The sequence below is a fragment of the Streptomyces sp. B8-7 genome (genome assembly GCF_058833805.1).
This window is the reverse complement of the sequence record NZ_JBYRRL010000005.1, coordinates 285389-343059: the sequence shown is the minus strand read 5'-3', so window position 1 is coordinate 343059 and position 57671 is coordinate 285389. Positions and strand designations below refer to the sequence as shown.

The following is a 57671-nucleotide window of genomic DNA, read 5'->3' as shown; positions in this document are numbered from 1 at the left end:
GAACCGTCCGGAGGCGATGAACGCGCTGAACGTCGAGACGAAGGTCGCGCTGCGGGACGCGGCCCGCGCGGCCGCGGACGACGTCGCCGTACGGACGATCCTGCTCACCGCGGCCGGTGAGCGGGCGTTCTGCGTGGGTCAGGACCTCAAGGAGCACATCGGGCTGCTCGCCGCGGACCGCGCCGCGGGCGGGGGGCAGACGATGAGCACGGTGCGCGAGCACTACAACCCGATCGCACGGGCGCTGGTGGAGGCGCCGAAGCCGGTGGTCGCGGCGGTGAACGGGGTCGCCGCGGGGGCAGGGTTCGGCTTCGCACTGGCCGCGGACTACCGCATCGTGTCCGACACGGCGTCCTTCAACACGTCGTTCGCCGGGGTGGCGCTCACCGCGGACTCGGGCATCTCCTGGACGCTGCCGCGGATCATCGGACCCGGCCGCGCCACGGACCTGCTGCTCTTCCCGCGGAACCTGTCCGCCCAGGAGGCGCTGGAGCTGGGTGTCGCCAACCGCGTGGTACCGGGGGCGGAGCTGCGGGAGGAGGCGGAGCGGGTGGCCCGGATGCTGGCCGAGGGGCCGACGGTGGCGTACTCCGCGCTGAAGGAGTCCGTGGCGTACGGGCTCACCCACTCCTTCGCCGAGACCCTGGAGAAGGAGGACGAGCTGCAGAGCCGGGCCGGTGCGTCCGAGGATCACGCCATCGCCGTGCAGGCGTTCGTGAACAAGGAGAAGCCGAAGTACCTCGGCCGCTGAACGCTCCGCCGAGTGGGCCGGGTGCTGTGCCGGCCGGCCCCGACCGGGCCCGGGGCACTGCCGTCGGACGACCCCGCTCACCGTGGCCGATCGCGCAGTGCCCCACGCCCCCCGGCGGGGCGCGCACGGGTTGCGGGTCACCGGGTGGCGGTCGGCCGGGGCGCCCGGGTTCTGCTGACGCAGGCTTCCAGATGGTCGTCCACCAGGCCGCAGGCCTGCATCAGGGCGTAGGCCGTGGTCGGGCCGACGAACCGCAGGCCTTGCTTCTTCAGGGCCTTCGACAAGGCCGTCGACTCCGGGGTGACGGCGGGGACGTCGGCGAGGGTGCGCGGGACGGGCCGGGACGTGGTGTCCGGGGCGTGCGACCAGATCAGCTCGTCCAGGTCGCCCGGCGCCCACCCGGCCAGCACCCGGGCGTTGGACAGCGTGGCGTCGATCTTGGCGCGGTTGCGGATGATGCCGGGGTCGGCGAGCAGCCGCTCCCGGTCCGCGTCGGTGAACTCCGCGACCTCGGCGATCGCGAAGCCGGCGAAGGCGGCGCGGAAGCCGGGGCGGCGGCGCAGGATCGTGATCCAGGACAGGCCGGACTGGAAGGCTTCCAGGCTGAGGCGCTCGTAGAGGGCGTCGTCGCCGTGGACCGGGCGGCCCCACTCCTCGTCGTGGTAGGCGATGTAGTCGTCGGTGGACAGGGCCCAGGGGCAGCGCGGGGCGCCGTCGGGGCCGGGGACCGTGCCGCTCACTGCTGCTCCCCGGCCTCGGGCTTGTCCGTCTCGTCCGTCGTGACGGGGCCCGCCGCGCGGGCGCCTGCCAGCGCCGACTCCAGGTCGGAGATGCGGGCGTCGCGTTCGGCGAGCTCGGCGCCGAGGCGGTGCAGGGCGTCGTCCACGTCGGACATCCGGTAGCCGCGGGGGGCCAGCGGGAAGCGCAGCGCGTCCACGTCGTCACGGTGCACGGGCCGGTCGTCCGGCAGCGGGTCGCGCAGCCGCTCGGCGGCCGCCTCGGGCAGGGGTCCGCCGCCCTCGCCGCCGCCGACCACGGCGAGTGTCACCGCGCCGACCACGATCGCGAGCGCGAGAACCAGGAACAAGAACATAACCATCGCTGACGTCCCCAGGATCGGCGCCGAATGTGTCAGGGTCCGATCGTGCCATGCGACGCGGACCGTTAGGGTCGCAGGCAGCCGAGGACCGGCGCGGACGAGGAGAGGTCACAGGGGATGCTCAGGCTGGGCAAGCGGGAGTTCGAGCCGCACGAGCCGGTGATCATGGCGATCGTGAACCGGACCCCCGACTCCTTCTACGACCGGGGTGCCACCTTCCGCGACGAGCCGGCCCTGGCCCGGGTCGAGCAGGCCGTGACCGAGGGGGCCGCGATCGTCGACATCGGCGGCGTCAAGGCCGGCCCCGGCGAGGAGGTCACCGCCGAGGAGGAGGCGCGGCGCACGGTCGGCTTCGTGGCGGAGGTGCGGCGGCGCTTCCCCGACGTGCTGATCAGCGTCGACACCTGGCGGCGCGAGGTCGGCGAGGCCGTCTGCGAGGCGGGCGCGGACCTGCTGAACGACGCCTGGGGCGGGGTCGATCCCGGGCTGGCGGAGGTCGCCGCGCGGTACGGCGTGGGGCTGGTGTGCACGCACGCGGGCGGCGCGCGGCCTCGGACCCGCCCGCACCGGGTGACGTACGACGACGTGATGGCGGACATCCTGCGGGTGACGGTGGGCCTGGCGGAGCGGGCCGTGTCCCTCGGAGTGCCCCGTGAGTCGGTGCTGATCGACCCCGGGCACGACTTCGGCAAGAACACCCGGCACAGCCTGGAGGCGACCCGCCGGCTGCCCGAGATGGTGGACACGGGCTGGCCGGTGCTGGTGTCGCTGTCCAACAAGGACTTCGTCGGCGAGACCCTGGACCGGCCGGTCCGGGAGCGGGTCCTGGGCACGCTGGCGACGACGGCCGTGTCGGCGTGGCTCGGCGCGCAGGTGTACCGGGTCCACGAGGTGGCCGAGACCCGGCAGGTGCTCGACATGGTTTCGGCCATCGCGGGGCGCCGGCAGCCGGCGGTGGCCCGCAGAGGGCTCGCGTAGCACCCGCCGCACGGGACCGCCGGACACGGGGTCACCGGGCCGCGCCGCCGGGCCGGGCCCGTCCGGCACGGCCCGCCGCCCGGAGCGAGGCCGCCACCCGGAGCGGGCCGCCGGAGCGCACCGGCGGCCCGCTGCCCCGGGCCGGCCGCTCGTCAGACCGGCGGCAGCCGGTCGCGGCCGGCCTCCTTCGACACCAGGGCGACCGCCTCCTCGACGTCGTCCGTGACGTGGAACAGCAGCAGGTCCTTCTCCGTGGCCTTGCCCTGCGCGATCACCGTGCCGCGCAGCCAGTCGACCAGGCCGCCCCAGTACGCGCTGCCGAACAGCACGATCGGGAAGCGGGTCACCTTCTGGGTCTGGACCAGGGTGAGCGCCTCGAAGAGCTCGTCGAGCGTGCCCAGGCCTCCGGGCAGCACCACGAAACCCTGGGCGTACTTCACGAACATCATCTTCCGGACGAAGAAGTACCGGAAGTTCAGGCCGATGTCGACGTACTGGTTGAGGCCCTGCTCGAAGGGCAGCTCGATGCCGAGGCCGACGGAGATGCCGGAGGCCTCGCAGGCCCCCTTGTTGGCGGCCTCCATCGCACCCGGCCCGCCCCCGGTGATGACCGCCCAGCCCGCCTCGACCAGGGCGCGGCCGAGCCGCACTCCCGCCTCGTAGTCCGGGGAGTCCGGCCGGGTCCGTGCCGAGCCGAACACGCTGATCGCGGGCGGCAGTTCGGCGAGCGTGCCGAAGCCCTCGATGAACTCCGACTGGATGCGCAGGACCCGCCAGGGGTCGGTGTGCACCCAGTCCGAGGGCCCGCCCGCGTCCAGCAGTCGCTGGTCGGTGGTGCTGGACGTGACCTGTCCGCGCCGCCGGAGGACCGGACCCAGGCGCTGCTCCTCCGGCCGCTGGGCGTCCTCAGGAATGCCGGTGGCCATATGCGCTCCCTCCGCTCGGGTCTTTCCGCCTCAGCGTAGATCTACGCGGGTTAAGCGCGGGGGACGTCTGCGTGTCCGCCGCGGAGCGGGCCCGCCGCACGCCCGCGCTCCCCTGGCCGCGAACCGGCCCGGGCGGCCGCCCGGGCAACGGTCCGGCAGCGCCGGAGCACGGCCCCGGGGTCACCTCCACGCGAGACGGGTGCGGCGGCACGGGGACGCACGACGACGACGCGAGACCGGCGTGAGACCGCCGCGAGACCGGCGTGAGACCGGCTTGGGAACGGCTTGGGAACGGCTTGGGAACGGCTTGAGACCGCCGCGAGGACGGTGGCCGGGTGGGCCCGGCGGGCCCGCCGGGCCCCGGCGGGACGGCACCGTCACGCGGTGAGCCAGTTCCGCAGGCGCTCCTCCCCCGCGAGGATCTTGGCCGTCTCGACGCGCTCGTCGCGCTTGTGCGCCAGGTGCGGGTTGCCGGGCCCGTAGTTGACCGCGGGGATGCCGAGCGCGCTGAACCGGGACACGTCCGTCCAGCCGTACTTGGGCTGCGGGGTGCCGCCGACGGCCTCGATGAACGCGGCGGCGGCCGGGTGCGACAGTCCGGGCAGGGCGCCGCCGCTGTGGTCGTCGACGACGAACTCCGCGACGCCGCAGCCCTCGAACACCTCGCGGACGTGTGCGACGGCCTCCTCCGGGGTGCGGTCGGGTGCGTACCGGAAGTTGACGGTGACCGTGCACGTGTCGGGGATGACGTTGCCGGCCACCCCGCCCTCGATCCCGACGGCGTTCAGGCCTTCCCGGTACTCCAGGCCGTCGATGACGGGGTTGCGCGGCTCGTACGCGGCGAGGCGCGCGAGGATCGGGGCGGCGGCGTGGACGGCGTTGGAGCCCATCCAGGCACGCGCCGAGTGGGCCCGCTCGCCCGTCGTCCTCAGCAGCATCCGCAGGGTGCCCTGGCAGCCGCCCTCGACCTGGCCGTCCGACGGCTCCAGCAGCACCGCGAAGTCACCGGCCAGCCAGTCCGGGTGGGCCTCTGCGACGTGCCTGAGGCCGTTGAGCTCGGCGGCGACCTCCTCGTTGTCGTAGAAGACGAAGGTGAGGTCGCGGTTGGGGGCCGGGACGGTGGCCGCGATCCGCAGCTGGACGGCGACGCCCGCCTTCATGTCGCAGGTGCCGCAGCCCCACAGCACGCCGTCCTCGTCCAGCCGTGAGGGCACGTTGTCCGCGATCGGGACGGTGTCGATGTGACCGGCCAGGATCACGCGCTCGGCCCGTCCCAGGCCGGTGCGGGCGACCACGTTGTTGCCGTACCGGTCGACCCTGAGGTGCGGCAGCGCGCGCAGGGCGCTCTCGACGGCGTCCGCGAGCGGCTTCTCGGTCCCGCTCTCGGAGGGGAAGTCCACCAGCTGCGCGGTCAGCCGCGCGGCGTCCAGGGTGAGGTCGAGCGGGACAGGCGGGGCAGGCACGGTAGGCGGGGTAGGCGGGGTAAGCGGGGTATCGGCCATGGCGTCGACCCTAGCGTCGGCCGCCGTCCGGCCGGTCTCGGCCCGCCCGCCGCCGGGCGCCCCCTCGCCCCTCCGCCGCCCGCCCGGCACCGGCCGGCCCGGCACCGGCCCGCCGACCGCCGTTCACCCGCTCCTCACCCGGTGTCCAGGCGGCACGCCGTGCCTCGAACGGGCTCCGCTACCTTGTACGGCGTGTCCGAGCCGTCCCTCACCCGTCCGAGGCGCCGCAGCCGCACCGGTGCGGCCTTCCTCGTGCTGCTCGCGCTCGCGGGCTATCTCGTCGTCCAGTACGTCAGCGGCGGCGGTGGCGCGCCGGCCTGCCGGGTCATCCCGGTCGGCGGGAAGGGGAAGTCCTATGCGTTCACGCCGGAGCAGGCGGTGAACGCGGCGGCGATCACGGCGGTCGGCGTCCACCGCGGGCTGCCCGAACGCGCGGTGACCATCGCGCTGGCGACGGCGCTGCAGGAGTCCGCGCTGCGCAACATCGAGCACGGCGACCGGGACTCGCTCGGTCTGTTCCAGCAGCGGCCCTCGATGGGCTGGGGCACCCCGCGGCAGATCATGGACCCGGCCTACGCGGCGAGCCGGTTCTACGAGCATCTGGAGAAGGTCCCCGGCTACACGGAACTGCCGCTCACCGAGGCGGCCCAGCGCGTGCAGCGCAGCGGCTTCCCGATGGCGTACGCCAAGCACGAACCGGACGCGGCGCTGCTGGCGGCCGCGCTCACCGGGCGTGCGGAAGCCACGCTGACCTGCGACGGACGTCCCGAGGCGGGTCGCGGCACGGGCGGCCCCGACGCCGTGCGCACGGCGCTGGTGCGGGACTTCGGGCAGGACGCGATGACGCAGACGGGCGCCGACGCGGGCACACGGGGCGCGGCGGGGCAGGACCGGGGACCGGGCCGGGCCGACGAGCGGCGGACGGTGACCGTGCCGGTCGAGGCGCGGCGGCGCGGCTGGCAGGTCGCCCACTGGGCGGTGGCCAACGCCTCGGCGCTGCGGATCGAGCGCGTGTCGTACGGCGGCCGGGAGTGGACCGCGGGCACCGCGGACAGCGTGTGGCGCCCCGCGTCGGACGGGTCGGACGGGTCGGACGCGGTCCGGATCACGACCGTTCAGTAGTGCGGCCGCTCGCCCTCAGGGGTCATGGGACCGGCCGGGGACGGCAGGGTGCGCAGGTTCTCGCGGCGGCACCCCCGTCCTCGCCGGATCCCCCGTGACGCAAGGGCCGTAAGGTTTCCGCAGCCCCCGGGCACGTACTCCCTTTGCCCGTTTTTATCCACAGCAGATAATGCGACGCATTGCGAATTCTTTACGTTATCGCGCCGCAACCTCGACGGGCTTCGAGCGGTAGTCACGGTGTCCGCGCCCCGTCAACCGACGGGGCGGAGGCGGACACCGACCTGTTCTCTCCCGTCGAAGGAGCATCATGACCCTCCCCCTCTCCCGCCGGATCGCCCGTGCCGCGCTGCTCGTCGCCGCGGGGGCGGCTGCCGGGGTCGGTGCGGCCGGCTCCGCGAGCGCGGCCCCCGAGCTGCCCGCCGCCCCCGGCCTCGGCGGCCTGGCCAGCCCGGACACGGCGAGCCTGGGCACGACGGCCGACGGCGCGGCGCGCACCGTCACCGGCCTCGCGGGCGAAGCGGGCGGTCAGGCCGTGGAGCAGTCGGTGCCCGGTGTGGGCCAGGTCGGCGGCAAGGCCGCGAAGAAGGCCACTCCGGCGGTGCAGGAGACCGCCGGGAAGGCGGCCGGGTCCACCGGGGACATCGTGGGTGACACGGCCGGCAGCGCGACCCAGGGCGGCCTGCCGACGGACTCCCTCACCAAGGGCGGCGCCCTGCCGCTGAACGGCCTGCCCCTCGGCTGAGCCCGCACGACGCACGGCGGCGGGGCCCGGACTTCCCCCGGACCCCGCCGTCGCCTGTGCGCGGGCCGCCTGTACGCGGGCCGCCGACGACGTGGGTCCGCCGCGGGTGTCCCTCACAGGGCGCCGGACCCGGCCGCCGGGCAGACCCCGCGGCGGCCGGTCGGCCACGCGCCCCGGCCACGCGGCCCCCGGTCCGGCGGTCCGGCGGTCCGGCGGTCCGGCGGTCCGGCGGTCCGGCGGTCAAGCGGTCAAGCGGTCAAGCGGTCAAGCGGTCAAGCGGTCAAGCGTGCGACGGCTGCCGCGATCCGCTCGTCGGTCGCCGTCATCGCGACCCGTACGAACTTCTCCCCCGCCACCCCGTAGAAGTCGCCCGGCGCCACCAGGATGCCGCGCTCGGCGAGACGGGCGACGGTGTCCCAGCAGGACTCGTCCCGGGTGGCCCACAGGTAGAGGCCGGCCTCGCTGTGCTCGATGCGGAAGCCGTGGGCGCTCAGCGCCCCCCGCAGGGCCGCGCGCCGGGCGGCGTACCGCTCGCGCTGCTCCGCCACGTGCGCGTCGTCCGCGAGCGCCGCCGCGGCGGCCGCCTGGGTCGGCGCGGACGTCATCATGCCGCCGTGCTTGCGGATCTCCAGCAGCGGGCCGAGCACCTCCGGGTCACCCGCGAGGAACGCCGCCCGGTAGCCGGCCAGGTTGGACCGCTTGGACAGCGAGTACACCGAGACGACACCGTCGTACGAGCCGCCGTTGACGTCCGGATGCAGCACCGAGACCGGGTCGGCCTCCCAGCCCAGCTCCAGATAGCACTCGTCGGACACCACCAGCACGCCGTGCCGCCGCGCCCAGGCGACGATCCGGGTCAGCTCCTCCTTGGAGAGCACCCGGCCCGTCGGGTTCGACGGCGTGTTCAGCCACAGCAGCCGCAGCCCCTCCGGGTCCAGCTCGGTCGGGTCGTCGTACACCTCGTGACCGGCGCGCGCCAGCCGGGCGCCCACCTCGTACGTCGGGTAGGCGAGCCGCGGGAAGGCCACCTTGTCGCCGGGGCCGAGCCCCAGCTGTGTCGGCAGCCACGCCACCAGCTCCTTCGAGCCGACCACCGGCAGCACATGCCGGTGCGTGACGCCCTGGGCACCCAGTCGGCGCGCCGCCCAGCCGGTGATCGCGTCCCGCAGTGCGGGCGTGCCCCACACCGTCGGATAGCCCGGCGAGTCGGCCGCGTCGATCAGCGCCTTCCGGATCAGCTCGGGCACCGGGTCGACGGGCGTGCCGACCGACAGGTCGACGACACCGTCCGGGTGCGCGGCGGCCGTCTTCCGGTACGGCTCCAGCTTGTCCCAGGGGAAGACGGGCAGACGGTCGCGCGGCGACTCGACGGCGGAGCGGCGGTGGCCGGAGGGTGCGGACACGGGTGGCGGGCTCACTTTCTGGCTCGGGCGGCCGCCGTACGCCGGTCGCGTGGACCGCCGTACGGCCGCTACGGAGAACACCACGGCCCCGTACGGTGATCAGAGCGCTGACCGGGCCGTACGGGACCGAGGGACGTGCTGCGGGACTGCCGGGGCGGTCGGCCGTCAGCCGTTCTGCGGCGGCAGCCCGGCCACGAAGGGGTGGTCGCGCTCGATCAGACCCAGCTTGCTGGCACCGCCCGGGGAGCCCAGCTCGTCGAAGAACTCGACGTTCGCCTTGTAGTAGTCCTTCCACTCCTCCGGGGTGTCGTCCTCGTAGAAGATCGCCTCGACCGGGCAGACCGGCTCACAGGCACCACAGTCGACGCATTCGTCCGGGTGGATGTACAAGGACCGCTGGCCCTCGTAGATGCAGTCGACCGGGCACTCCTCGATGCACGCCTTGTCCTTCACGTCGACACAAGGCTGCGCGATGACGTAGGTCACGCTGTCGTTCCTCCTCGATAGGGCGCTGGCGGGCCTCCTCAGGCTCCGCCGCCTGGCGCGCGGGAGCGCGGCGTCGTCGATGCCCGCCCCTAGTATCTCCGTTCCTGGGCATGATCCGAACAGGAGGGGTGAACCGACCAGTGGAAATCTCCGCGGCAGGCCGCCTTGAGGTCCGCGTCACCGCAGCTGACGTGGGTAAACGCATCTCCGTGAGGAGGTTGAGGGACGCTGGCGACTCGGCGGAGAAATTCACCGACACGGTGGGTGTTCTCACATCATGGGACGAAGGCGTGCTGGTGATCACCACACGCTCCGGCGAGCCGGTCCGGATCGCGGAGAGCTCGCTGGTCGCGGGCAGGGTGGTGCCCGCCGCCCCGGCGCGTCGCGGCGGCCCCGCCGCCCGCTACGAGGAACTCGCCCGGGTCGCCGCCCGGGCGTGGCGGCCCGTGGAGAGCGAACGGCTCGGCGGGTGGGAGCTGCGCGCCGCCGTCCAGCCCGCCCCCCGCACCCCCGACGGACCCGGCCCGACCGGCCCCCCGGGCAGGCCGGCGTCCGCACGGTCCGGCGCGGAGGACACGGCTGAGGACGCATGTGCCTCGTCGGAGGACGCATGTGCCGCGTCGGAGGACACGGCGGAGGACATGGCGGAGGCGGCACGGCCCTCCGCGGCGGACATGGCGGAGGCGGCACGGCCCTCCGCGGCGGACACGGCGGAGGACGCACGCGCCGCGGCGCGCCCCGCCCCGGGCGCGGCGCCCGTCCGCCGTTCGGGCTTCACCCGCCGCGCCAACTCCGTCCTCCCGCTGGGCGACCCCGGCATGCCGCTGGACGCCGCGCTGACGGCCGTACGCCGCTGGTACGGCGACCGCGGCCTGCCCGCCTACGTGCAGACCGCCACCGGCGCGCCAGGCGCCCAGGAACCTCTCAGCGCCGCGCTGGCGGAACGCGGCTGGGTGCGCGAGGTGACCGCCGAGCTGTGGACCGGCGCCCTCGCCCCGGTCGCCGACCTCGGCGACGGCGCCGGCGTCACGCTGGCCCGGACCGCCGACGAGGCCTGGCTGGGCCGCTACCGGCGCAAGGGCCTGAGCGAGATCGCGCTGCGGGTGCTCGGCAGCGGGCCGTCGGTGTGGTTCGCGTCCGTGCCGGACCCCGGCGGCATACCGGACGGGGCCCCTGACGGCGCCTCCGGCGCGGCCCCGGGCGCGATCCCCGCCGCGATCGGGCGGCTCGTCGTCGACGGCCGGTGGGCCGGGTTCGCCGCCGTCGAGGTCGACCCCCGGCAGCGGCGCCGCGGCCTGGCCACGGCCGTCATGACCGCGCTCGCCCGGCAGGCCCTCGCCGAGGGCGCGTCCGCCGCCTGGCTCCAGGTCGAGACCGACAACACCGCCGCGCGCGCCCTGTACAGCGGCATGGGCTTCACCCCGCACCACGCCTACCACCACTACCGCGAGCCCGGAACTTCCGGCTCCGGCCGGTAGCGATCACCCTGAGAGGGCACCAGCCAGCCATGCCTTCCCCACGCCCGCCCGGCCCCCCGCCCCCCGAACGGTCCGCGCGGCTGCGCCGCCGGTTCGCCGAGGAGGCCCGTGCCGAACGGCCCGACCTGTCGCTGCTCTGCCTCCTCGTCGGCGCCCACGCGGACCCCTCCCTCGACGAGGACGGCTTCGACGCGGTCCAGGTCGAGCTGGACGAACTCGCCGGCCGGCTGCCCTTCCGGCCCGGACCGCCCGAGGCGTGGGCACTCGCCCTGCGCGAACTCCTGGGCGAGCGGTACGGGTTCCACGGCACCTCCGCCGACTACCGGTACCTGGAGTCCTCCCTGCTGCACTCGGTCCTGCGGCGGCGGCGCGGCCTGCCGATCCTGCTGTCCGTGGTGTGGCTGGAAGTCGCCCGCCGGGCCGGGGCTCCGGTGCACGGGGTCGCGCTGCCCGGACACTTCGTCGTCGGGTTCGGGCCGACCGGGGCGCAGGTACTCGCCGACCCGTTCGACGGAGGGCGCGTACTGACCGGCCCGGACGCCGAGTTGCTCGTGACCGGGGCGACCGGAGCGCCGCTCGAACCGTCCATGCTCGTGCCCGCGGACCCGCTGGACGTCGTCGCCCGCATCCTCGGCAACATCCGCGCCTGGGCCGCCGCCCGCCCCGAGCGCTCCGAGGTGGCCCTGTGGGCGGTCGAGCTCGCCCTGCTGCTGCCCGCGCACCCGGCACGGCTGCGCTGGGAACTCGGCCAGGTGCTGGTGCGGCGCGGCGAGTTCGCCGCAGGCGCCGAGGAGATGGAGTCGTACGCCGAACTGGTCTCCGTCGTCGACGAGGCGCTCGCGGAGCGGGTACGCACCGAGGCACGGTCGGCCCGGGCCCTGCTGAACTGAACCCGCCCCGGGGTACGGCACAGTCACCCGGCGGGGGGGCAGGCGCGCGCCGCACGGGCGCGTCACCGGACCGCACCAGGAGGCGGGAGCACCAGGAAGCGGGAGCACCAGGAAGCGGGAGCACCAGGAAGCGGGAGCACCAGGAAGCGGGAGCACGAGGAGGCGGGGAGCCACCAGGGGCGGGGAGAACCTGGAGGCGGGGAACACCAAGGGGCGGCAGCGCTGGGCTCCCCACCGGGAGCCCGGCCGGTGTCACAGCCCGCCGGGGTGCCGGGCCACCGGGCAGCACGGGTCGCCCCGGCGACCGGGGCGCCGCCGTATGCCGGACAGGGCATCCGCCCGCCGGATGCCCCCTCGGCGCCCCGCCCGTGCCGGGCGGCGGCGGGTCAGCTCGGGTCGGTGTCGATGACGCCGGTGCGCTCCGCCGCGGTCTTGCCCCGCAGCGCCGTGCGCAGCGCGCCGACCACGTCCTGCGGGAGCACGCCGCGCGTGGCGGTCGCGGTCTGGATCTGCACGCCGTCGAAGGTGCTCCCGTAGGCCGCCTGCAGGGCATCCAGGTCGTAGGTGTCGACGAGCTTGCCGTCGACCGCCTTGACGCCGAGGATCTTCGGCAGGGACACCGGGCCGAACTGGATGCTGTGGGCCGCGTCCGTCTGGATGGTCACGAGGTCGGAGAGCGCCGGCTCCGCGAACTCCTTCATCATCCGGTCGACCTCGGCCTTGTCGATGGTGGGCTGCCTGGTCGTGGTCGGCACCGTCACGGGGGTCGCGGCACCGGTCTCCACCTGGAGCCGGAAGGCGTCTTCGACGGCCTGGCCCGCCCGGTCGACGGCGATGCCCTGGCCGGCCTTGCCGTACACGGCGACGGCCTTGCCGGACGCGAAGCTGATGGTGCCCTCGGTGACCGACCCGGAGCCCCCGGCGGCCGCCTCCAGGGCGGAGTGCAGCTTCTCCTCGTCGACCGGCATCACCGGGTCCACGGCCCGCTCGTTGCCGAACAGCGAGCCGATCACCGAGACCGGGTTGTAGTCGCTGGTCGCGGCCGTCCGCACGGTCGCCTGCGTGTCGAACTGCAGGCCCGCCTGGTCCGGCTTCAGCGCGACCGTGCCCTCGCCGACCGCCAGCTTCAGCGGCTTGCCGACCCGGTCGCCGAACGCCTCGTCGAGCTTGCGGACAGCCTCGTCGCGGGTACCGCCGCCGATGTCCACGCCGAACACGGTGGTGCCCTTGGGCACGTCGGAGTGGTTCATCAGCAGCCCGGCACCGTACGCCAGGCCCGCGAGCGCGACGACGCCCCCGCCGAGCAGGACCAGCTTGCTGCGGCCCTTCCTCGCGGGGCGGGCCGGTACCGCGGCGGGCGGCTCCCCGACCGGCCCGGGCGCGGCGTGCGGCGGAGGGCCGTCGGGGCCGGGCGCGGCGAAGTCCTGGTCCGCCGACGGCACGACCGGGATGCCGCTGGTGACGGTCTGCCCGGAGACGTTGCCGCCCGGGCCGCCGTAGCCGCCGGACGGTCCGGGTCCCTGGCGCTGCGGCGTGAGGATCGCGGTGTCGTCGCTCAGGCCGGCCCCGGGATACGGGGCACCGCCGTGCGGCACGCCCTGGCCCGGGTAGGGGGCGCCCTGGACGGGGTGCGGCGTGCCGGGCCCCTCGTGCACCGGGGGAACGACGGGGCCGTCGCCGGTCACCGGACCGCCCGTGGGACCTGTGGGCCCGGCGCGCCCGGCGGCCCCCTGCGGCCCGGGGAAGCCGGCCGCGTCGGCCGGTCCCTGCGGACCCGGGGTGCCGCGACCGGGCCGGGCGCCCGGACGGGGCTGCGCGGCGTGCCCGTGCTCGGGCGACGCCCCCTGCTGCGGGCCCTCCGAGAAGTACGGCAGGTCGTCGCGGCGCGGCTCCGCACCGCCCGGGCGGGCTCCAGCGCCGGGCGGGCCGGCCGTCAGCGCCTCGGTCACATCGAACGAACCGGTGCCGCCGCCGTGCCCCGGGGCCACGGGACCGCCCGTCGCGCCCGGCAGTCCGGCGCCGTTGGCGCCGTTGGCGCCGCCGGGGCGGGCGCCGTTCGGCAGGCCCACGGAGCCGACGACGCCGCCGGGACGGCCGGCCGACGTCGACGAGGCCGGGGCGGACGCGCCCGAACCGGCAGGCGCCCCCGGTGCGGCGGGGCCCGGCGCGCCCGAAGAGGAGGGTGCGGCGGCGCCGTTGGCGGAGCCGCCGCCCTGACCGGCCCTGCCCGAGCCCGCCTTGCGGGGCGCGAACCAGTCGCTCGTCGGCTCGGCGGCGCCCGGTGCGGGCTCGGCGGGTGCCTCGGTGACGGGCGCGGCCGGCGTGGCGGTCGGCGGCGCGGGAGGCTCGGCGTCGCCGCCGGTGCCGCGCTCGGCCTCGACGACGGGAGTACGCATCACGACCGGCGGGATGGGCCGGGATCCGGGGATGTTGATGCGGATGCGGGTGGTCAGCGTGGTCTCGGTCTTACGTTCCTCCGGCGCGGGCGAACGGCCCGCGTCCGCGCCCCCGTCGGCGACCACGGGGGTGCCGTACGGCGGGGTGCCCGAGGGGTATGCGGCTCCGCCGCGCCCGTTGGGCCCGGAGGACGGACTGTCAGTTTCACGGCTCAAGGCAGGTTCTCCCGGTTGGCTCCGCCGCCCGTTGCGACCTCACTCTGCTTGGGGGCTCCCCTGTCCGAGCGGAGTCGGACGCTGGGGACGATCGGCGGCGCGCACCACCATACTGGCCGCTTGTGGCGCGTATCCCACGACCGCTGGGGAAACCCACACGGGACTCCCACGCGTGCTTGACGTCGAAGCGGTACGTCACTTCTCAAGTCGGACGGAGGGGCCGCCCGGTGGCCGCACCGGAGCGAGAGTGGCACACATCACAGCGATCGCCATGCCTCCGAGCAGAAAAAGATAGGAGCCGCCGTCCGCGGCGAACACGAAGTCCCCTTCCGGGCGGGTGGCGGTGAGGAGCAGGACGGCGAGGATCCATCCGGCGCCGCTCGCCACGGCGCCGCCGCGCCCGCCGGTGCCGAGGGCCGCACCGAGGAACAGCCCGGCCGCCCCGGCCAGGGCGAGCAGCAGCCCGCCCGGGAACCACCCGCCCTGCACCATGGCCCCGGCCACCCCCACGACCGCGCCGAGCACGAACAGCAGCAGGTATACGGCGATCCGGCCGGCGGAGGGCATCCGCAGCGGCTGGGAGAGCATCGGACCACGGTCGTTCACGGAGTCCCCCCGATCCCTGCGAACAGGTCGCCGTCGATGCCGTCGGCCCGCTCACCGCGCGCCAACTCGTAGTACTCGTCGGTGAACAGCGGCTGCGCGAGCCCGTTCGACAGGGCGAAGCAGGGTTCGGCGACCTCGATCTGGGTGGCGTGCGCGCGCATCGCGGCCGCCTTGGCACCGACGTGCCCGGCACCGTCGATGCGGGTGGTGATCCGCTCGTCGTCGACGACGCCCGGCACGTCCGCGACGGTGGCGCTCTGCGTGAACCCCAGCCGCCCGAGGTCGCCCCGGACCCGCGCGAAGCCCTCCTCCGCGACGGAGCGCGGCACGCGGTTCCAGAACACGCGCGCCACGGGCAGGCCCTCCGCCTCGGCGAGTTCCACCGCCCGCATGGCGACGCGGTGGGCCTGGATGTGGTCGGGGTGGCCGTAGCCGCCGTTCGCGTCGTACGTCACCAGCACCTGGGGCCGCACCTCGCGGATCACGTCCAGCAGGTGTCCGGCGGCCTCGTCGACGTCGGCCTGCCAGAAGCAGGCGGGGTCGTCATTGTCGGGAAGGCCCATCATGCCCGAGTCGCGGTACCGGCCCGGCCCGCCGAGCTGCCGGAAGTCGGACACCCCGAGTGCCGCCATGGCGACGGCCAGCTCTCCCCGCCGGAACTCCCCCAGCGCGTCCCCGCCCAGATGAGCCAGCCCCGGCGGAATCACCTCGCCCAGCTCCCCGAGCGTGCAGGTCACGAGCGTCACCTGAGCACCCCCGGCGGCATACGCGGCCATGGTGGCGCCATTGTTGATCGACTCGTCGTCCGGATGCGCGTGCACCAGCACCAGACGCCGAGCGGGCAGTTCCGTCATGAGCCCAGCCTACGAGGCCCCCGGACACCCCGCCGACCCCCGGGGCCACAGCCACCACCCCGGACGACGACGCCACGCAACAGCGCCGCGAAGGGAGGGGCCCCGGGGGAGGGGAGGGGCCCTGAGGGAGGGGAGGGGCCCTGAGGGAGGGGAGGGGCCCTGAGGGAGGGGAGGGGCCCTGAGGGAGGGGAGGGCGCCGGGCTCACGCGCTCGGGGTGAGGAGGCAGCACACGTAGGCGCAGGCACCTCCGCATGACGTGGCCGGGTGCGGAGGGGCGCGGGGCTGCCGGGCGGAGGAGCCGCGGGGCGGAGGGCGTTGCTGTGGGGTCGGTCGGTGGGTGGGGGTGGGGCCGCCCGCTTCTTTCGCAGTGTCGTGCTTGCGCGGGGCGGGTAAAGGGCGCTGCGCCTTCGGCTCCGCGTCGCCTGCGGCGATGGCCCTGCGGGCCACCCTTGACCCGCCCCGCTCCAGCACGGGTGGGAAGCGTGCGGACGGCCCGGGGAGAACGGGGGGCCAGGCAGCGTCTCCGCCCCAGCAGCGTTGCCCAGCATCGACCGGGCCGGACGGCCACCGCATCCGCACCTCGCCAGCACGCCGGGTCGGCTCGGCGGCTTCCCGCCGGTGGGGAGTGCGGGGGTGGGCGCCGGGGATGGGCGTCGCATGGCCAGTCCTCGTCGGACGGGGCGCGCATCCGCGTCCCGCCAGCACGCCGGGTGAGTTCGGCGGCTTCCCGCCGGTGGGCGGCTTTGGAGGCGGGCGCCGGGGATGGGCGCCGAAGGACTGCGGGCTCGGCGAGTCCGGGTGGTGGGCGCGGTGGGCGCGGTGGGTGGGAGGTATCGGGGTGGCGGCCCGGGTGAGGTCGGGTCGGTGGGCTGTTGTCGGGGGTTGGGGTGAGTGGCATGCGAGGTGTGTGTGGGGGGGTTGGTGTGGAGGTTGGCCGGTGGGTGGGGGTGGGGCCGCCCGCTTCTTTCGCAGTGTCGTGCTTCCACGGGGCGCGTCAAGGGCGCTGCGCCTTCGGCTTCGCGTCGCCTGCGGCGATGGCCCTGCGGGCCACCCTTGACCCGCCCCGCTCCAGCACGGGTGAGAAGCGAGCGGACGGCCCGGGGAGAGCGGGGGGCCAGGCAGCGTCTCCGCCCCAGCAGCGTTGCGCAGCATCGACCGGGCCGGACGGCCACCGCGTCCGCGCCTCGCCAGCACGCCGGGTCGGCTCGGCGGCTTCCCGCCGGTGGGGAGTGCGGGGGTGGGTGTCGGGGATGGGCGTTGCTTGGCCGGTCCCCGTCGGGTGGGGCGCGCATCCGCGCCTCGCCAGCACGCCGGGTGAGTTCGGCGGCTTCCGGCCGGTGGGGGGTCGGGGGTGGGCGCCGGGGATGGGCGCCGAAAGGTGGGTCCCCTGTCGGGCGGGGCGCGCATCGGCGTCTGGCCTGCACGCCGGGTCGGCTTGGCGGCTTCCGGCCGGTGGGGGTTTGGGGGTGGGTGCCGGGGATGGGCGTCGCATGGCCGGTCCCCGTCGGGTGGGGCGGGCGTCCGCGTCTGGCCTGCACGCCGGGCGGGCTCAGCGGCCACCCGCCGGTGGCGGTTTCCGGGGCAGGCACCGGAGATAGGCGCCGAAAGGCCGGTCCCCGTCGGACGCCGCGTCCGCGTCCCGCCAGCACGCCGGGCAGGCTCAGCGGCCACCCGCCGGTGGCGGTTTCCGGGGCAGGCACCGGAGATAGGCGCCGCATGGCAGAGCCCGGGCGGGTGGAGCGCATCGGCGTCCCGCCTGCACGCCCGGTGAGTTGGGCGGCTTCCGGCCGGTGGGCGGCTTTGGGGGTGGTTGAGGGGGGTGGGGGTGGTGATTGGAGGATTCGGGTCATGTGCGGGGCGGGAAGGGGAGGGTGAGCGAGGGTGCGGTGGCCCTGATCCTCCTTTTGCGTGCTGGAGTGTTGTGGGTGTGACTCACGGGGCCGGTGGGGGTGTCTGGTCCGTCGCCCGGGCGGGACTGACGGGCACGGACTGACCGGTGTGGCCGGTGTGGTGTGGCTGGTGTGGCCGACGGTGTGGTGTGGCTGCGCGACTGACTGCCCGGCTGACCGAGGCTGCCCGGCGGCAGCCGTCCTGACCCCGGCCGTCTCCCCCGCTTCTCGCCTCACCTCCCCCCAGACCCCCCGCCTTCCCCTCCCCCCTCCCCTTCCTCCTGTCCGCGCCGCCCCGCTGCCTCACCCGCCCCCCTCACCCTTCCCCCACTCACCGACCGCCGGTCACCGGCCGCCATCGGCCGGTGACCCCGGGGGGGGCCGCCCCGGGCACGCCCCCACAACCCGCCCGGGCGCACCGCCCGCCCACCGGACATCAGACACCGGACATCAGACACCGGACACCGGACGTCTCCGCACCGGTCCTACCGGCCCACCGGTCCCACCAGCCCACCGACACGCCCCCACACTCCACCGTGCGCACCCCGCCACCGGCCGGAAGCCACCACACCCACCCCCACGAGAACCCGCCCTGCCAGACCCCTCCCCGCACCCACCCCGAACCCCCACCGGCAGACAGCCGCCAAACCGCCCCGGCGTGCTGGTGGGACGCGGATGCGCTCCACCCGCCCGGGCTCTGCCATGCAACGCCCATCCCCGGCGCCTGGCCCGGAAACCACCACCGACGGGAGGCCGCTGAGCCCGCCCGGCGTGCAGGCCAGACGCGGACGCCCGCCCCACCCGACGGGGACCGGCCATGCGACGCCCATCCCCGGCACCCACCCCCAAACCCCCACCGGCCGGAAGCCGCCAAGCCGACCCGGCGTGCAGGCCAGACGCCGATGCGCGCCCCGCCCGACAGGGGACCCACCTTTCGGCGCCCATCCCCGGCGCCCACCCCCGAACCCCCACCGGCCGGAAGCCGCCAAGCCCGCCCGGCGTGCAGGCGAGGCGCGGACGCCCGCCCCACCCGACGGGGACCGGCCATGCGACGCCCATCCCCGGCGCCCACCCCCGCACTCCCCACCGGCGGGAAGCCGCTGAGCCTGCCCGGCGTGCTGGCGAGGTGCGGATGCGGTGGCCGTCTGGCCGGGTCGATGCTGGGCAACGCTGCTGGGGCGGAGACGCTGCCCGGCCCCCCGCTCTCCCCGGGCCGTCCGCACGCTTCCCACCCGTGCTGGAGCGGGGCGGGTCAAGGGTGGCCCGCAGGGCCATCGCCGCAGGCGACGCGAAGCCGAAGGCGCAGCGCCCTTTACCCGCCCCGCGCAAGCACGACACTGCGAAAGAAGCGGGCGGCCCCACCCCCACCCACCAGCCAACCCCCACACCAACACCCCCGCACACACACCAACACCCCACACACCTCGCATCCCCCCACCCCAACCCCCGGCAACAGCCCACCGAACCGACCGGGCAGCCGCCGGACCGGGTCCGGTGGGTCCTTCGCACCATCGGCCGGGTGGTCGCTAACGGGCCGATCTGCGAACGGTGTTGGGGCGGGTCCGCCCGGGGGCGGCTGGTGGGTGAGTCGGCGGATGGTCGGGCGGACGAGGACGAGGACGAGTTCGGTGGTCATCCGGTGTGGGAGGGCTCGCCGGGCGGCACGGTCAGGGACGGGGCCGGTGAGGGCGCGGTGGGGTTCGCGGGCGGGGTCCACCGCAGGTCTCACGTCGCCCGGTGCGCTGCCGGAGCGGACGCCGTCGGCGGAGTTCGGCGTTGGCGTGCTCGACGCGGCTCCGGCGTCACGTCGGGAGGCGGAGACGAGCGCGTGAGTCTGACGGGGCATCACACCGGCGACACACCCGACACACCCGACACACCCGAGACATCCGACATACTGCCGACACCTGGCGTGGTCGCGTCCGCGCCCCCCGCGTGACGAGGCTCATCAATCGCGAGGCGGGCCGTTGCGGCCAGCGTGACGGCGCGGCCAGCGTGACGGCGCGGTCAGGCAGGCTGCCACAGCTCAAGCCGATTGCCCTCAGGGTCTGTGACCCAGCCGAATCGACCGACCCCCTCCATGTCCTGAGTCTCCTCGGCCACGTCCGCCCCCTTGGCGCGCAACTGGGCGAGCATCGCGTCCAGGTCGCGGACCCGGAAGTTGAGCATGGTCCGCTGGTTGCGGGAGCCGAAGTAGTCGGTCTCGGACTCGAACGTCGCGAACACCGTCACCCCGGCTTCCTGACGCCACAGGCCGTTCTCGCCCACGTCCAGGCCCAGGCAATCGCGGTACCACGCGCTCAAGGACTCCGGGTCGGTGGCCCGAAGGAAGTATCCGCCGATTCCAAGCACACGTTCCATGCCGCCATCTTGCCAGGGCGGAGATCGGCGGGACAGCGCCGCATCATCGCCCGTCCCCGCGCCCCCGCCCCCTCGTGGATCAGCCCCGCAGGCCGTGCCGGTGTGCAGGCGCGACGCCGGCGCGCCCCGGCGGGGACTGCCGTGCGGCGCCCGTGCCGACCCGCCCGCCGAGGCCCTCCAGCCCACTCGTCTCCGTCACGCACCCCCTCAGGCGGCTCTGACCGATGCGGCACAATCGCAGGTGAACGAGCGGGAAGCGGTGGGGGTGGGAACGTGTGGCGCAGTGGCTCACGAAGCCGGCGTAGGGACATACCGAACGAGCCTGGGCTACTTGCTGCAGCGGCCGAGAATCCCGGTGGCAGCGTCGCCGAGATCGACCCGGCGCATGTCGACGACCCGAACGGCTACGTACCACCCGAGGCGATCCGCGGCGCGTGGTTGGTGGACGGCAACGGGAAACTGACGGGTGAGTACCAGGAGAACCCCCGTCACGGGGTGCCACAGGACGACTTCAGCGAACTCACCGATCCTGATCACTGGCTGGGCTGGCTCGGTGACGATCCCGCGATCGCCGTCCGGAAAGGCATCGAGGGGTCCCTGCGTGCCCAGGTGGCGGACGCGGTCGTCGACTGGGTCAAGATCCTGGAGACGCCCCGGTTCCTCACGGGTGGGCGTCGGCGATCCGACGACGAGCAGGTCATGGTGGTCACCCGCGCGGCACTCGCCGCACCGTTCGCGTTGTCCGTGCGCACGACGCAGCACGGGCGCTCCGTCCTCCTGGGGGTGTTCTCCTGGGCAGCGGTGAACCTCTCCACGCCCGAAGTCCGCAAGGACCGGCACTGGTTCGACCTGGGCGTCGGGCTGGACTGGGCCGGTGAACGGCTTCAAGAGCGCCTCTACGAGGTCGACGGCGACGGCGGCACCTCCGAGGAGCAGGGCGGCAGCGCCACGCCGCCGCCCCGGCCCTCTCCGGTGGAGTTTTCCTGATTCGCCCGGCCCGGAGAGGTCTCGTACGCCTACCGTGAGCAGTGATGACGCCGTTGCGCACGGTCACCGGGCCGGGTCGTCCGGAGTGGCCGGCTCATGCCTCCGGGCCGCGCGGGGCGGGCGTCGCCGCAAGGTCGTACGACGGAGGGGTGCGCAGTGGTTGCTGACGTCGAGGTGGCGAGCGAGGCGGAGGAGCCCGGGTGGGAGGTGGACCCTGACGACGACTGGGCGCTGGCGGTCGTCGCCACGGTGGGACGGCAGTTGAGGCTGCGACGGGAGGCGGCGGGCATCCGGGTTCCCGACTTCGCCAAGGCGGTCGGCTACGGCGAGGACATGATCTACAAGATCGAGTCCGGGAAGCGGATCCCGAGGCCCGAGTTCCTCGACAAGGCCGACCATGTGCTGGGGGCGGGCGGGCTGGTCTCCGCGATGAAGGAGGACGTGGAGAAGGTTCGGTATCCGAAGAAGGTTCGGGACCTCAAAGAACTTGAGTCCAAAGCGGCCGAGCTGCTCTCGTACGGCAACCACAACGTGCACGGTCTGCTGCAGACCGAGGAGCACGCACGTGCGCTGTTCGAGATGGCGCAGCCCCCGCAGTCCTCGGAAGAGGTGGAGCGTGGGGTGATCGCGCGCATGGCACGCGCTTCCGTGTTCGGGCGTTCGCCCGCACCGGTTCTCAGCTTTGTCCAAGAAGAGGTGACGCTACGCCGACCGATCGGGGGGAGGATGGTGCTACGGCGTCAGCTCGAACACCTCTTGGGGGTCGGAAGGTTGCGCAACGTCACCATCCAAGTGATGCCGACAGACCGGGCAGAACATGCAGGGATGGGCGGCCTGATCCAACTGCTGAAGTTCGAGGACGGCACGGCCGTCGGCCGCTCTGAAGGTGCTTTCAACGGCCGTCCGGTCTCCGACCCGAAGCAGCTCAGGATCCTTGAGCTGCGGTATGGCATGATCCGGGCGCAGGCTCTGACGCCGGACGAGTCGTTGGCCTTCATCGAGCATCTGCGGGGAGAGACATGATCAGCGCATCCAGCAGTGACGCCGACCTGGCCTGGTTCAAGAGCAGTTACAGCGACAGCAGCGACATCAACGACTGCGTCGAAGTAGCCGCCACCCCCACCGCCGTCCACGTCCGTGACTCCAAGCGTGCTGCCGGTCCACGCCTGCGGCTCTCGCCGGGGGCCTGGACCGACTTCGTGGCGTACGCGGCCGGGGCCTGAGGTGCGGGAGGCCCGCGGCCGGTCCCTCGGGGCGGCGGGGCCGCTGCCGGACCGGCGGAGCCCCTGCCGACGGGCCCGACCCGCTCCGGCCCCGCACGGGTCCCGCGGGAGTCGGACGGGGAACGGCATGCCGGGCCGGTGCGGGTGGGGGCGTCAGAACTTGATGCTGCCGATCATGCCGGCGATGTTTGTCGTCAGCTCGCTGATCGTGGGAGCGATCGTGGAGGAGGCCAGGTAGAAGCCCAGCAGCATGCAGATCACCGCATGCCCGGCCTTCAGTCCCGACTTCTTGATCAGGATGAAGACGATGATCGCCAGCAGCACCACCGCCGAAATCGAGAGTGCCACGGCGGTTCACCTCCAGTCAGAAGCACGCCAACAGGGCAGGCCAACGCGTAAACCCATACAGGAGCCAGCAGGTTCATACCCACACAGCGTTAGTGATCATAGCTATCCGTGCGTGCGCATCGCTGGGCGCACGGATGCGCAAGGGAGCGCATGGCCAATCATCGCCGACATCGCCCATAGGGTCGGGTCATGACGACCGAGCCTGCTGACTCCTTCCCCCGACGGCACGCCCGCACCCAGCGGTTCACGCTCGGCGCGCCGCGTTCGTTCACCGTGGCGCCCGACGGTTCGCGCATCGCGTTCCTGAGGTCGGGTTCCGGCACCGACCGGGCCAACTCCCTGTGGGTGCTGGACCTCGCGGACGGCGGGGAGCACCTCGCCGCCGACCCCCGCAGCCTGCTGGGCGGCTCCGAGGAGCGGCTGTCGCCGCAGGAGCGGGCCCGGCGCGAGCGCAGCCGGGAAGGCGGTGCGGGCATCGTGGGCTACGCCGCCGACCGGGCCCTGGAACTTGCGGCGTTCACCCTGTCCGGCCGGCTGTTCACGGCGGAGCTGCGGGCGGGCACGACGCGTGAACTGCCCGCCGCCGGACCGGTGATCGATCCGCGGCCCTCTCCGGACGGGCGGCTGGTGGCGTACGTCGCCGCAGGTGAGCTGCGAGTGGTGGGCGTGGACGGCGAGGGTGACCGGGTACTCGCGGCGCCGGACGGGGACGGCGTGTCGTACGGGCTCGCGGAGTTCGTCGCGGCGGAGGAGATGGGGCGTTCGCGCGGTTTCTGGTGGTCTCCGGAGTCGGACCGGCTGCTGGTCGCGCGGGTCGACGACACGCCGGTGCAGCGCTGGTGGATCTCCGATCCGGCCCAGCCGGAACGTGACCCACACCACGTCGCGTACCCGGCCGCCGGAACGGCCAACGCGGAGGTGCGGCTGTTCGCGATCGGGCTCCACGGCGACCGGACGGAGGTGGTCTGGGACCGGGCGCGGTACCCGTATCTGGCGCGTGTGCACTGGTCAGTGGCGGGTGCGCCGCTGCTGCTGGTGCAGGCCCGGGACCAGCGGAGCCAGGCCTACCTGGCGGTCGACCCGGAGACGGGGGCGACCCGGATGGTGCATGCCGACGAGGACGCGATTTGGCTGGAACTTTTCGCCGGGGTGCCGTGCTGGTCGCCCTCCGGGCAGCTGGTGCGGGTGGCGGACGAGGGCGGCGCACGGGTGCTGGCGGTCGGCGAACGGCCTTTGACCGGAGCGCAGTTGCAGGTGCGCGCGGTCCTGGACGTGGGGGACGACGACGTGCTGCTGTCGGCGTCCGCCGGGGAGGACGCGGCGGGTCCGGAGACCGGCGAGGTGCATGTCTACCGGGTCAACGAGCTGGGCGTGGAGCGCGTGTCCGAGGAGCCCGGCGTGCACTCTGCCGTGCGCGCCGGGGGCGTGACGGTGCTGGTGTCGGCGACGCCGGGAGAGCCGGGGACCCGGGTGCGGGTGCTCCGTGACGCGGACCGGCGGGAGGCGGGCCGGCAGCAGAGGCCGGGGGTCTCCGCGGGCGGCTGGGAGAAGGCGCTGACGATCACCTCGTACGCGGAACGTCCCGGTCTGTCCCCGCGCATGCTGCTCACCGAGGGGGGCGCACGCCGCATCCCATGCGCCCTGCTGTTGCCCCGGGACCATGACGGGGTGACCCCGCTGCCGGTCCTGATGGACCCCTACGGCGGCCCGCACGGCTCCCGGGTGGTCGCGGCGCACAACGCGCATCTCACCTCGCAGTGGTTCGCCGACCAGGGCTTCGCGGTGCTGGTCGCCGACGGGCGGGGCACCCCGGGCCGTTCGCCGGGCTGGGAGAAGGACGTCCGGCACGCGTTCACGGCGGCGCTGGACGACCAGGTGGAGGCGCTGCACGGCCTGGCCCGGTCGCATCCGCTGGACCTCTCCCGGGTGGCGATCAGGGGCTGGTCGTTCGGGGGCTGGCTGGCGGCGCTGGCCGTGCTGCGGCGGCCGGACGTCTTCCACGCGGGCATCGCCGGCGCCCCGGTCACCGACTGGCGGCTGTACGACACCCATTACACGGAGCGCTACCTGGGGGACCCGGCCGCCGACGCCGAGGCGTACGCCCGCAACTCGCTGGTCACCGACGAGGGGCTGTCCGCGCCCGCCGCACCGCACCGGCCGCTGATGATCGTGCACGGCCTCGCCGACGACAACGTGGTCGTCGCGCACGCGCTGCGGCTGTCGTCGGCGCTGCTGGCCGCGGGCCGCCCGCACGAGGTGCTCCCGCTGTCCGGGGTCACGCACATGACGCCGCAGGAGCAGGTCGCCGAGAACCTGCTGCTCCTCCAGGTCGACTTCCTGAAGCGGTCCCTCGGCACGGCCTGACCGGCCAGAGGCCGCGATGCCACGGCGCAGGGCCCGGATGCCACGGCAGAGGGCCCGGACGCCACGGCAGCGGCACGGCCCGTCCCGGTGGCGCCGGCCGGGACGACAGGGCAACGGGCCGGGATGACATGACGCATCCCGGCCCGTTCACGGCACCCGCACGGCCGTACGCTGTTCAGCATCGCGCGTTCGTATATCGGAACCGGGTCAACGGAGTTGCCTGTGTGTTACCGCGCTTCCCGGTCGCGGCGACCGCGCGGGGTCGCCGCCCACGCCACGCAGGCTGCCCACACCGCCCGCACCACCCAGACCGCCCCAGCCGCGCCCCGGACGCCCCGGACCCGCACACCCCACACACCCCACACACCCGCACCGCCCGCGCCGCCCCTCGTCAGCCCCGCGCCACCCCGCCTCGCCTCGCCCCGCCCCGCCTCGCCCCGCCCCGGCTACTCCGGCTCCTGCGGCGGGTGCTCGCGCGTCTCGCCCGGCTGCTCGGGTGGCCGGGCCCGGTCCCGCTGGTGCTCCGGTGTCTCCGGCGGCCGCTCCCGGCCCGGTGCGGGCTCCCCCGCGACGGTCGGGCGCCCCTCGCCCCGCCGGGGCTCCCCCGGCGCGGTCGGGCGCCCTGAGCCCCGCTGGGGCTCTGCCGCGGCCGACGGCGGTCCGCCGCCCGGCCCGGGTCCCTCCGCCTCCGGCACGATGTGCTTCTCCTCGGCGAACAGGCAGGCCGAGTCGTGCGCGGCGGGACCCGCGGCGCCCGCGAGGTGGGGCGGGACGGCGAGCAGGGGCACCTCCTCGGCGCACCGCGGCCGGGCCTTGAAGCAGCGGGTGCGGAAGCGGCAGCCGGAGGGGATGTTCGTGGGGGACGGCACGTCGCCGGCGAGGATGATGCGCTCGCGGTGTTCCCGGGCCTCGGGGTCGGGCACGGGTACGGCGGAGAGCAGGGCCTGGGTGTAGGGGTGGGTGGGATGGTCGTAGATCTCGGCGTCCCTGCCGATCTCGACGATCCGCCCGAGGTACATCACCCCGACCCGGTCGGAGATGTGCCGGACGATCGACAGGTCGTGCGCGATGAAGACGTAGCTCAGTTCGAACTCGGCCTGGAGGCGGTCGAGGAGGTTGACGACCTGGGCCTGGACGGAGACGTCGAGCGCGGAGACCGGCTCGTCGGCGACGATCACCTCGGGGCGCAGGGCGAGGCCGCGGGCGATGCCGATGCGCTGGCGCTGTCCGCCGGAGAACTGGTGGGGGTAGCGGTTGATGTACTCGGGGTTGAGGCCGACGACGTCGAGGAGTTCCCGGACGCGTCGGCGGCGGTCGCCCTTGGGTGCGGCCTCGGGGTGGATCTCGTAGGGCTCCTGGATGATGTCGCCGACCGTCATGCGGGGGTTGAGGGACGTGTAGGGGTCCTGGAAGACCATCTGGATGTTGCGGCGTACGGCTTTGAGGGCCTTGCCGGACAGTCTGGTGACGTCCTCGCCCTTGTAGCGGATCTCGCCGGCGGTGGGCTGTTCGAGGTGGACGAGCATCTTGGCGACGGTGGACTTGCCGCAGCCGGACTCCCCCACGATGCCGAGGGTCTCGCCCTTGTGCAGGGTGAAGTCGACTCCGTCGACGGCCTTGACGGCGCCGATCTCCTTCTTGAAGAGGATGCCCCGGGTGAGCGGGTAGTGCTTGACGAGCCCGTTCACCTCGATGATCGGCTCAGTCATTGAGGCACTCCCTCCAGAAGTGGCAGGCGCTGCGCCGTTCCCCGGACACCTCGTACAGGGGCGGCAGGTCGGTGCGGCACACGTCCTGGGCGAGGGGGCAGCGCGGGTGGAAGGCGCAGCCGGGCGGGATGTTCATCAGGTTCGGCGGGAGGCCCTTGATGGCGTACAGCTCGTGGCCCTTCTGGTCGAGCCGCGGGATGGATTCGAGCAGGCCCTTGGTGTAGGGGTGGGCGGGGGCCTTGTAGATGTCGTGGACGGGGGCCTGTTCGACGATGCGGCCGGCGTACATCACGGCGATGCGGTCGGCGACGTCGGCGACGACGCCGAGGTCGTGGGTGATGAGGATGAGCCCCATGTCGAGTTCCCGCTGGAGTTCCGCGAGCAGTTCCATGACCTGGGCCTGGACGGTGACGTCGAGTGCGGTGGTGGGCTCGTCGGCGATGATGAGGGCGGGTTCGAGGGCCAGCGCCATGGCGATCATGATGCGTTGGCGCATGCCGCCGGAGAACTGGTGGGGGTACTGGCGGACGCGTTCCTTCGCGGCGGGGATGCGGACGCGGTCCATGAGTTCGACGGCTCGGGCGCGGGCGTCCTTGCGGGACATGCCGCGGTGCACGACGAACATCTCGCCGAGCTGGTCGCCGACGCTGAGGACGGGGTTCAGGGAGGACAGCGCGTCCTGGAAGATCATCGCCATTTCGGCGCCGCGGATCCTGCGCCGCTCCTCCTCCTTCAGCTTCAGCAGGTCCTTGCCCTGGAAGAGGATCTCGCCGCCGGCGATCCTGCCGGGTGGGATGTCGAGGATGCCCATGACGGCCTGGGCGGTGACGGACTTGCCGGAGCCGGACTCGCCGAGCACGGCGAGGGTCTCGCCGGCGTCGACGGCGTAGGTGACGCCGTTGACGGCTTTGGCGATGCCGTCGCGGGTCTTGAACTCGACGTGCAGGTCCCGGACTTCGAGCAGCATGCGGCGTCACCTCAGCTTCGGGTCGAGGGCGTCGCGCACCGCGTCGCCGAGCATGATGAAGGCCAGGACGGTGACGGCGAGGGCGCCGGACGGCCACAGCAGCGCGTGCGGGGCGTTGCGGACGTAGGGGGAGGCGGCGGAGATGTCGATACCCCAGGAGACGCTGGGCGGTTTCAGCCCGACGCCGAGGTAGGACAGGGTCGCCTCCAGGGCGATGTAGGTGCCCAGGGCGATGGTCGCGACGACGATGACGGGCGCGACGGCGTTGGGAGCGATGTGCCGCAGCAGGATGCGGGAGTGGGAGGCGCCGAGGGCGCGGGCGGCCTGGACGTAGTCGTTCTGTTTGGCGGTGATGACGGAGCCGCGGGCGATGCGGGAGATCTGCGGCCAGCCGAGCAGGACCATGAAGCCGATGACGGGCCAGATGGTGTTGCTGGTGACGACGGACAGCAGGACGAGGCCGCCGAGGACGACGGGGATGGCGAAGAAGATGTCGGTGACGCGGGAGAGGACGGAGTCCCACACACCGGTGAAGAAGCCGGCGAGGCCGCCGAGGACGGAGCCGAGGAGGGCGACACCGAGGGTGGCGAGGACGCCCACGGAGACGGAGGTGCGGGCGCCGTAGACGGTGCGGGTGTAGACGTCGCAGCCCTGGCCGTCGAAGCCGAAGGGGTGGCCGGGCTGGGAGCCCTGCTGGGCCTTGGCGAGGTTGCACTGCAGCGGGCTCTCCCAGGTGATCGCCCCGGGCCAGAGGGAGATGAAGACCAGGAAGAGGATGACGAGCCCGGCGATGATGAAGACGGGGTTGCGGCGCAGGTCGTGCCAGGCGTCGGACCACAGGCTGCGGGGTCTGCCCTCGGGGCCGGTGCCCTCGGGGCCGTCGGGCGTCTTCTCCAGGGTCTCCCCCTCGCTGGTGGCGAGGTCCATGGCGCCGCCCGAGCCCGCGGGGGAGATCGCCTCGTCGGGATCGAACTGCTCAGGCATAGCGGATCCTCGGGTCGAGTACGGCGTAGAGGAGGTCGACGAGCAGGTTGGCGACCAGGAAGACCAGGACGAGGACGGTCACGAAGCCGACGACGGTCTGGGTGTTCTGCCGGACGATGCCCTGGTAGAGCTGGTAGCCGACGCCGTGGATGTTGAAGATCCGCTCGGTGACGATGGCGCCGCCCATCAGGGCGCCGATGTCGGCGCCGATGAAGGTGACCACCGGGATGAGGGAGTTGCGCAGCAGGTGCCGGGAGATGACCCGGCGGCGGGGCAGTCCCTTGGCGATGGCGGTGCGGACGTAGTCCGAGCGGCGGTTCTCCGCGATGGAGGTGCGGGTGAGCCGGGTGACGTAGGCGAGGGAGACGGAGGCCAGGACGAGGCCGGGCAGGATCAGTTCGTCCAGGGGTGCCGCGGAGGAGACGGACGGGCTGATCCAGCCCCACTTGACGCCGAACAGCAGCTGCAGCAGCAGGCCGGTGACGAAGGTGGGGACGGAGATGACGACGAGCGTGCCGACGAGGACGGTGGTGTCGACGGGCCGTCCGCGGCGCAGGCCGGTGATGACGCCGAGGGTGATGCCGATGACGATCTCGAAGAAGATGGCGACGAGGGTGAGCCGGATGGTGACCGGGAAGGCGGACGCCATCAGCTCGGTGACCGGCTGGCCGTTGAACGCGGTGCCGAAGTCGCCGGTGAAGACGTTGCCCATGTAGGTCAGGTATTGCTGCCAGACCGGCTTGTCGAGGCCGAACTCCTTCCTGAGCTGGGCGGCGGTGGCCGGGTCGCACTGCCGGTCGCCGCACAGCCCGGCGATGGGGTCGCCCATCACGTTCACCATCAGGAAGATCAGCAGCGTGGCCCCGATGAACACGGGGATCATCTGGAGCAGCCGCCGGACGACGTAACGCCCCATGACCGGTCAGCTCACCTTGATCTCGTTGTAGACCGGGACGGAGAACGGGTTGAGGCTGACGTCGGACAGCCGCTCGGAGTAGCCGGCCGAGCCGTTCTGGTACCAGAGGGGGATGGCGGCCATGTTGTCACGGACGACCGCCTCGGCCTGTTTGAAGGTGTCGACGGCCTTGGACTGGTCGGTCTCGGCGTTGGCCTCGTCGACGAGCTTGTCGAAGTCCTCGTTGCTCCACTTGCCGTCGTTGGAGGAGGCGTTGGTGTAGTAGAGCGGCTGGAGGAAGTTCTGGATGAGGGGGTAGTCCATCTGCCAGCCGGCACGGAAGGGGCCGCTCATCTTGAGGTCGGTGATCTGGTTGCGGAAGTCGGCGAAGGTGCCGACGGGGTTGCCGACGCAGGCCGTGTTGTTGCCGAGTGCGTTGTTGATGGAGTTGCAGACGGCGTCGACCCACTGCTTGTGGGAGCCGGTGTCGGCGTTGTAGGTGATCTTGATCTGGCCGCCGGGAAGGCCGCCGCCCTCCTGGATGAGCTTCTTGGCCTCGTCGGGGTTGTACTCGCAGGCGTCTCCGCAGAAGCCCTCCTCGAAGCCGCCGTCCTCGCCGAGGACGGGTGAGGTCCAGTCGGAGGCGGGGGTGCGGGTGTTCTGGAAGATCGTCTTGGTGATCTGGTCGCGGTCGATCGCCATGGACAGCCCGGTGCGGACCTTCTGCGCGCCGTCGGTGTCCCACACCTCGTCGTAGTAGGGGAAGGCGAGGGTCTGGATGATGCCGGCGGGGGTGTTGAGGTAGCGGTCGCCGAGGTCGCTCTGGACGTTGGCGAGCTGGCTGGCGGGCACGTCGTCGACGAGGTCGAGGTTGCCGGCGAGCAGGTCGGTGTAGGCGGTGTTGTTGTCGGTGTAGACCTTCAGGTCGACGCCGCCGTTCTGCGCCTTGTCGTCGCCGATGTAGTCGTCCCAGGCCCTGAGGGACATCTGGGAGCCCTTCTGGTACGAGTCGATCGTGTAGGGCCCGTTGCCGATCGGCTTGGACAGCCAGGCGGCGTGGTCGTCGAAGAACGACTGGGGCAGCGGGGCGTAGGCGACGTAGCCGAGGGTGTCGGGGAAGGTGGAGAACTTCTGCGACAGCTGCACGGTGAAGGTGTGCTCGTCGACGACCTTCAGACCGGACATGGTGTCCGCGGTCTGGTCGCTGCCGTCCTCGGGGTGGACCGCGTCGTAGCCCTCGATGTAGCTGAAGAAGTAGGCGTTGCGCTGGTTGTTCCTCAGGCTGGCGCCGTAGTTCCAGGCGTCGACGAAGGACTTGGCGGTGACGGCCTGCCCGTTGGAGAACGTCCAGCCGTCCTTGACGGTGATGGTGAAGTTCTGGGAGTCGGAGGTGTCGATCCTCTCGGCCAGCATGTCCTCCGCGGCACCGGTCTCGGGGTTGTACCGCTTGAGGCCGCGGAAGATCATGTCGAGGACCTTGCCGCCCTGCACCTCGTTGGTGTTGGCGGGCTCCAGGGGGTTCTGCGGGTCTCCCCAGGAGGCGCTGAGCACCGCGCTGCTGTCGCCGCTGTCCCCGCCTCCGCAGGCCGTGGCCGCGAGGACCACCGCCGCCGTGCATGCGGCCCATTTGGCGTGCCTGGCTCCGCGCATGGAGTGCCTCCTCGTGAGTGCGCTGGTGTGCGCTGTGCCGCCAGCGCCTTGGCACTGACCCGTCTCGGCCAATATCGGGGCATTCTTCGCATGTCGCACACGCACGGAGCCCTTCGGGCGACCCCCCTCCCCTCGTCGGCGTAAACACGTCGTTCACCGGCCGTAAACCGAGGATTTCTGTACTGACCGACGAATCAGTTGGCACACTGCCCGGATGGTTGATCACTCCTTCGCCGACCTGGAGCTCGCACGGCTGTACGACGCCCGCAACCGGTGGGGGCCGGACGACGACTTCTACCTGGAGCTGGTGCTGGCGGCGCGCAGTGCGCTCGACGTCGGCTGCGGCACCGGGCGGCTGCTGCGCGGGGCACGGACGGCCGGGCACGGGGGACGGCTGACCGGACTGGACCCGGCGGCCGCGATGCTGGTCCAGGCGAGAGACGCGGCGCCGGACGTGGAGTGGGTGCTCGGCGACATGGAGTCGGTCCGCTGGCGGGAGGAGTTCGACCTGGCCGTGATGACCGGTCACGCCATCCAGTCGCTGCACGGCACCGCACGGGTGCGGCGCCTGCTGGCCGGGGTGCGCGCGGCGCTGGCCCCCGGCGGCCGGTTCGTGTTCGAGACGCGCAACCCGGCGGTACGGGCCTGGGAGAGCTGGACCCCGGAGCGGGCGCACGAGATCACCGGGCCCGACGGCCACCGGGTACGGGTCTGGCACGAGGTGGCCGGGCCGGTCGCGGGCGAGGCGGTGACGTACACCGAGACCTTCGCGAGCGCGCGGTGGGAGCGCGCCCGCGTCAGCCGCGGCACGCTCTGGTTCCCGGCCCCGGACACGCTGGACCGGTTCCTGGCCGAGGCCGGCTTCGAGGTGACCGCCCGCTACGGCGACTGGCGGCGGGGCCCGTTCACCCCCGAGCGGAGCCCGGAGATCGTCACCGTGGCCCGGCCGACGGGCTGACCGGCGGGGCCGGGCGCGGGGTCACCCGCGGTTCGCCGGTGCCCCGAAGGGCGCGGACAGCCGCGCGGCCGGCCACGACGGCGGGCCGGCCGGCGTCACACCGCGGCAGGTCCGCGCAGAGCGCAGTCCGGGGCCGGGTCCGGTACGGCGCGGGCCGGTGCCCGCGGGGCTCGCCCCCGGTGCACCGGCCCGGTGTCCTGCGGATGTCCGGACGTGAGGACGTCGGGACGTCAGTCCTTCTTCTTCTCCAGCGACGTCAGCGCCGGGTCCATGACGACGTCCTGGCGGGCGTCCGTCGTCGGCTCCTCCGGGAAGTGGCAGGCCGTGAGGTGGCCCTCGCCGCTGCCGGAGAGCTGGACCAGCGGCGGCTCCTCGGTCGCGCACTTGTCCTGCGCCTTCCAGCACCGGGTGCGGAAGCGGCAGCCGGACGGCGGGTGGATCGGCGAGGGCACGTCGCCGGCGAGGCGGATCCGCTCGCGGCGCTCGGCGTCGTCCGAGACGTCCACCTCGGGCACGGCCGACAGCAGGGCGTGGGTGTAGGGGTGGCGCGGCCTGTTGTAGATGGCGTCGCGGTCGCCGACCTCGACCACCTTGCCCAGGTACATCACCGCGACGCGCTGCGAGAAGTGGCGCACGATCGCCAGGTCGTGGGCGATGAAGACGAACGCGATGCCGAGCTCGTCCTGCACCTTCTGCAGCAGGTTGACGACCTGCGCCTGGATCGACACGTCGAGCGCGGAGACCGGCTCGTCGGCGACGATCAGCTTCGGGTTCAGCGCGAGCGCGCGGGCGACGCCGATGCGCTGGCGCTGACCGCCCGAGAACTCGTGCGGGAAGCGGTTGTAGTGCTCGGGGTTGAGGCCGACCAGCTCCAGCAGCTCGCGGACCTTCTTCTCGCGGCCGCCCTCGGGGTTGATCCCGTTGACCTCCATCGGCGACTTGATGATCGAGCCGACGGTCTGCCGCGGGTTCAGCGACGAGTAGGGGTCCTGGAAGATCATCTGGATCTCGGACCGCACCGGCGCCAGCTTCTTGCGCGTGGCGTGGGTGATGTCCTGGCCGGCGTAGACGATCTGGCCGCTCGTCGGCTCCAGCAGGCGGGTGATGAGCCGGCCCGTGGTCGACTTGCCGCAGCCGGACTCGCCGACCAGGCCGAGGCTCTCGCCCACGCCGACGGACAGGTCGACCCCGTCCACCGCCTGGACCGCGCCGACCCGGCGCTTGATCGGGAAGCCGCCGTAGATCGGGAAGTGCTTGGTGAGGCCCTTGACCTCGAGGAGTGTCTCCCGGGCGGTCTCGGCGGAGCCCTGCTGTGCGGGGAGGGTGAGGTTCTCGCTCATGATCTCGTCTCTCCCTAGCGCAGCCGGGGCTGGATCTCGTCGATGAAGATGGCCTGCTTCTGCTCGGCCGTCAGGTGGCACGCGGCGGCCCGGCCGTCCGCGAGCGGCGGCCGCGTCCCGGTGCACAGGTTGCCGGCGACCCTGTCCGTGTACGCGCAGCGCGGGTTGAAGCGGCAGCCCGACGGCGGGTTGAGCAGGGACGGCGGGGTGCCCGGGATGGGCGTCAGCTCCTGGTGGATGTCGCCGTCCAGCCGCGGCATGGAGCTCAGCAGACCCCAGGTGTAGGGGTGGTCGGGCGTGCCGAGCACCTCCTTGACGGTGCCGCGCTCCACGGCCCGGCCCGCGTACATCACCAGCAGGTCGTCGGCCATGTCGGCGATGACGCCCAGGTCGTGGGTGATGAAGACGATCGCGGAGCCGAACTCCTGCTGCAGGTCCTTGAGCAGGTCGAGGATCTGCGCCTGCACGGTCACGTCGAGCGCGGTGGTCGGCTCGTCGGCGATGAGCAGTTCGGGGTCGCACATCAGGGCCATGGCGATCATGGCGCGCTGGCGCATACCGCCGGAGAACTGGTGCGGGTAGTCGTCGAAGCGCATCCTGGGCTGCGGGATGCCGACCTTCTCCAGCATCTGGACCGCCCGGTCCTTGGCGTCCTTCTTGGAGGCCCCGGTGTGCTTCATGAACGGCTCGGAGAGCTGCCGGCCCACGGTGTAGTACGGCGACATGGCCGTCAGCGGGTCCTGGAAGATCATCGCCATCTTGTTGCCGCGGAGCTGCTCCAGCTCCTTCTCGGTGGCGGTGACCAGTTCCTTCCCGTCGAGGACGATCTCGCCGTCGACGGTCGTGGTCCGCGGGTTGTGCAGACCCAGGATGGTCAGGTTGGTGACTGACTTGCCCGAGCCGGACTCCCCCACGATGCCCAGGGTCTTGCCGCGCTCGACGTCGAAGGAAAGGCCGTCGACCGCCTTGACGATGCCGTCCTCGGTGGAGAACTGCACCCGCAGGTCACGGACCGAGAGGAAGCTCTCGGGCCCGGTGGGGGCCGGCGTGCCCTCGGTCTTGGTCTGTGTGGTCACGGTGGTTCGTTCTTCCTAGGAGAGCCGGACGCGCGGATCGATCCAGGCGTACGCGATGTCGACGACGATGTTCAGGAGCAGGATGAAGAAGGCACCGACCAGCATGACACCCATGGTCAGCGGGAGGTCCTTGTGGACCGCTCCTTCCACGGCGAGACGGCCGATCCCGTGGAGGTCGAAGGTGAGCTCGGTGACGACACCGCCGCCGAGCAGGGCGCTGAGGTCCATGCCGAGTACGGTCACGATGGGGATCAGCGAGCCGCGCCAGGCGTACCGGAAGAAGACGTACTTGCGGCCCATGCCCTTGGCGCGAGCCGTGCGCACGTGCTCCTCGGCGAGCTGCTCGATCATCGAGGAGCGCGCCATACGGGTGTACTGCGCGGTGAAGATGGTGGCCATGACGGTCATGGGGATGACCAGTCCCACGAACCAGTTCCAGGGGTTCTCGAAGAACGGCACGTACTTGGGGTTGTCCATCCAGCCGGTGCTGTAGACGAAGATCAGCAGCACGATCGGGCCGAGGAAGTAGATCTGGAACGAGCTGAGCACCATGGACGCGCCGGTGGGCAGCTTGTCCCACACGGTTCCGCGGCGGTAGGCGGCGAGCATACCGGCACCGATGCCGACGATCAGGAAGACGACGAGCGCACCGACGGTGAGGGAGACGGTCGTCCAGAACCGGTCCAGGATCAGGTCCCACACGTTGGCGTTGTAGTAGAACGACCGCCCGAGGCAGGGAGCGGGGCAGTCACCCTGAGGGAAGTCGCGGCCGGCCACGATGCCGGACATGAAGTCCCAGAACTGCTGCGCCATCGGCTGGTCCAGGCCGAGGGCATGGCGGATGTCCTCGAGCTTCGACGGCGAGCAGTCCTTGCCACAGGCCAGGGAGGCGTAGTCGGACGGCGCGGCGACGAACAGGAAGAAGGTGACGGCGCCGATGAGGAACAGTGTGACGACGGCACCGACTGAGCGCCGGAGGATGAACTGAAGCATGGCGGGAGCTGCTCTCTGCGGAGACGGTGGACGGGTTCACGGAACCGCGGGGGTGCGCTCCGCCTGGTGCGCACCCCCGCGAACAGCCGTAGAGAGTTACGACTTCAGGTACAGCTGGGTGATGTCGATGTAGCTCGACTCAGTGCTGTAGCGGGCACCGCCGACGTTCGAGCCGTAGAGCTGGAACTGCTTCGTGTACCACAGCGGAGCGGCCGGGTTGACCTCCTCCATGATGTAGTGGTGCGCCTCTTCCCAGGTCTTGGCGGCCTCGGTGGGCTGCTGCGTCAGAGCCTTCTGGATCAGCTCCTTGACCTTCGGGTCCTTGATGTGCGAGTAGTTCGACTGGCCGTCGCCGACCAGGTCGGGGTCGTAGACCGGGGTGACGACCGTGGCCGGGGACGGCCAGTCCTGGCCCCAGCCGGTGATGTAGATGTCGTACGGGTTGGCGACCTTGCCGATCTGCTCGTAGTAGCTCGCGGAGTCGATCTCCTTGGCCACCACGTCGATGCCGACCTTGGTCAGCGCGTCCTCGATGGCGACCTTGCGCTTCTGGCCCGCGGAGGAGCTGGCGTAGGCGAAGACGAGCTTCTTCTCGGCGGCCGGGACGTCCGCCAGCAGCTCCTTGGCCTTCTCCATGTTGCCGGCCGGCGTCTTCAGACGGTTGAACGGGTCGTACGTGGCGTCGTAGCCCGGCAGGGTCGGGGCGAAGAGGCTGGTGGCCACGTCGCCGCCGTAGGCGCCGCCCTCACCGGCGATCAGCGACTTGGAGTTGACCGCGTAGGCGACCGCGTCGCGGACCTTCTTGTTCTTGACCCGGTCCAGGTTGAACGAGAGCTGCATGACGTAGGGCTGGTAGCCCTTGATCGTGCGCTTGTTGACGGCCGGGTCGCCGATGACGTCCTGGATCTGGGTGGCGTCGACGCTGCCGGTGAACTGGATGGCGTTCTTGGCGTCGCCCTGGTCGGAGATCAGACGCTTGGTCTGGCTCGCCTCGGTGATGCCGAACTGGAAGTCGAAGCCGTCCAGGTACTGGTGGCGGACCGAGTCGGTCTTCGGGTCCCAGTTCTCGTTCTTGACCAGCTTGAGCGTCTTGCCGGCCTTGTACTCGCCGATCTTGTAGGGGCCGAGGGCGACCGGGGCCGTGTCGTACTTCTCCTTCGTGTCGGTCTTCTCCGGCACGATGGAGTAGCCCGGCATCGCGAGCGTCATCGGAAGGTCCGGACGCGGCGTGTCGAAGTGGAAGACGACCGTCTTGTCGTCCGGGGTCTCCAGGACGCTGTCCGGCAGGTGCTTCTTGCCGAAGCCTCCGTCCGGCAGGGCCTTGCGGTAGTCGGGACCGCTCAGCCAGCTCTGCAGGAACGTGGGGCCGTCGAAGATGAACTCCGCGTACAGGCGCTCGACGGAGTGGCGGACGTCGGCCGAGGTGATCTCGTTGCCGTTCTGGTCCTTGACGCCGTCCTTGAGCGTGAACGTCCAGGTCTTGTTGTCGTCGGACGCCGTGCCGGAGTCGGTGGCGAGGTCACCGACGACGGCGACGTTGCCCTTGCCGTCCTCCTGGAAGTTCGTCAGACCGCGGAAGATGAGGTTGGAGAGCTGGCCGGCGTCGGAGACGTAGATCTGGCCCGGGTCCATGTGGGACAGACCCGACTCCTGGAAGACGGTGACCGTACCGCCGGACTTGGCTCCGGCGACGTCCTTGGCCGGACCCGTGGAGGCCGCCGCGTCCAGGTAGGCGACGCCCTGCGCCTGCTCCTTCGCCTTGTCCTGGTTCTCCGCCTTGTTGCCGGAGGTGTCGGTGCCCTTGTTCTCCGAGCACCCGGTGAGCGCGAGGGAGCCGGCCGCGATGGCCACGAGTATGGCGCGTGCTCTGCGCGACGACGTGAACGACTTCATAGCGGTGAATGCACCTACCTGTCGGTTGTGTTCCTTGAGCGCTGCCTGACGCGGCTGGTAGGCCGACGCGGGGGCGGCAGCCACCCCCACCGGTGGGCGGTCTATCGCCCGGACTTGGGGTCGAGGGCGTCCCGAACGGAGTCCCCGAGAAGGTTGAAGCAGAGGATGAAGATGACCAGGGCGACGCCCGGGAAGAAGATGAACGCCGGGTCCTGCTGGGTGTAGGAGGCGCCGGCGGCGAACAGCCGGCCCCAGTCCGGGGTGGGCTCGACGAAGCCGACACCCGCGAAGGAGAGGAACGCCACGGTCAGGATCGTGCTGGGCAGCTGGTACGTGAACTGCACCAGCACCGGCGTGACGATGTTCGGCAGGACCTCCTTGCGGATGATCCGCGCCGGGGAGGCACCGGAGACCTTGGCGGCCTCGATGAACTCGCGGCCGCGCAGCGCCAGCACGACGGACCGGACGAGTCGGGCCATGCCCATCCAGCCGAGGACCCACAGCACGATCAGGATCGCCAGGGCCCGGAAGTAGGTGGGCGTCTCCTCGCGGGGGTCCACGAAGAACGCGGTCACCACGGGCATGAAGGCGATGAAGAACAGCTGCGAGGGGAAGGCGAGGAAGAAGTCGGTGACCCGGCCCAGCCAGTAGTCGGTCCTGCCGCCGACGTAGCCGCCGACCAGGCCGACGAGGACGCCGGTGACCGTCAGCAGGACGGACACGCCGACCGCCATGAACAGCGAGGTCCGCATGCCGAACATCATCATCGCGAACAGGTCGCGGCCGTACTGCGGCTCGACGCCGAACCAGTGGTCGGCGGAGACCCCCCCGAAGTAGCCGAGCGGCAGACCGAAGTCGTCCAGGACGGGCTTGTCCGCGTACGTCGGGTCCTGCCCGTAGAGCGTGTACGGGTCGGAGCCGCTGATCATGGTGAGCAGCGGGGCGGCGAGCGCCATGACGAAGAAGAAAATCACTACGACGGCGCAGACGACGCCTGTACGGTCACGCTTGAAGCGCTGCCACATCAACTGCCCGGGGGAACGACCCTCAAGCTTCTTCTCGCCCGTGGCGACTTCGGAGGCCGCCTCGAGCTCAGGGTCCAAGGCGACCGCGGAGCTGGCGCCCTCGGCCTTCGTCGGACTGGTCATGTCTGTTCGTCCCCCGGGGGGTTGGAGAGTTGAGCGCAGCACAGATACCGGCAGGTTCTGTGGTTTGGGGGAACTTTCGCCAAGGGCATCAACGCGAGTCAAGGGCGGAAGACATAGGGATCTCCCTAAGCTGAAATTTTTGAGCAAAAATTGCGGAGATTGACACCTTGGCGCGCTTGACGACCGCGGCCGCATTCCGTCATTTCGGACATAAAGGGAGGGATTTTTGTTTACATGTCCGAAACTTGATCGGCGGATCACCGATATCCGAACAGGGCTCGACGCCGCCTCGACGATGGCCTGAACACGCCCCCCGCGGATCGCGCCCCGTGTCCGCCTCCGCGTCGCCCTCTCCGCTCCCTCCGGCGGGCCGCTGAGCAGCCCTGACGCGCCCCTGCGCGTCGCGCGCCGGCCTCCGCCGGCGGTGGGGCAGGGCACACGCCCCGGGCCCTCACGCCCCCGTACAGCGGGTCCGGCCCGTACGGCGGGGCACGGCGGGGCGGGCCCGTCCGGCGGCCGGGCGCGTCAGCGGGGTACGGCCGCCGCCCCCGGCGGGGCGGCCGCCGCGGGCGCACGCCGAGGACCCGGCTGCACCCCGAGGGGCGCACCGGGTCCTCGGCGTCGTGCCGTGCGGGGCCGGGTCAGCCGTGCTTGGCGCGGCTGGCGGCGCGGGCGCGCTCGCGGGCGTCCAGGTTGACCTTGCGGATGCGAACGGCCTCCGGGGTCACCTCGACGCACTCGTCGTCGCGGCAGAACTCCAGCGACTGCTCCAGCGACAGCTTGCGCGGCGGGACGATCGACTCGGCCACGTCGGCCGTGGACGACCGCATGTTGGTGAGCTTCTTCTCCTTGGTGATGTTGACGTCCATGTCGTCGGAGCGGGAGTTCTCTCCGACGATCATGCCCTCGTACACCTCGGTGCCCGGCTCCACGAACAGCACGCCGCGCTCCTGCAGGTTCGTCATCGCGAAGGCGGTGACGGCGCCGGAGCGGTCGGCGACGAGGGAGCCGTTGTTGCGCGTCTGGAGGGTGCCGAACCAGGGCTCGTGGCCCTCGTGGATGGAGTGTCCGATGCCCGTGCCGCGGGTCTGCGTCAGGAACTCCGTCCGGAATCCGATCAGACCGCGGGAGGGCACCACGAACTCCATGCGGACCCAGCCGGAACCGTGGTTGGACATGTTGTCCATGCGGCCCTTGCGGACGCCCATGAGCTGCGTGACGGCGCCCATGTGCTCCTCGGGCACGTCGACGGTCATGCGCTCGACCGGCTCGTAGACCTTGCCGTCGACGTCCTTGGTGACCACCTGGGGCTTGCCGATGGTCAGCTCGAAGCCCTCGCGGCGCATCTGCTCCACCAGGATGGCCAGCGCCAGCTCACCGCGGCCCTGCACCTCCCAGGCGTCCGGGCGGTCGGTGTCCAGCACCCGGAGGCTGACGTTGCCGATCAGCTCGCGGTCCAGGCGGTCCTTGACCTGGCGGGCGGTGACCTTGCGGTCCTTGACGGCCGCCTTGGCGTCCGCGCCCTTGCCGGTCCCGCCGCGGCCCACCAGCGGGGACGTGTTGGTGCCGATGACCATGGAGATCGCGGGCTCGTCGACCGTGATCAGCGGCAGCGCCAGCGGGTTCTCGGGGTCGGCCAGGGTCTCGCCGATCATGATGTCCGGGATGCCGGCGACCGCGCAGATGTCACCCGGGCCGGCCTTCTCGGCGGGCTTGCGGGTGAGCGCCTCGGTCATCATCAGCTCGGAGATGCGGACGTTGGTGACGGACCCGTCGCGCTTCATCCACGCGACCGTCTGGCCCTTCTTCAGCTCGCCCTGGTGCACGCGCAGCAGCGCGATACGGCCGAGGAAGTTGTCGGCGTCCAGGTTGGTGACGTGGGCCTGCAGCGGGGCGTCCTCGTCGAAGGTGGGGGCGGGGATGTGCTCCAGGATGGTGGAGAAGAACGGCTCCAGGCTGGTGGAGTCCGACGGGACGGTGCCGTCCTCCGGCTTGGTCAGCGAGGCGATGCCGTCCCGGCCGCAGGCGTAGACGATCGGGAACTCGATCTGCTCCTCGTCCGCGTCCAGGTCGAGGAAGAGGTCGTAGGTCTCGTTGACGACCTCGTCGATACGGGCGTCGGGCCGGTCCGTCTTGTTGATGCACAGGATGATCGGCAGCCGGGCCTGGAGGGCCTTGCGCAGCACGAAGCGGGTCTGCGGCAGCGGGCCCTCGGAGGCGTCGACGAGCAGCACGACACCGTCGACCATCGACAGACCGCGCTCGACCTCGCCGCCGAAGTCGGCGTGGCCGGGGGTGTCGATGATGTTGATCGTGATCGGGTCCCCGCCGTCCTTCGGGTGGTACCTGACCGCCGTGTTCTTGGCGAGGATCGTGATGCCCTTCTCACGCTCCAGGTCGTTCGAGTCCATCATGCGGTCGTCGACGGAGTCGAGCTGGTGCGCGGCGAAGGCGCCGGCCTGCTTCAGCATGCCGTCGACGATGGTGGTCTTGCCGTGGTCGACGTGGGCGACGATGGCGACATTGCGGATGTCGTGACGCGTGGCGGTCACAGCCATAGTGCGGCGTACTCCCGGAGTGTGAGGAAGGCCTGCGCGTACCTCGGTACGCGGGCCCTGCCGGGCTTGACATGCCACGGCCTCACCCCATGTTACGTGGCCCTGCGGGGCGGGGCCTCCGCAGGGCCGTGCGGCCTCAGTCCTCGGAGGTGCCGGCGGAGGTGCCCGGGGACGCGCTCGCGGCCGCACTCGGGGAGGTGCTCGGCGAGGAGCCGGAGGAGTCCGGGGAGGCGCCCCCGGCGGGCTTGACACCCTTCTTCAGGAAGCCCATGTCCTCGTAGACCGGCGTCCGGAACCCGAACGCGCCCGCGTTGGCGACGTTCTTGCGCACCGCGACGAGCTGCGGGCGCTGGTAGAGGGGGATGGAGCCCGCGGCCGCCCAGATCCGGGAGTCCGCCTTGCGGATCAGCCCGCGGCTCTCCTCCTCGTCCAGAGTCGCCACGGCCTGGTCGAAGAGCTGGTCCACCTGGTCGGTGCCGACCCGGGTGTAGTTCTGCTCCACGTTCAGCGAGCCGTCGGCGGCGGGGACGGGCTTGGCGTAGATGGGCCGGGCGTCGGTCGCGGGGAACGCCGAGGCGGGCCAGGAGTACAGCGCGAGGTCGTACTCGCCCGAGGCGATGTGGTCCTTGAAGTAGCTCTCGTCGGAGACCTTCGTCACGTCCGTGCGGATGCCCACCCGGTCCAGCATGCGCCGGATCCGCTCGGCGACCGTGCGCAGCGTCTGCGAGCCCGGCCCCGAGGGCACCACGAACCGCAGCGTCAGCGGCTTGCCGTCCTTCGCCAGCGGCCCGCTCTTCGCCCCGGCGGGCGCGGCCGTGCCCATCGGCGCGTAGGCCCCCGCGGGTGCCGCGCCGCTCCCGAGCCGGGAGCCCTCGTACTGCTTGTCCTTCAGCTGCCCGTCGGCGTAGTGCCGGGCCTGCTCCTCGTGGTCCTCGCGCTCGGCCTCCCGGTAGGCCTTGTTGTCCTCGCCGCCGACGATGTAGGTGCCGTCGTCATCGGAGTCGTCATCGGAGTCCTCGTCGGAGTCCTTCTTCTTCCCGGCCTTTTCGGAGTCCTCCGCGTCCTCCGCGTCCTCCGCGTCATCCGATTTCTCCGATTTCTTCGGTTTCTCGGAGTCGTCGGACTTCTCCGAGTTTTCGGACTTCTCCGCCCTGTCGGATTTCTCGGATTTCTCAGATTTCTCGGACTTCTCGGACTTCCTGGATTCCTCGCCCTCGGCGCCCGCGGCCTTCTCGCCGGTGCCGGACTTCTCCTCCTCCCCGTCCTGCTCGTCCTTCTGCCCGTCCTTCCCCTTGACCGCCCCGCCGCGCTCCCAGCCCGCGTCGGCGAGCAGGGCCCGGGCCTCCGCGGTGTCCTGCCCGCCGAGGGCGCCGCTGTTGTCGGCGTAGGCGGCCTGCCCGGACAGCGCCAGGTGGCTGCCCACCGGCACGGCCGGCAGACCGAGCGGCTTGAGCACGACCCGCGCCAGCTCCTCGCGGTCCAGGGCGCGGGCCACCGCACGGCGGACCCGTTCGTCGGCGAGGGGGCCGTCGGAGCCGTTGAGGGCGAGCTGGGTGTAGGCGGGCTCCAGGGACTTGCGGACCTCGAAGCCGCGCAGGGCCTGCTGCTGCTCCTGCCACTCGGCGATGGCCTTGCGCAGCTTCCTGCGGGCGACCACCTCGTCCTCGGCGGCCTCCTCGTCGGAGCCGTTGACGACCGCCCAGGAGCGCAGCGCCTTGGCCGCCGTGCGCCCGGCGCCCGGCCCGAGCGGGCCCGCCGCCCCCTTGGCGGCGCCCTCGATACGGGCGGCGGCGTCCGCGTCGATCTCGGCGAGGTCGACCTTCCCGGCGGCCAGCGCGGCCGCCCGCTCGGTGCGCGGCACCGCCGTCAGGACGAGCGAGTCCAGCTTGGGCGGCGCACCCCACCAGCGCGGGTTGCGGGTGAGGACGACCTCGTCCTCCTTGCGGTCGACCTTCTTCAGCGCGAAGGGCCCGGCGGTGACCTTCAGCTTGCGGCGCGCGCCGTCGTTGAAGGAGTCCGGGGTGCCCATGACCTCTTTGGGGTACAGCGGCGAGAACAGCGACTTCCAGTCCGCGTAGGTCCGCGCGAAGGTGACCCTGACCTCCAGGTCGTTGGCGCCGCGCTCGATCCGCTCGATGCGGTCGTAGCCGGCGTTGCGGGCCGTCCAGTAGGCACTGTCCTTGCCGGACAGGGCGCGCCACTGGGCGGCGAAGTCGGCGGCACCGATCTCGCGGCCGTCGCTCCACACCGCCTGCTGGTTCAGCTTGTAGAGCACGACCTGGCGGGGCTCGGTCTCCACGACCTTGGCGGACTCCAGGAAGTCGGGGTTGCGTGCGGGCCGGCCGTCGGCGTCGAGCCGGTACATCGACGGCAGCACGGCCTGGGCGATGCGGTTGGTGGCGCCGTCGGCGTCGGACTGGAAGGTGTTGAGGGTCTCCGGGACGGCGTCGACGGCCCAGCGCAGGGTGCCGCCGTCGCCGATCTGCGCGCGGGCGGCGCTGCCGATGTCCTGTCCGGCCAGGGGCCGGCCGGCCGCGTCGGGCGAGCTGCACCCGGCGAGCAGGGTCACCGCGAGGCCGCCCGCGGCGAGGAAGGCGACGGCGCGCGTGACCGCGCCGGCCCTGATCGCCCGGCGGACACCAGGCCGCCGCAGGGGCCGTGGTCCGACGCCGTCGTGGGACATCTTGAGTACCTCCGGAAGGCCGCGGGAGTTATGGTCATTTATGGCGGTATGTGGAACTGATCAGATGTATGGGGATGTCCGCAGCCACTGAAGAGGAAGGAGCCGGCGAACGGAGAGCGACACGGCGGCGACGGGCGCGAAGCCCACCCGTGCGGCGCAACGCCTCCGGGAGTGCACCGGTGCGCCTCGGCCAATCGGTGCACGTCCCTTCCCACCCGTGCGCGTGACGCGCCACACTCACAGGCGCACGCACATCGCCATCGCGGGCCGGCCCCGGCCGCACAGCCGATGGAAAAGAGGTCACACCATGTCCGTGCACGACGACCTGACGTCGGTCCAGCGCTGTCTGGACGACCTGAACCGTTCGGTGAGCCGTCTGGAGCAGCAGCTCGGCCGCGGCGGCCTGGACATACGCCGCGTCCGGGCCGACGCCGACCACCTGCGGGAGAGCGTGGCCCTGCTGCGGGACTCGGCCGCCCCTGCCGGGGCGGAGCCGCAGCGCCGTCCGGAGCTGCTCACCATCCCCGACACCCCGTACGACGGCAGTCTGTGGGTCGACATCGACGACGAGGGCCTCGGCGCCCGCGACCGGCACGCCCCCTGAGCCCGTCCGCCGCCCAGCCTGCTCCTGCTCCCGCTCCCCGCACCCATGTCGCCGAACCGAGGGAGTCACGACTTGGCCACCGACACGGAGCCCCATCCGCACGGCGGCGGCGTCCGCTCCGCGACGCGCGCCGCGATCGAGGCGGGACACCTGCGGACCGACCGGTGGTGGCTGGCGCCCGCCGCCACCGCCGCCGGGCTGCTCGCCTTCATCGTCTACTCGACCTGGCGCGCCTTCGCCGACACCCACTACTACGCGGCGCCGTACGTCTCCCCGTTCTACTCCCCGTGCCTCGCGGAGAGCTGCGTGCCGATGCGGGGCGGCCCCAACTGGGCTCTGTTCGGCAGCTGGTGGGGCCTGTCGCCGGCGATCATCATCCTGGTCTTCCCGCTCGGCTTCCGGCTGACCTGCTACTACTACCGCAAGGCCTACTACCGGGGCTTCTGGGCGTCCCCGCCGGCCTGCGCGGTCGCCGAACCGCACACCGGGTACAGCGGTGAGACCCGCTTCCCGCTGATCCTGCAGAACCTGCACCGCTACTTCTTCTACGCGGCGCTGCCCGTCGCCGGGATCCTCACGTACGACACCGTGCTCGCCTTCCGCGACGAGACGTACGCCTGGGGCCACATGGGGCTCGGGACGCTCGTCCTGCTGGTCAACATCGGGCTGATCTGGGCGTACACGCTGTCCTGCCACTCCTGCCGGCACATCGTCGGCGGGAAGCTGCGGCACTTCTCCCGGCACCCCGTCCGCTACCGCATGTGGCGGTGGGTGGGCCAGCTCAACGGCCACCACATGCTGCTGGCCTGGGCCTCCCTGGTGAGTGTGGCGCTCGCCGACTTCTACGTGTATCTCGTCGCGTCCGGCGTATTCGACGATCCGAGGTTCTTCTGATGCCCGAAGTGGACCGCCAGGAGTGGGACGTCGTCGTGGTCGGGGCGGGCGGTGCCGGCCTGCGCGCCGCGATCGAGGCCCGCGAGCGGGGCGCCCGTACGGCCGTGATCTGCAAGTCGCTCTTCGGCAAGGCGCACACGGTGATGGCCGAGGGGGGTATCGCGGCGGCCATGGCCAACGCCAACGAGCACGACAGCTGGCAGGTCCACTTCCGCGACACCCTGCGGGGCGGGAAGTTCCTGAACCAGTGGCGGATGGCCGAGCTGCACGCCCGGGAGGCGCCGGAGCGGGTGTGGGAGCTGGAGACGTGGGGCGCCCTGTTCGACCGTACGAAGGACGGGCGGATCTCCCAGCGCAACTTCGGCGGCCACGAGTACCCGCGCCTGGCGCACGTCGGCGACCGCACCGGCCTGGAGCTGATCCGTACCCTCCAGCAGCGGACCGTCGCCCTCCAGCAGGAGGACCACCGGGAGACCGGAGACCACGAGTCCCGGCTGAAGGTGTTCCAGGAGTGCACGGTGACCCGGGTCCTCAAGGACGCGCAGGGCCGGGTGAGCGGCGTCTTCGCCTACGAGCGCGAGTCGGGCCGCTTCTTCGTGCTGGAGGCGCCCGCCGTGGTGATCGCCACCGGCGGCATCGGCAAGTCCTTCAAGGTCACGTCGAACTCCTGGGAGTACACCGGCGACGGCCACGCCCTCGCCCTGCTCGCCGGGGCGCCCCTGCTGAACATGGAGTTCGTGCAGTTCCACCCCACCGGCATGGTCTGGCCGCCGTCCGTGAAGGGCATCCTGGTCACCGAGTCGGTGCGCGGCGACGGCGGGGTGCTGCGCAACTCCGACGGCCGGCGCTTCATGTTCGACTACGTGCCCGAGGTGTTCAAGGACAAGTACGCCGAGAGCGAGGAGGAGGCCGACCGCTGGTACGACGACCCGGACCGCCACCGGCGGCCGCCCGAGCTGCTGCCCCGCGACGAGGTGGCCCGCGCGATCAACGCCGAGGTGAAGGAGGGCCGGGGCTCCCCGCACGGCGGGGTCTTCCTGGACGTGTCCACCCGGATGCCCGCCGAGGTGATCCGGCGGCGGCTGCCGTCGATGTACCACCAGTTCAAGGAGCTGGCGGACGTCGACATCACCGCCGAGGCGATGGAGGTCGGCCCTACCTGCCACTACGTCATGGGGGGTGTCGCGGTCGACTCCGAGTCGGCCGCCGCACGCGGGGTGCCCGGCCTGTTCGCGGCCGGTGAGGTGGCCGGCGGCATGCACGGCTCCAACCGGCTGGGCGGCAACTCCCTGTCCGACCTGCTGGTGTTCGGGCGCCGGGCGGGCCTGCACGCCGCCGCGTACACGGCGGACCTGGCCGGTGCGCGGCCCGCGGTGGACGCCGCGCAGGTGGACGCGGCCGCGGCGGAGGCGCTGCGGCCCTTCTCGGCCGAGGACGCGGCGTCGGCCGGGCCGCCGGAGAACCCCTACACCCTGCACCAGGAACTCCAGCAGACGATGAACGACCTCGTGGGCATCATCCGCCGCGAGCCGGAGATGCGGCAGGCCCTCGAACGGCTGGCCGAGCTGCGCGACCGCGCCCGGCGGGCCGGGGTGGAGGGGCACCGCCAGTTCAACCCGGGCTGGCACCTCGCCCTGGACCTGCGGAACATGCTGCTGGTCAGCGAGTGTGTGGCGCGGGCCGCGCTGGAGCGCACCGAGTCGCGCGGCGGGCACACCCGTGAGGACCGTCCTGCGATGGAACGGTCCTGGCGCCGGGTGAACCTGCTGTGCCGGCTCGCCGGGCCGGAGCCCGGAGCCCGGCCCGGTCCGGCGCCGGAACCCGGACCGCGGCACGCGTCCGCGGCCGAGGCCGGACCCCGGCGCGGACCGGCGCCGGAACCGTCCGCCGTCGGCCCGGCCTCCGGCCGGATCGACCTCGTGCGGGAGACCGCCGAACCCATCCGCCCGGACCTGCTCGCCCTGTTCGACAAGGAGGAGCTGGTCAAGTACCTCGCCGAGGAGGAGCTGTACGAGTGAGCGGCTACCAGGCCCGGTTCAAGGTGTGGCGGGGCGACCAGGACGGCGGAGGGCTCGCCGACTTCAGCGTGGAGGTCAACGAGGGCGAGGTGGTGCTGGACATCGTGCACCGCATCCAGGCCACCCAGGCCCCCGACCTCGCGGTGCGCTGGAACTGCAAGGCGGGCAAGTGCGGCTCGTGCTCGGCCGAGGTCAACGGCCGGCCGCGGCTGATGTGCATGACCCGCATGTCGGTGTTCGACCCCGCGGAGACCGTCACGGTGACACCGCTGCGGGCGTTCCCCGTCGTCCGCGACCTCGTCACCGACGTAGGGTTCAACTACACCAAGGCCCGCGAGATCCCGGCGTTCGTGCCGCCGGCCGGGCTGGCTCCCGGCGAGTACCGCATGATGCAGCAGGACGTGGACCGCTCGCAGGAGTTCCGCAAGTGCATCGAGTGCTTCCTGTGCCAGGACACCTGCCACGTCGTCCGGGACCACGAGGAGAACAAGCCCGTCTTCGCCGGTCCGCGCTTCCTGATGCGGGTCGCCGAACTGGACATGCACCCGTTGGACGCGGCCGCCGAGAGCGGCCTGGACCGCCGGGCCACCGCCCAGGACCGGCACGGCCTCGGCTACTGCAACATCACCAAGTGCTGCACCGAGGTCTGCCCCGAGGGCATCCGCATCACCGACAACGCGCTGATCCCGCTCAAGGAGCGCGCGGTGGACCGCAAGTACGACCCGCTGGTGTGGCTCGGCTCGAAGATCGGACGCCGCTCGCGGCAGCCCTGAGGCCGCGGGCCGGCTCCCGCGTGCGGGCGGCGGGCGGGCACGTCCCGTGCCGCCGGCCCGCCCCGGTGGCGGGGACCGGCACCGGCCCCGGCGCTCCGCCGGTGGAGCGCCGGGCGCGGGCGGGCGCGGGGCGGGGCCGCCGCGGGTCGCGGTAGGCCGCCGCGGGTCGCGGTAGGCCGCCGCGGGTCGCGGTAGGCCGCCGTGGGAGCAGCCGGGCCGGACGGTCCCGGGCGGGGCTGGCTTCCGCGGCGGGCGGGCTTCCGCGGCGGGCGGCGGCCGGTGCTCAGAACAGGCTCAGCAGGGCCTCCGCCGGGTCCACCGGGCTGTTCTCGCCGTCGGGCAGCGGGAGTTCGAACCAGACCGTCTTGCCGCGCGGGGTCCGCCGGGAGCCCCAGGCCTCGCTGAGCAGACCGACGAGCTGGAGGCCGCGGCCGCCTTCGTCGGTGTCCCGGGCCCGGCGGCGGCGCGGCTGGACGAGGCCGGAGTCCCAGACCTCGCAGACCAGCGTGCGGTCGAGCAGCAGCCGGAGCCGTATCTCCCCCTCGCCGTAGCGCAGGGCGTTGGTGACCAGCTCGCTGACCAGCAGCTCGGTGGTGTCGACCAGGCCCTCCAGGTCCCACGCCTGCAGCTGGGCGCGGGCGTGCTCGCGGGCCCGGCCCACGCTGCGCGGCTCACGCGGCAGCGTCCAGTCGCCGACGGAGTCCGCGGGCAGGCCTTGCACCCGGGCCATGAGCAGGGCGATGTCGTCCTCGCCGTGGTGGCTGTCGAGGGTGTGGAGGACCTGGTCGCAGACGTCCTCCAGGGGCAGCGCCGGGTCGGTCAGCGCGCCGACGAAGGCCTGCAGGCCCTCGTCCAGCGGATGGTCGCGGGACTCGACCAGGCCGTCGGTGTACAGCGCGAGCAGCGCGCCCTCGGGCAGTTCGACCTCGACCTCCTCGAAGGGCTCGCCTCCGACACCGAGGGGCATGCCCGGCGGCACGTCGAGCATCAGCGCCGCCTCGCCGGGCTCCACCAGCACCGGGGGCAGGTGGCCTGCGTTGGCGAAGGTGCAGCGCCGGGTCACCGAGTCGTACACGGCGTACACGCAGGTCGCCAGGTACACCTCGGAGGGCTCCGCCTCACGGGGACGCCGCGCGGTGCGGGTGGCCTGCTGCACGCCGCCCGGCGCGCCGAGGCCGCGGGCGATCTCGTCCAGCTGGGACAGCACCTCGGCCGGCTCCAGGTCGAGCTGGGCCAGGGTGCGGACCGCGGTGCGCAGTTCGCCCATGGCGACGGCGGCGCGCAGGCCGCGCCCCATGACGTCCCCGACCACCAGCGCGGTGCGGTGGCCGGGGAGTTCGATGACGTCGAACCAGTCGCCGCCGACCTCGCTGGGCCGTCCGGTGAAGGCGTTGCCGGGCAGATAGCGGCAGGCGATGTCCAGACCGGAGGCGACGGGGTCTCCGGGCGGCAGCAGCGACCGCTGCAGTATCAGGGCCCGTTCGTGCTCGCGCCGGTACAGCCGGGCGTTGTCGATGCAGACCGCGGCGCGGGCCGCGAGTTCCACGGCCAGGTCGCGGTCCCGGTCCCCGAACGGCTCGCTGCCCTTGGTGCGGGAGAACTGCACGAGCCCGACGACGGTGTCGTGGGCGACCATCGGGACGGCCAGCGTGGACTGCACCAGGGCGCCCTCCGGCGCGGGCACGGTGCGCGGCCGTGCGGTGCGCAGGGCGTCCGCGCAGGGCGAGTTGAACGCGTAGTGGTGGACGGCTCCGACCGCGACCGGGGAGTCGGCCAGCGCGAAGGGCACGTCGGAGACGGCGCTGGCGAAGGCCACGCGGCGCAGCTCGGCGCTGCCGTCGGCGAGGCCGGGCGGGGTCTCGTCACCGGCCAGCAGCCCCTGGTAGAGATCGACGGTCGCCAGGTCGCAGAAGCCGGGGACGACGACGTCGAGGAGTTCGCGCGCCGTGGTCTCCAGGTCGAGCGAGTTGCCTATGCGCGCCCCGGCCTCGTTGAGCAGGGCCAGGTTGCGCCGGGCGGCGGCCGCCTCGCGGGCGGCGGCCCGGCGGGCGGTGATGTCGATGCCGAGCCAGGCGATGCCGATGGGGCGGCCGCTGCCGCTGTGCACGCGGTAGAGGTTGACGGACCAGTGCCTGCGGTCCTCGGAGCCGGGGGCGAAACCGGTGACGTGCATGTCGGTGACGGAGTCGCCGGTCTCCAGGACCCGTCGCAGGGTGGCGGAGACCCGCTCGGCCTCCGCGCGCGGGAGGTAGTCGTGCACTCCCTTCCCGCGGTGGTCGTCGGGCAGGCCTCCGAAGAGGGAGGCGAAGCGATGGTTGACGCGGCGGACCTTCAACTCGGGGTCGATCAGCAGGAACCCGAACGGGGACTGGCCGAAAATCGCCTGGGACGCCGCGAGATCGGTCTCGATGGTGCGCAACACCTGTACGTCCACGACGATGCAGACGGCCGCCTTGGCGCCGTCCTCGGCATGGGTGGGCATCACGTAGACCTCGGCGAGCGCGTCCCCGCCCGGGGTGCCGTCCGGTGCGTCCGGTGTCCGGAACGGGATCACCCCGGTCCACTCCCGGCCGTCGAGGATCTCCGCCATCTTGCGCTGGCCGCGCTCGCGCCGGTCGGGGTCGACGAAGGTCTCTATCGGGTCCATGCCGACGGCGTCCTCGGCCCGGATGCCGAAGATCTGCTCGGCGCGCAGGCTCCACTGGTCGACGAGCCCGTCGGGGCCGATGGAGAAGGAGGCGACCTTGATGTAGTCGTACATCGAGCCGGGCGGGCTGCTCTGCCACATCGGGTCGAAGGCCGGTCCGCCGGCCACCGGGGCGCCCCCGGGCCCGGTCGTCACGCCGTCCGACGGGTCCTCGGACTCCGCGCCCTTCGCTGGTATCCCGCTCACGCGAACCGTCCCCTCCAGCTCACCGCGTCCGGCACCGGTCACCGGCGGCGGCTGCCCGCAGTATCCAGTACAACGGGGCCGCACGACACGGTGTTCACGATCACAGCTCGGCCCGACGGTTTTTCGGACCTCGCTGCGAGAACACTTCCAGACTTCTAACCGGCGCACACGCCCTCGAACCACACCGGATGTGACGTCTCGGCGGCTGGAAGGGGCTGCTGGACGGCGGTGCTCCCGCTGTACACCCGTGCCACCCCCGCGAGCTGGCGCCGCGGCGGGCCGGCGAGGGCCGGTCCGGCCCGCCGCGGCGGGTGGCCGGGGCCGTCCCCGCGGCCGACCGGGCGGCCGGTGGCGGGTCGGGGTCCCGCGGAGAGCCGGGGCCGGGCGGGGAGTTGGGGTGTGGGGGGGAGCCGGGGCACGTGGGGAGCCGGGGCATGTGGGGAGCCGGGGGCGGCGGGTGGCTCGACCTGCTCCCGGCGATGACCGGCCGGGGCGGCGGTCGGGCGGGCCCCGGGGCACCGGTTCAGTCGGGCACGGCCAGTTCGAACCACACCGTCTTGCCGCTCTCGCCCGGGCGGGTGCCCCAGCGGCGGGAGGTGGACGCCACCAGTTGCAGGCCGCGCCCTCCCTCGTCCTCGGGCCGGGCGACGCGTCTGCGGGGCGGGTCCGGCAGGGGGTCGGAGACCTCCGCCAGGAGCGTCTCCGGAGGACCCGCGAGGCGCACGAGGCGCACCACGATGGGGCCGGTGGCGTGACGCAGCGCGTTGGTCACCAGTTCGCTGACCAGGAGGGCGGTGACGTCACCCACGCTGTCGAGCTGCCAGGCGTCCAGCTGGCCGCGCACACAGGAGCGTGCGGTGCGCACGGCGCCGGGGTGCGCCGGGAAGGTCCACTCGGCGCGGTCGCCTCCGGTATCGATCACGCCGATCACTTCCCAGGCCGGCCAGCCCACCCATGTCCGATTTCATGGGGTTAATGGCCCCATACCCTTTATCGGGGGCCCGTACCGTCCGGGGAGGCGCACAGTGGCACGAACGGCGCAGGCGGAGACGCCCCGGCCGCGCCTTCGCGCCTTGCGCGCTCCGGAGTGCGACCGTCACGGGCACCAGGGCGTGTTTCGGAAGTCCCGCCCGGCCCGCGGCGTCCGGTACGGCACGCCCGGCCCGCGGCGTCCGGTACGGCACCTCGTCGCGTTGTCGGGGGCGTCCGCGGACGCCCGGTACGCGGACGGCCCTCCGCCTTGCGATGCTGCCCACTGCCTCACGGGCGTGGGAGGTGCCCCCGGCACCGGACGCCGCGGGCCCCGGCCTCCGGGCGGACGACGCCACGGCCGGAACACGCCCTAGAAGGCTGCTGAAAATCTTGTTGGGGGCTGTCCGGCCTGAGGCCGGATGGCCCCTTTCCCTATGCGGTGGCGGGGGTCGGGCCGTGTCCGGGTCGACTGTACTCCTCCCTCCCTTCCGAGGTGGTGGCGCCCCGCGGCGGAGCTGCGGCGGCGGCGGTGATGTCGAGCCGCTGTTGTTGGCGATCCACCGCCGCGTGGGACTCTGCGCGGAGTTCCTTGCAGGGCGAGCAGGGCGATGGGCGGCGCCGGGGGGCCGCCATCGGCAGTATAGGTCCTGCCAGGCGGGGTCGGTGGCGGCCTGGTGGCGGCGGCCAGCAGTTCGAGCGTGCTGGGGGTGGACGTTCACGGTGCGTCCGGTCTTGGAGGTGGTGCAGCGTCCGCAGGGGGCAGTCGGCGCAGAGGCGTTTGAACTGGGCGGTGCGGGCGCCGTCTGCTTTGACCTGCCCGAGGTTGGCGGTGTGTCCGGCCGGGCGGGTGCGCGGTGCCGGCGGCCAGGTCGAGGCGGAAGTCGTCGATGGTGAAGCCGCCGGACGCCATCAGGATCGGCGGCGGTTTGATCACCAGGGTGTGGCCCTGGCCTTGAAGGCGCTCGCGCAGTTCGCCGGTGCCGTAGGCGGAATCGCCGAGCACGGTTAACTCCGTGCCCTCTTCTTCGTCGGCCAGCAGGTCGGCGGCGATGGCGGCCTCGTGGTTGCCGGGCCCGTAGCCGCCGGTCAGGGCGACGGCGGTGAACAGTGCGGTCTCCGGCTCGAAGGAGACATGTTCCTTGAAGCCGTCCTGGTGGCGGGTGCGGTTCTGGCTGTGCCGGGCGTCGGGGTCGACGGTGGACGCCCATCCAGGTCGGGTGCTGTGCGCTTGGCGATGCGCCAGCGGCCGTCGCGGCCGTCGGAGTCCTTGGCGGGTTCCACGTCCTGTCCGGCGACCAGGGCCAGCAGGTTCTGCTCGGGCAGGTGTCCGAGCAGGTTGAGGGCGTCGGTGGCGACCAGCGCGTCGACCAGCGCGGCGCGGGCCGTCTCGTCGTCCCAGGCGATCCTCGGTTTGCCCGGGTTGGTGTAGTCGTGGGCCATGCACCACAGGCCGGCCGTCTCCTGGCCGCCGGGAACCTCTCGGATCACCCGCCGGATCGCGGAAATGATCTGGGTGACGGTGTCCTGGGTGGCCACCGCGTCATCGAGGACGGTGGTCTGCAGCGCCCGCCGCTGCTTGCCCTGACGCCCGGTCGCGGCCACGACCTCCTTGACCTTGGTGAAGATCCGCGTCGGATCGGCCGAGTTGCGCAGGCGGCGCCGGAAGTACGTCAACAACGACGGATCGAACGCGGCGTGTCGTGCAGGCCGAGCCCGGCAAGTCCCACCGCAGGTCGCGCCCATACCCTGAACGACCTCGAAGTCCGACAGCCCGTGCAGGCTCTGCAGCACCACGGTCGCGGCCAGGACCTGTGGCGGCAGACTCGGACGGCCGTTGGACGAGGGATACATGTCCGCGAACATCTCCGCCGGGAACAGCACCTCGCGGTGCTCGGCCAGGAACGCGAACACACTCCCCGCCGGGATCAGCTCCCGGCACGTCTCCGCATCCGGCCCGACCGGCTCCCCAGCCCCCATTCCCCCTGCATGCCTACAAGACTGGCCCCGACTCCACGGAGCCGGGGCCAGCACACCAGATTTTCAGCAGCCTTCTAGCCGGAGCCCTCCTGCCGCGTGAGCGCGGCCGCGACGGCCCGGACCGCCGGCACGTCCTGGTCCAGCCAGTCCACGTCCCACAGCTCGCCCGGAGCGAGCCAGCGCAGTTCGTCGTGGTCCTCCAGGGGCTCGGGCTCCGAGGAGTCCGGCAGCAGTCGGGCGGTCCAGACCCGCAGGACGTACGGGTGCCGCAGCGGCCACTCCCCCGGCACCCGCGCCAGCGTCTCGGCGCCGACCCCGAGTTCCTCGCGCAACTCCCGTACCAGCGCCGCCTCGGGCATCTCGCCGGGCTCGACCTTCCCGCCCGGCAGCTCCCAGCGCCCGGCCAGCTCGGGGGGCGCGCTGCGGCGCGCGGCCAGCAGCCTCCCGTCCTTCACGAGCGCGGCGCCGACCACCACGGTGTGTTCCCTCATGCGCCGGAGCCTACGGGAGGGCGCACCGGGCCTCCGCGGCCGGAGCCGGTCGCGCGGGGCGGTCAGTCGCGCGCGCCGTTGCCGTTCTGGCCGACGCGTTCGACCAGGTAGAGCTGCTGGTGGCCGCGCGTCTCCAGACTGTCGGCGATCTTCTGGGCCTCGTCCCGGGTGGCGTACCGGCCCACACGGTAGCGATTGCCGTTGTCGTCCTGACGTATGACCAGCCAGGGCAGGGGGATGGTGCCGCCGTCGGTCATCGCGCCCCTCCACATCCCGTCCGCGGTCCGCGCCACGCTCCGCCCACCGGGGAAACCGCACTCCGCATATGCCTGAGCCTACGCCCTGCCTTCACTGAGCGAACACGGCTTTTCACAAAGAGGTATCCGGGACGCAGTCAACCGGCCAGCCGCCCCCGGGCGCACAACGGCGAGCAGGCCGCGCACGCGCTGCGGCGCGCGCCTGCGGCGGCGCTCCGCGGACACCCAGGGCCACCTGGGAGAACGACCGAAACCCAACGGGGCGCGCGGCAGAGTGCGCCGGGGGACTCCGCGCGCCGGTGCGCGTGGTCCCGCCGGGGCGTCAGATCACCTCGCCACGGCACCGGTTCGCGCGGGGCCGGGGGTGCCCGCGGGACCCGTGTTCCGTCGGGCACCCGGCCGTGACCGCGGCCGCGGTCACGGGAGAGGCCGTCACCTCCCCCTGTCTCACCGGCAGGTGGCACGCGACCTGTCTCACCGGCAGGTGGTACGCGACCTGTCCTACCGGCAGGTGGTACGCCGACTCATCTCACCGGCAGGTGGTACGCGACCCGGTAGCGGTCCGCGGGGACGACCACGTCGGCGGTCTCCACCGGGCGGCCGGAGGCGTAGAACGTGCGGTGGACGACCACCACGACGTGGCCCGGCACACCGCCGAGCGCCAGCAGTTCCTCCGCGAGGCCCGGGCGGGCGCCGACCTCCTCGGTGACGTTGTCGACGATCACGTCGATGGCCCGCATGCGCTCCACGACCCCCATGCCGCCCAGCGGTCCCTCCTCGGGCAGCATCACCGGCGTCCGCCCCGTCACGGCCAGGGGCTCCCACGAGGTGGACAGCATCATCGGCTCACCGGCCTCCCGGAAGACGTACCGGGTGCACATCACCTTGTCTCCGGGCTCGATCCGCAGACGGTCCGCGACCGCGTGGCCGGCCACGGTCTGCTCGCTGCTGGACTCCCAGGTGCCGCGCACGGCCGCGTCCGCCTGCTCCTGACGGAACGGTGTGGCGCCGCTCGCCGGACGGTACCCCGAGCGCGCGACGCGGCGGGGAACCGGGCGCTCGCGCACATAGGTCCCCGAGCCGGAGCGGCCTTCGACCAGGCCCTCCGCCATGAGCACCTTGCGCGCCTCCAGCGCGACGGTGTCCGAGACGCCGTACTCCTCGCGGATCCGCGCCTGGGACGGGAGCCGGGTGTGCGGTGGCAGCGAACCGTCGACGATCTTCTTGCGGAGATCACCCGCGACACGCAGGTACGCCGGCTGCTCACCGAATGTCACTGGCCGCTCCCATCAGATTGTACAGACAGCAACAGACTGGCAACCGTGGGTTGATCCGTGCAAGCAAAGGCCAGGGAATCACTCGATGTGATGACTTGTGCGGGCCGGGGGCTTTACGCAGGCACTTTCTCCCCGCTATGGCCGCCCTCACACCTCGGCCGGGCCCGGGGACGGCCGGGGCCGGCCCGAGGTCACACCTGGATGCGGCCGTCCCCGGCGCCCGCGCCGCCGCTGCCGCCCTCGTCGCCCCTGCCGTCCTCGCCGTCGCCGTACACCGGCGGGGTCGTCGACAGGTCCAGCGCCTCGCGGGCGTCGACGGTCGCCTCGCCGTCCACGAAGTCGTACCCGGACAGGTACGGGTCGAAGAAGGCCTCCTCGTCCTTCGCCCTCGCCGCCCTGCCGAAGTCGTCCGCCCTGGCCTCCAGTTCGGCGGCGAGCGCCGCCAGGGGCCTACGCGTCTGCGCCGACCAGGTGCGCCCGCGCAGCACCGCCGCCTGCTCGTCCAGCGCGCTCTCCATGGTGCGCGCCCACCTCGTGTTCGCCCGCAGGTCCTCGTCCGGGTAGGCCTCGGGCTCCTTCTCGACGACCTCGTCGAGCGCGCGGACGGCCTCCAGGTAGGCCAGCTGGTGCGCGTCCAGCGTGGTCGTGTCGGCCCGCAGCGACCCGGTCAGCGTGCCCTCGGCGTCCGTGTTGCCGAAGACGCAGGTGATCTCGCGGTCCCCCAGACGCCAGCTCCCCCGGGTCGGAGTGAGGTAGTACAGGTCGACGTCGTCCGCGACGGCCCAGGTGTCCATGGCGTAGTCGTCCTTGCGGGCGTAGCACCCGTCCGCGGCCAGGTCCGTGACGCCCGAGTCCCCGGGGTACGGCCCGTCGGGCAGGGTGATCGTGGCGAACACCTCGCCGTCGTGGCGGCCCGCGCACGGCACCTCCTCCACGTCGTAGGCGAAGCCCTCCAGCGAGCCGGACGCGGTGTCGAAGCAGTGCCCTGTCCCGACCGAGACCGTCACGTCCTCCCTGACGCTGCGCCAGGCCTCGGACGCCGCGCCCGTCGTGAACAGCAGCGCCCACAGGGCGAGGCCGACCGCGGACAGCACGCTTCCGGCGATCGCCATGCCCCGGCCGCGGTGGCCCGTGCGTCCGATCTGCCACAGCCCGAGCAGGCCCAGGACCAGCCCGAGGGCCGGTACGAAGCAGAGGATGCCGAACACCAGCGAGGCGATGGCGAGGCCGTTGACCGGCGGACGCCGGGGTGCCTGGGGGAGCCACGACTGCGGGTGGGGCTGGGGCCCGTGGGGTCCGTGGGGTCCGTGGGGTCCGTACGGGCCCGGTGCGGGGTAGGGGCCCGGTGCGGGGTACGGGCCCTGCGGGCCGGGCGGCGGAGGTATCGACACGGGTGACGGGCTCCTGGGTCGGCGGCTGAACGGATGTGCGGCTGGGCGCATCGTACGGGCGCCGTGATCAGGGGCGGAACGTGGGCGGGCCGGCGTCGGCCCGGTGGGGGGGGTGCCGCGGGCGGCGCCGCGGCGGGGCGGGCCGGCGCGTGACGGAGGGGAACCGCGGTCGGCGGGGTGCTCGGACGGCGCCCCACGGCGCTGCGGCACCGGGGCATTGAAGCCGTGCGTGCGCGCCGCTGCCCGCGGCGCAGGACGGTTCCGCGGGGGCGCTTCGGGTGACGGGGTGGGGCGGGGCCGCGCCGGGGGGTACCCGTCCTCGGGCCGGCGGTGGGGTGGGCCGGTAGGGGGCGGGGGACCCGCGCCGGCCGCTGCGGGCGGGCACCCCCCGACACGTCCCCTCACCGCCGTTCGCGGCCTTGCGTGGCCGGTCGATGCGGGGTGGGGTGGGGTGGGGTGGGGCAGACGGCTCGTCCTCGCGGTGGCCGGGGAGCCGGTCCGCGAGGACGAGTGGTCAGGCCGGAGTTGCCGGGTCGGGTGTCAGAACTGGAGGGCCCAGGCGTTGATGTAGCCCGTGTCCCACGTGTAGTTGTCGCTGACCCTGAGCTTCCACGTGCCGTTGGCCGTCTCGGAGGAGGCGTTCACGGT

Annotated in this window: 45 protein-coding genes and 3 pseudogenes (2 of these 48 running past the window's edge); 16 read left to right on the top strand and 32 right to left on the bottom strand. The window is 72.7% G+C overall.

The window, feature by feature from the left end:
- A protein-coding gene (gene chcB, locus AC5K6T_RS25725) for a 2-cyclohexenylcarbonyl CoA isomerase (RefSeq protein WP_493212649.1) crosses the window boundary here: on the top strand, positions 1 to 751 show its 3' portion. It extends 53 nt beyond the left edge of the window; the window shows 751 of its 804 coding nt (coding positions 54–804); its start codon lies beyond the left edge, outside the window; the stop codon is at positions 749 to 751.
- A gap of 137 nt (positions 752 to 888) precedes the next feature.
- On the opposite strand, the gene AC5K6T_RS25720 is transcribed toward chcB, so the two are convergent.
- The gene (locus AC5K6T_RS25720) at positions 889 to 1491 is read right to left on the bottom strand and encodes a DNA-3-methyladenine glycosylase I (protein ID WP_493212647.1); all 603 of its coding nucleotides are present in this window, start codon (positions 1489 to 1491) and stop codon (positions 889 to 891) included.
- Positions 1488 to 1850 (bottom strand): DivIVA domain-containing protein, encoded by a 363-nt coding sequence (locus AC5K6T_RS25715; RefSeq protein ID WP_493212645.1) that lies wholly within the window; start codon positions 1848 to 1850, stop codon positions 1488 to 1490. The genes AC5K6T_RS25720 and AC5K6T_RS25715 overlap by 4 nt, the downstream gene beginning before the upstream one ends.
- A gap of 117 nt (positions 1851 to 1967) precedes the next feature.
- On the opposite strand from AC5K6T_RS25715, the gene folP reads away from it, so the two are divergent.
- Positions 1968 to 2828, top strand: a complete 861-nt coding sequence (folP, locus tag AC5K6T_RS25710) for a dihydropteroate synthase (protein ID WP_493212644.1) — start codon at positions 1968 to 1970, stop codon at positions 2826 to 2828.
- 152 nt (positions 2829 to 2980) lie between these two features.
- Here the strand turns inward: folP and AC5K6T_RS25705 are convergent, their stop codons facing one another.
- On the bottom strand, positions 2981 to 3754 hold the full coding sequence (locus AC5K6T_RS25705) for an LOG family protein (RefSeq protein WP_493212642.1): 774 nt from the start codon (positions 3752 to 3754) through the stop codon (positions 2981 to 2983).
- 377 nt (positions 3755 to 4131) lie between these two features.
- Positions 4132 to 5217 (bottom strand): succinyl-diaminopimelate desuccinylase, encoded by a 1086-nt coding sequence (gene dapE, locus AC5K6T_RS25700; protein WP_493212640.1) that lies wholly within the window; start codon positions 5215 to 5217, stop codon positions 4132 to 4134.
- A gap of 231 nt (positions 5218 to 5448) precedes the next feature.
- Here dapE and AC5K6T_RS25695 point away from each other — a divergent pair, with 231 nt between their 5' ends.
- A complete protein-coding gene (locus AC5K6T_RS25695) occupies positions 5449 to 6378 on the top strand; it encodes a VldE C-terminal domain-containing protein (protein ID WP_493212638.1) in 930 nt (309 codons plus the stop codon).
- A gap of 307 nt (positions 6379 to 6685) precedes the next feature.
- Positions 6686 to 7120: an ATP-binding protein gene (locus AC5K6T_RS25690; RefSeq protein WP_493212636.1), complete on the top strand. Its 435-nt coding sequence runs from the start codon at positions 6686 to 6688 to the stop codon at positions 7118 to 7120.
- Positions 7121 to 7392: 272 nt separating this feature from the next.
- On the opposite strand, the gene AC5K6T_RS25685 is transcribed toward AC5K6T_RS25690, so the two are convergent.
- Positions 7393 to 8523 carry a bifunctional succinyldiaminopimelate transaminase/glutamate-prephenate aminotransferase gene (locus tag AC5K6T_RS25685; RefSeq protein WP_493212634.1) on the bottom strand — a complete coding sequence of 377 codons (1131 nt, stop codon included), beginning with the start codon at positions 8521 to 8523 and terminating at the stop codon, positions 7393 to 7395.
- Between the two features lie 165 nt (positions 8524 to 8688).
- A complete protein-coding gene (gene fdxA, locus AC5K6T_RS25680; protein WP_493212633.1) occupies positions 8689 to 9009 on the bottom strand; it encodes a ferredoxin in 321 nt (106 codons plus the stop codon).
- A 110-nt stretch (positions 9010 to 9119) separates the two neighbouring features.
- On the opposite strand from fdxA, the pseudogene AC5K6T_RS25675 reads away from it, so the two are divergent.
- The 3 genes and pseudogenes from AC5K6T_RS25675 to AC5K6T_RS25665 form a co-directional block, all read left to right on the top strand.
- A pseudogene (locus tag AC5K6T_RS25675) lies at positions 9120 to 9356 on the top strand (putative acetyltransferase); the annotation flags it as partial.
- A gap of 420 nt (positions 9357 to 9776) precedes the next feature.
- Positions 9777 to 10487, top strand: a pseudogene (locus AC5K6T_RS25670) (GNAT family N-acetyltransferase); the annotation flags it as partial.
- Between the two features lie 29 nt (positions 10488 to 10516).
- Entirely contained in the window at positions 10517 to 11377 is an 861-nt protein-coding gene (locus tag AC5K6T_RS25665; RefSeq protein WP_493212631.1) for a transglutaminase family protein, read from the top strand.
- 386 nt (positions 11378 to 11763) lie between these two features.
- Here AC5K6T_RS25665 and AC5K6T_RS25660 read toward each other — a convergent pair whose 3' ends face one another.
- The 4 genes from AC5K6T_RS25660 to AC5K6T_RS25645 all read right to left on the bottom strand — a co-directional run bounded on the left by AC5K6T_RS25660 (position 11764) and on the right by AC5K6T_RS25645 (position 19700).
- Positions 11764 to 13989 carry a hypothetical protein gene (locus tag AC5K6T_RS25660; protein WP_493212629.1) on the bottom strand — a complete coding sequence of 742 codons (2226 nt, stop codon included), beginning with the start codon at positions 13987 to 13989 and terminating at the stop codon, positions 11764 to 11766.
- A 195-nt stretch (positions 13990 to 14184) separates the two neighbouring features.
- Positions 14185 to 14595 (bottom strand): DUF6113 family protein, encoded by a 411-nt coding sequence (locus AC5K6T_RS25655; protein WP_493212628.1) that lies wholly within the window; start codon positions 14593 to 14595, stop codon positions 14185 to 14187.
- Complete coding sequence (gene mshB, locus AC5K6T_RS25650; protein ID WP_493212626.1) at positions 14592 to 15449, bottom strand: N-acetyl-1-D-myo-inositol-2-amino-2-deoxy-alpha-D-glucopyranoside deacetylase; 858 nt, start codon at positions 15447 to 15449, stop codon at positions 14592 to 14594. The genes AC5K6T_RS25655 and mshB overlap by 4 nt, the downstream gene beginning before the upstream one ends.
- A 3897-nt stretch (positions 15450 to 19346) precedes the next feature.
- Positions 19347 to 19700, bottom strand: coding sequence for a VOC family protein (locus AC5K6T_RS25645; RefSeq protein ID WP_493212624.1), 354 nt, complete (start codon positions 19698 to 19700; stop codon positions 19347 to 19349).
- 495 nt (positions 19701 to 20195) lie between these two features.
- Between AC5K6T_RS25645 and AC5K6T_RS25640 the strand changes: the two genes are divergently transcribed.
- The 3 genes from AC5K6T_RS25640 to AC5K6T_RS25630 all read left to right on the top strand — a co-directional run bounded on the left by AC5K6T_RS25640 (position 20196) and on the right by AC5K6T_RS25630 (position 21910).
- Positions 20196 to 20687: a hypothetical protein gene (locus tag AC5K6T_RS25640; RefSeq protein ID WP_493212623.1), complete on the top strand. Its 492-nt coding sequence runs from the start codon at positions 20196 to 20198 to the stop codon at positions 20685 to 20687.
- A gap of 156 nt (positions 20688 to 20843) precedes the next feature.
- Entirely contained in the window at positions 20844 to 21710 is an 867-nt protein-coding gene (locus tag AC5K6T_RS25635; RefSeq protein WP_493212621.1) for a helix-turn-helix domain-containing protein, read from the top strand.
- Positions 21707 to 21910 carry a DUF397 domain-containing protein gene (locus AC5K6T_RS25630; protein WP_493212619.1) on the top strand — a complete coding sequence of 68 codons (204 nt, stop codon included), beginning with the start codon at positions 21707 to 21709 and terminating at the stop codon, positions 21908 to 21910. Before AC5K6T_RS25635 ends, AC5K6T_RS25630 begins: the two co-directional genes overlap by 4 nt.
- Positions 21911 to 22063: 153 nt before the next feature.
- On the opposite strand, the gene AC5K6T_RS25625 is transcribed toward AC5K6T_RS25630, so the two are convergent.
- Positions 22064 to 22258, bottom strand: coding sequence for a hypothetical protein (locus AC5K6T_RS25625; protein ID WP_493212618.1), 195 nt, complete (start codon positions 22256 to 22258; stop codon positions 22064 to 22066).
- A 189-nt stretch (positions 22259 to 22447) separates the two neighbouring features.
- Here AC5K6T_RS25625 and AC5K6T_RS25620 point away from each other — a divergent pair, with 189 nt between their 5' ends.
- Positions 22448 to 24622: a S9 family peptidase gene (locus AC5K6T_RS25620; RefSeq protein WP_493212617.1), complete on the top strand. Its 2175-nt coding sequence runs from the start codon at positions 22448 to 22450 to the stop codon at positions 24620 to 24622.
- Between the two features lie 446 nt (positions 24623 to 25068).
- Here the strand turns inward: AC5K6T_RS25620 and AC5K6T_RS25615 are convergent, their stop codons facing one another.
- From AC5K6T_RS25615 to AC5K6T_RS25595, 5 genes are read right to left on the bottom strand one after another with little or no spacing between them, the layout of a single operon-like run.
- Complete coding sequence (locus tag AC5K6T_RS25615; RefSeq protein WP_493212615.1) at positions 25069 to 26331, bottom strand: ABC transporter ATP-binding protein; 1263 nt, start codon at positions 26329 to 26331, stop codon at positions 25069 to 25071.
- Positions 26324 to 27298 (bottom strand): ABC transporter ATP-binding protein, encoded by a 975-nt coding sequence (locus tag AC5K6T_RS25610; RefSeq protein WP_493212614.1) that lies wholly within the window; start codon positions 27296 to 27298, stop codon positions 26324 to 26326. The genes AC5K6T_RS25615 and AC5K6T_RS25610 overlap by 8 nt, the downstream gene beginning before the upstream one ends.
- Before the next feature lie 6 nt (positions 27299 to 27304).
- The gene (locus tag AC5K6T_RS25605; RefSeq protein ID WP_493212613.1) at positions 27305 to 28282 is read right to left on the bottom strand and encodes an ABC transporter permease; all 978 of its coding nucleotides are present in this window, start codon (positions 28280 to 28282) and stop codon (positions 27305 to 27307) included.
- Complete coding sequence (locus tag AC5K6T_RS25600; RefSeq protein ID WP_493212611.1) at positions 28275 to 29198, bottom strand: ABC transporter permease; 924 nt, start codon at positions 29196 to 29198, stop codon at positions 28275 to 28277. Before AC5K6T_RS25600 ends, AC5K6T_RS25605 begins: the two co-directional genes overlap by 8 nt.
- Before the next feature lie 6 nt (positions 29199 to 29204).
- Complete coding sequence (locus AC5K6T_RS25595) at positions 29205 to 30827, bottom strand: peptide ABC transporter substrate-binding protein (RefSeq protein WP_493212609.1); 1623 nt, start codon at positions 30825 to 30827, stop codon at positions 29205 to 29207.
- Positions 30828 to 31041: 214 nt separating this feature from the next.
- On the opposite strand from AC5K6T_RS25595, the gene AC5K6T_RS25590 reads away from it, so the two are divergent.
- Positions 31042 to 31785 (top strand): class I SAM-dependent methyltransferase, encoded by a 744-nt coding sequence (locus AC5K6T_RS25590; RefSeq protein WP_493212608.1) that lies wholly within the window; start codon positions 31042 to 31044, stop codon positions 31783 to 31785.
- A 230-nt stretch (positions 31786 to 32015) separates the two neighbouring features.
- On the opposite strand, the gene AC5K6T_RS25585 is transcribed toward AC5K6T_RS25590, so the two are convergent.
- From AC5K6T_RS25585 to AC5K6T_RS25555, 7 genes are all read right to left on the bottom strand, one after another.
- The gene (locus tag AC5K6T_RS25585) at positions 32016 to 33125 is read right to left on the bottom strand and encodes an ABC transporter ATP-binding protein (RefSeq protein ID WP_493212606.1); all 1110 of its coding nucleotides are present in this window, start codon (positions 33123 to 33125) and stop codon (positions 32016 to 32018) included.
- A gap of 14 nt (positions 33126 to 33139) precedes the next feature.
- The gene (locus AC5K6T_RS25580; RefSeq protein ID WP_493212605.1) at positions 33140 to 34201 is read right to left on the bottom strand and encodes an ABC transporter ATP-binding protein; all 1062 of its coding nucleotides are present in this window, start codon (positions 34199 to 34201) and stop codon (positions 33140 to 33142) included.
- Between the two features lie 15 nt (positions 34202 to 34216).
- Entirely contained in the window at positions 34217 to 35194 is a 978-nt protein-coding gene (locus AC5K6T_RS25575; RefSeq protein WP_493212603.1) for an ABC transporter permease, read from the bottom strand.
- 96 nt (positions 35195 to 35290) lie between these two features.
- The gene (locus AC5K6T_RS25570) at positions 35291 to 37087 is read right to left on the bottom strand and encodes an ABC transporter substrate-binding protein (protein WP_493212601.1); all 1797 of its coding nucleotides are present in this window, start codon (positions 37085 to 37087) and stop codon (positions 35291 to 35293) included.
- Positions 37088 to 37188: 101 nt separating this feature from the next.
- Positions 37189 to 38235, bottom strand: coding sequence for an ABC transporter permease (locus tag AC5K6T_RS25565; RefSeq protein ID WP_493212600.1), 1047 nt, complete (start codon positions 38233 to 38235; stop codon positions 37189 to 37191).
- Positions 38236 to 38876: 641 nt separating this feature from the next.
- Positions 38877 to 40793, bottom strand: a complete 1917-nt coding sequence (gene typA, locus AC5K6T_RS25560; protein WP_493212598.1) for a translational GTPase TypA — start codon at positions 40791 to 40793, stop codon at positions 38877 to 38879.
- 136 nt (positions 40794 to 40929) lie between these two features.
- On the bottom strand, positions 40930 to 43476 hold the full coding sequence (locus AC5K6T_RS25555) for an ABC transporter family substrate-binding protein (RefSeq protein WP_493212596.1): 2547 nt from the start codon (positions 43474 to 43476) through the stop codon (positions 40930 to 40932).
- 307 nt (positions 43477 to 43783) lie between these two features.
- Between AC5K6T_RS25555 and AC5K6T_RS25550 the strand changes: the two genes are divergently transcribed.
- The 4 genes from AC5K6T_RS25550 to AC5K6T_RS25535 all read left to right on the top strand — a co-directional run bounded on the left by AC5K6T_RS25550 (position 43784) and on the right by AC5K6T_RS25535 (position 47765).
- The gene (locus AC5K6T_RS25550) at positions 43784 to 44080 is read left to right on the top strand and encodes an Rv0250c family protein (protein WP_493212594.1); all 297 of its coding nucleotides are present in this window, start codon (positions 43784 to 43786) and stop codon (positions 44078 to 44080) included.
- A 72-nt stretch (positions 44081 to 44152) separates the two neighbouring features.
- Positions 44153 to 44974 (top strand): succinate dehydrogenase subunit SdhC, encoded by an 822-nt coding sequence (sdhC, locus tag AC5K6T_RS25545; RefSeq protein ID WP_493212592.1) that lies wholly within the window; start codon positions 44153 to 44155, stop codon positions 44972 to 44974.
- The gene (locus AC5K6T_RS25540; RefSeq protein ID WP_493212590.1) at positions 44974 to 46992 is read left to right on the top strand and encodes a fumarate reductase/succinate dehydrogenase flavoprotein subunit; all 2019 of its coding nucleotides are present in this window, start codon (positions 44974 to 44976) and stop codon (positions 46990 to 46992) included. Before sdhC ends, AC5K6T_RS25540 begins: the two co-directional genes overlap by 1 nt.
- Positions 46989 to 47765, top strand: a complete 777-nt coding sequence (locus tag AC5K6T_RS25535) for a succinate dehydrogenase/fumarate reductase iron-sulfur subunit (protein ID WP_493212588.1) — start codon at positions 46989 to 46991, stop codon at positions 47763 to 47765. The genes AC5K6T_RS25540 and AC5K6T_RS25535 overlap by 4 nt, the downstream gene beginning before the upstream one ends.
- 283 nt (positions 47766 to 48048) lie before the next feature.
- Here the strand turns inward: AC5K6T_RS25535 and AC5K6T_RS25530 are convergent, their stop codons facing one another.
- The 9 genes and pseudogenes from AC5K6T_RS25530 to AC5K6T_RS25490 all read right to left on the bottom strand — a co-directional run.
- Entirely contained in the window at positions 48049 to 50658 is a 2610-nt protein-coding gene (locus AC5K6T_RS25530) for a SpoIIE family protein phosphatase (RefSeq protein ID WP_493212586.1), read from the bottom strand.
- A gap of 523 nt (positions 50659 to 51181) precedes the next feature.
- Positions 51182 to 51610, bottom strand: coding sequence for an ATP-binding protein (locus tag AC5K6T_RS25525; protein WP_493212584.1), 429 nt, complete (start codon positions 51608 to 51610; stop codon positions 51182 to 51184).
- Positions 51611 to 52345: 735 nt separating this feature from the next.
- A complete protein-coding gene (locus tag AC5K6T_RS25520; RefSeq protein ID WP_493213465.1) occupies positions 52346 to 53074 on the bottom strand; it encodes a transposase in 729 nt (242 codons plus the stop codon).
- A gap of 311 nt (positions 53075 to 53385) precedes the next feature.
- A pseudogene (locus AC5K6T_RS25515) lies at positions 53386 to 53607 on the bottom strand (transposase); the annotation flags it as partial.
- Positions 53608 to 53681: 74 nt separating this feature from the next.
- Positions 53682 to 54098, bottom strand: a complete 417-nt coding sequence (locus AC5K6T_RS25510; protein ID WP_493212582.1) for a (deoxy)nucleoside triphosphate pyrophosphohydrolase — start codon at positions 54096 to 54098, stop codon at positions 53682 to 53684.
- A gap of 62 nt (positions 54099 to 54160) precedes the next feature.
- A complete protein-coding gene (locus tag AC5K6T_RS25505) occupies positions 54161 to 54355 on the bottom strand; it encodes an SPOR domain-containing protein (protein ID WP_493212581.1) in 195 nt (64 codons plus the stop codon).
- A 524-nt stretch (positions 54356 to 54879) separates the two neighbouring features.
- Positions 54880 to 55632, bottom strand: coding sequence for a GntR family transcriptional regulator (locus AC5K6T_RS25500; protein WP_493212579.1), 753 nt, complete (start codon positions 55630 to 55632; stop codon positions 54880 to 54882).
- A 191-nt stretch (positions 55633 to 55823) separates the two neighbouring features.
- The gene (locus AC5K6T_RS25495) at positions 55824 to 57023 is read right to left on the bottom strand and encodes a DUF4190 domain-containing protein (RefSeq protein WP_493212577.1); all 1200 of its coding nucleotides are present in this window, start codon (positions 57021 to 57023) and stop codon (positions 55824 to 55826) included.
- A 540-nt stretch (positions 57024 to 57563) separates the two neighbouring features.
- Positions 57564 to 57671: the 3' end of a S8 family peptidase gene (locus tag AC5K6T_RS25490; protein WP_493212575.1), read on the bottom strand. 1491 nt of this gene lie beyond the right edge of the window; the window shows 108 of its 1599 coding nt (coding positions 1492–1599); its start codon lies beyond the right edge, outside the window — the gene reads right to left on this strand; it ends in the stop codon at positions 57564 to 57566.

Excerpts from the sequence above, each read along its gene's own strand:
- AC5K6T_RS25715 (WP_493212645.1), bottom strand. The coding sequence starts at position 1,850 with ATGGTTATGTTCTTGTTCCTGGTTCTCGCGCTCGCGATCGTGGTCGGC.
- folP (WP_493212644.1), top strand. The coding sequence starts at position 1,968 with ATGCTCAGGCTGGGCAAGCGGGAGTTCGAGCCGCACGAGCCGGTGATC.
- AC5K6T_RS25705 (WP_493212642.1), bottom strand. The coding sequence starts at position 3,754 with ATGGCCACCGGCATTCCTGAGGACGCCCAGCGGCCGGAGGAGCAGCGC.
- AC5K6T_RS25690 (WP_493212636.1), top strand. The coding sequence starts at position 6,686 with ATGACCCTCCCCCTCTCCCGCCGGATCGCCCGTGCCGCGCTGCTCGTC.
- AC5K6T_RS25665 (WP_493212631.1), top strand. The coding sequence starts at position 10,517 with ATGCCTTCCCCACGCCCGCCCGGCCCCCCGCCCCCCGAACGGTCCGCG.
- mshB (WP_493212626.1), bottom strand. The coding sequence starts at position 15,449 with ATGACGGAACTGCCCGCTCGGCGTCTGGTGCTGGTGCACGCGCATCCG.
- AC5K6T_RS25645 (WP_493212624.1), bottom strand. The coding sequence starts at position 19,700 with ATGGAACGTGTGCTTGGAATCGGCGGATACTTCCTTCGGGCCACCGAC.
- AC5K6T_RS25630 (WP_493212619.1), top strand. The coding sequence starts at position 21,707 with ATGATCAGCGCATCCAGCAGTGACGCCGACCTGGCCTGGTTCAAGAGC.
- AC5K6T_RS25620 (WP_493212617.1), top strand. The coding sequence starts at position 22,448 with ATGACGACCGAGCCTGCTGACTCCTTCCCCCGACGGCACGCCCGCACC.
- AC5K6T_RS25615 (WP_493212615.1), bottom strand. The coding sequence starts at position 26,331 with ATGACTGAGCCGATCATCGAGGTGAACGGGCTCGTCAAGCACTACCCG.
- AC5K6T_RS25610 (WP_493212614.1), bottom strand. The coding sequence starts at position 27,298 with ATGCTGCTCGAAGTCCGGGACCTGCACGTCGAGTTCAAGACCCGCGAC.
- AC5K6T_RS25605 (WP_493212613.1), bottom strand. The coding sequence starts at position 28,282 with ATGCCTGAGCAGTTCGATCCCGACGAGGCGATCTCCCCCGCGGGCTCG.
- AC5K6T_RS25600 (WP_493212611.1), bottom strand. The coding sequence starts at position 29,198 with ATGGGGCGTTACGTCGTCCGGCGGCTGCTCCAGATGATCCCCGTGTTC.
- AC5K6T_RS25595 (WP_493212609.1), bottom strand. The coding sequence starts at position 30,827 with ATGCGCGGAGCCAGGCACGCCAAATGGGCCGCATGCACGGCGGCGGTG.
- AC5K6T_RS25590 (WP_493212608.1), top strand. The coding sequence starts at position 31,042 with ATGGTTGATCACTCCTTCGCCGACCTGGAGCTCGCACGGCTGTACGAC.
- AC5K6T_RS25585 (WP_493212606.1), bottom strand. The coding sequence starts at position 33,125 with ATGAGCGAGAACCTCACCCTCCCCGCACAGCAGGGCTCCGCCGAGACC.
- AC5K6T_RS25575 (WP_493212603.1), bottom strand. The coding sequence starts at position 35,194 with ATGCTTCAGTTCATCCTCCGGCGCTCAGTCGGTGCCGTCGTCACACTG.
- AC5K6T_RS25570 (WP_493212601.1), bottom strand. The coding sequence starts at position 37,087 with ATGAAGTCGTTCACGTCGTCGCGCAGAGCACGCGCCATACTCGTGGCC.
- AC5K6T_RS25565 (WP_493212600.1), bottom strand. The coding sequence starts at position 38,235 with ATGACCAGTCCGACGAAGGCCGAGGGCGCCAGCTCCGCGGTCGCCTTG.
- typA (WP_493212598.1), bottom strand. The coding sequence starts at position 40,793 with ATGGCTGTGACCGCCACGCGTCACGACATCCGCAATGTCGCCATCGTC.
- AC5K6T_RS25555 (WP_493212596.1), bottom strand. The coding sequence starts at position 43,476 with ATGTCCCACGACGGCGTCGGACCACGGCCCCTGCGGCGGCCTGGTGTC.
- AC5K6T_RS25550 (WP_493212594.1), top strand. The coding sequence starts at position 43,784 with ATGTCCGTGCACGACGACCTGACGTCGGTCCAGCGCTGTCTGGACGAC.
- AC5K6T_RS25540 (WP_493212590.1), top strand. The coding sequence starts at position 44,974 with ATGCCCGAAGTGGACCGCCAGGAGTGGGACGTCGTCGTGGTCGGGGCG.
- AC5K6T_RS25510 (WP_493212582.1), bottom strand. The coding sequence starts at position 54,098 with ATGAGGGAACACACCGTGGTGGTCGGCGCCGCGCTCGTGAAGGACGGG.
- AC5K6T_RS25505 (WP_493212581.1), bottom strand. The coding sequence starts at position 54,355 with ATGACCGACGGCGGCACCATCCCCCTGCCCTGGCTGGTCATACGTCAG.